General features: G+C 47.3%; 41 protein-coding genes and 2 pseudogenes (2 of these 43 running past the window's edge). 21 read left to right on the plus strand and 22 right to left on the minus strand.

From position 1 onward, the window contains the following. The 6 genes from HYN51_RS00535 to HYN51_RS00560 form a co-directional block, all read left to right on the plus strand. Positions 1-1,710, plus strand: partial view of a YadA-like family protein gene (locus HYN51_RS00535; RefSeq protein WP_108901065.1) — the 3' end only. It extends 4,452 nt beyond the left edge of the window; the window shows 1,710 of its 6,162 coding nt (coding positions 4,453-6,162); the start codon falls outside the window, past its left edge; its stop codon occupies positions 1,708-1,710. Positions 1,711-1,793: 83 nt separating this feature from the next. Continuing rightward, complete coding sequence (locus tag HYN51_RS00540) at positions 1,794-2,591, plus strand: OmpA family protein (protein ID WP_230513999.1); 798 nt, start codon at positions 1,794-1,796, stop codon at positions 2,589-2,591. Between the two features lie 5 nt (positions 2,592-2,596). Further along, positions 2,597-3,466, plus strand: coding sequence for a hypothetical protein (locus tag HYN51_RS00545; protein ID WP_157952942.1), 870 nt, complete (start codon positions 2,597-2,599; stop codon positions 3,464-3,466). 335 nt (positions 3,467-3,801) lie between these two features. Then, a complete protein-coding gene (locus HYN51_RS00550) occupies positions 3,802-4,179 on the plus strand; it encodes a BON domain-containing protein (RefSeq protein ID WP_108901067.1) in 378 nt (125 codons plus the stop codon). A 97-nt stretch (positions 4,180-4,276) separates the two neighbouring features. After that, on the plus strand, positions 4,277-4,438 hold the full coding sequence (locus tag HYN51_RS00555; RefSeq protein ID WP_157952943.1) for a DUF1328 domain-containing protein: 162 nt from the start codon (positions 4,277-4,279) through the stop codon (positions 4,436-4,438). Positions 4,439-4,908: 470 nt separating this feature from the next. Further along, positions 4,909-5,073, plus strand: coding sequence for a hypothetical protein (locus HYN51_RS00560; RefSeq protein ID WP_157952944.1), 165 nt, complete (start codon positions 4,909-4,911; stop codon positions 5,071-5,073). Between the two features lie 102 nt (positions 5,074-5,175). Here the strand turns inward: HYN51_RS00560 and HYN51_RS00565 are convergent, their stop codons facing one another. Next, a complete protein-coding gene (locus HYN51_RS00565) occupies positions 5,176-5,562 on the minus strand; it encodes a hypothetical protein (RefSeq protein ID WP_108901070.1) in 387 nt (128 codons plus the stop codon). A gap of 184 nt (positions 5,563-5,746) precedes the next feature. Here HYN51_RS00565 and HYN51_RS00570 point away from each other — a divergent pair, with 184 nt between their 5' ends. Further along, positions 5,747-6,343 carry a hypothetical protein gene (locus HYN51_RS00570; RefSeq protein WP_108901071.1) on the plus strand — a complete coding sequence of 199 codons (597 nt, stop codon included), beginning with the start codon at positions 5,747-5,749 and terminating at the stop codon, positions 6,341-6,343. A gap of 241 nt (positions 6,344-6,584) precedes the next feature. On the opposite strand, the gene HYN51_RS00575 is transcribed toward HYN51_RS00570, so the two are convergent. Both HYN51_RS00575 and HYN51_RS00580 read right to left on the minus strand, forming a co-directional pair. Next, entirely contained in the window at positions 6,585-7,001 is a 417-nt protein-coding gene (locus HYN51_RS00575) for a type II toxin-antitoxin system death-on-curing family toxin (RefSeq protein WP_108901072.1), read from the minus strand. Beyond that, positions 6,998-7,219, minus strand: coding sequence for a type II toxin-antitoxin system Phd/YefM family antitoxin (locus tag HYN51_RS00580; RefSeq protein WP_108901073.1), 222 nt, complete (start codon positions 7,217-7,219; stop codon positions 6,998-7,000). The genes HYN51_RS00575 and HYN51_RS00580 overlap by 4 nt, the downstream gene beginning before the upstream one ends. A gap of 200 nt (positions 7,220-7,419) precedes the next feature. Here HYN51_RS00580 and HYN51_RS00585 point away from each other — a divergent pair, with 200 nt between their 5' ends. Continuing rightward, positions 7,420-7,659: a transposase gene (locus HYN51_RS00585; RefSeq protein ID WP_230514075.1), complete on the plus strand. Its 240-nt coding sequence runs from the start codon at positions 7,420-7,422 to the stop codon at positions 7,657-7,659. Between the two features lie 197 nt (positions 7,660-7,856). Here the strand turns inward: HYN51_RS00585 and HYN51_RS00590 are convergent, their stop codons facing one another. Continuing rightward, a complete protein-coding gene (locus HYN51_RS00590) occupies positions 7,857-8,720 on the minus strand; it encodes a YicC/YloC family endoribonuclease (protein WP_108901075.1) in 864 nt (287 codons plus the stop codon). 849 nt (positions 8,721-9,569) lie between these two features. Between HYN51_RS00590 and HYN51_RS00595 the strand changes: the two genes are divergently transcribed. From HYN51_RS00595 to pyrE, 3 genes are all read left to right on the plus strand, one after another. Continuing rightward, positions 9,570-17,528: an autotransporter outer membrane beta-barrel domain-containing protein gene (locus HYN51_RS00595; protein ID WP_108901076.1), complete on the plus strand. Its 7,959-nt coding sequence runs from the start codon at positions 9,570-9,572 to the stop codon at positions 17,526-17,528. Positions 17,529-17,808: 280 nt separating this feature from the next. Then, on the plus strand, positions 17,809-18,525 hold the full coding sequence (rph, locus tag HYN51_RS00600) for a ribonuclease PH (RefSeq protein ID WP_108901077.1): 717 nt from the start codon (positions 17,809-17,811) through the stop codon (positions 18,523-18,525). 85 nt (positions 18,526-18,610) lie between these two features. Further along, positions 18,611-19,252, plus strand: coding sequence for an orotate phosphoribosyltransferase (gene pyrE, locus HYN51_RS00605; protein ID WP_108901078.1), 642 nt, complete (start codon positions 18,611-18,613; stop codon positions 19,250-19,252). Between the two features lie 73 nt (positions 19,253-19,325). On the opposite strand, the gene glpX is transcribed toward pyrE, so the two are convergent. From glpX to HYN51_RS00620, 3 genes are all read right to left on the minus strand, one after another. Then, positions 19,326-20,336, minus strand: a complete 1,011-nt coding sequence (glpX, locus tag HYN51_RS00610; RefSeq protein WP_108901079.1) for a class II fructose-bisphosphatase — start codon at positions 20,334-20,336, stop codon at positions 19,326-19,328. A gap of 286 nt (positions 20,337-20,622) precedes the next feature. After that, positions 20,623-22,134: a glycerol kinase GlpK gene (gene glpK, locus HYN51_RS00615; RefSeq protein WP_108901080.1), complete on the minus strand. Its 1,512-nt coding sequence runs from the start codon at positions 22,132-22,134 to the stop codon at positions 20,623-20,625. Between the two features lie 48 nt (positions 22,135-22,182). Continuing rightward, complete coding sequence (locus HYN51_RS00620; protein WP_108901081.1) at positions 22,183-23,001, minus strand: MIP/aquaporin family protein; 819 nt, start codon at positions 22,999-23,001, stop codon at positions 22,183-22,185. Positions 23,002-23,487: 486 nt separating this feature from the next. Here HYN51_RS00620 and zapB point away from each other — a divergent pair, with 486 nt between their 5' ends. Next, positions 23,488-23,727, plus strand: a complete 240-nt coding sequence (gene zapB / locus HYN51_RS00625) for a cell division protein ZapB (RefSeq protein WP_108901082.1) — start codon at positions 23,488-23,490, stop codon at positions 23,725-23,727. Positions 23,728-23,848: 121 nt separating this feature from the next. On the opposite strand, the gene rraA is transcribed toward zapB, so the two are convergent. The 7 genes from rraA to priA all read right to left on the minus strand — a co-directional run bounded on the left by rraA (position 23,849) and on the right by priA (position 32,359). Further along, on the minus strand, positions 23,849-24,334 hold the full coding sequence (rraA, locus tag HYN51_RS00630) for a ribonuclease E activity regulator RraA (RefSeq protein WP_108902109.1): 486 nt from the start codon (positions 24,332-24,334) through the stop codon (positions 23,849-23,851). A gap of 151 nt (positions 24,335-24,485) precedes the next feature. Beyond that, complete coding sequence (locus HYN51_RS00635) at positions 24,486-25,403, minus strand: 1,4-dihydroxy-2-naphthoate polyprenyltransferase (protein WP_108901083.1); 918 nt, start codon at positions 25,401-25,403, stop codon at positions 24,486-24,488. A gap of 206 nt (positions 25,404-25,609) precedes the next feature. Beyond that, positions 25,610-26,941, minus strand: a complete 1,332-nt coding sequence (gene hslU / locus HYN51_RS00640; RefSeq protein WP_108901084.1) for an HslU--HslV peptidase ATPase subunit — start codon at positions 26,939-26,941, stop codon at positions 25,610-25,612. A gap of 11 nt (positions 26,942-26,952) precedes the next feature. After that, complete coding sequence (gene hslV, locus HYN51_RS00645; protein ID WP_108901085.1) at positions 26,953-27,483, minus strand: ATP-dependent protease subunit HslV; 531 nt, start codon at positions 27,481-27,483, stop codon at positions 26,953-26,955. Positions 27,484-27,680: 197 nt separating this feature from the next. Continuing rightward, positions 27,681-28,685 carry a cell division protein FtsN gene (ftsN, locus tag HYN51_RS00650; protein WP_230514000.1) on the minus strand — a complete coding sequence of 335 codons (1,005 nt, stop codon included), beginning with the start codon at positions 28,683-28,685 and terminating at the stop codon, positions 27,681-27,683. A 174-nt stretch (positions 28,686-28,859) separates the two neighbouring features. Beyond that, positions 28,860-29,882 (minus strand): DNA-binding transcriptional regulator CytR, encoded by a 1,023-nt coding sequence (gene cytR, locus HYN51_RS00655; RefSeq protein WP_157952945.1) that lies wholly within the window; start codon positions 29,880-29,882, stop codon positions 28,860-28,862. A 281-nt stretch (positions 29,883-30,163) separates the two neighbouring features. Then, complete coding sequence (priA, locus tag HYN51_RS00660; RefSeq protein ID WP_108901087.1) at positions 30,164-32,359, minus strand: primosomal protein N'; 2,196 nt, start codon at positions 32,357-32,359, stop codon at positions 30,164-30,166. 291 nt (positions 32,360-32,650) lie between these two features. Here priA and rpmE point away from each other — a divergent pair, with 291 nt between their 5' ends. Beyond that, entirely contained in the window at positions 32,651-32,866 is a 216-nt protein-coding gene (rpmE, locus tag HYN51_RS00665; protein WP_108901088.1) for a 50S ribosomal protein L31, read from the plus strand. A gap of 205 nt (positions 32,867-33,071) precedes the next feature. On the opposite strand, the gene metJ is transcribed toward rpmE, so the two are convergent. Continuing rightward, a complete protein-coding gene (gene metJ / locus HYN51_RS00670) occupies positions 33,072-33,389 on the minus strand; it encodes a met regulon transcriptional regulator MetJ (RefSeq protein ID WP_108901089.1) in 318 nt (105 codons plus the stop codon). 252 nt (positions 33,390-33,641) lie between these two features. Between metJ and metB the strand changes: the two genes are divergently transcribed. The 3 genes from metB to metF all read left to right on the plus strand — a co-directional run bounded on the left by metB (position 33,642) and on the right by metF (position 38,550). After that, positions 33,642-34,802, plus strand: coding sequence for a cystathionine gamma-synthase (gene metB, locus HYN51_RS00675; RefSeq protein WP_108901090.1), 1,161 nt, complete (start codon positions 33,642-33,644; stop codon positions 34,800-34,802). 2 nt (positions 34,803-34,804) lie between these two features. Further along, positions 34,805-37,240 (plus strand): bifunctional aspartate kinase/homoserine dehydrogenase II, encoded by a 2,436-nt coding sequence (locus HYN51_RS00680; protein WP_108901091.1) that lies wholly within the window; start codon positions 34,805-34,807, stop codon positions 37,238-37,240. A gap of 422 nt (positions 37,241-37,662) precedes the next feature. Beyond that, entirely contained in the window at positions 37,663-38,550 is an 888-nt protein-coding gene (gene metF, locus HYN51_RS00685) for a methylenetetrahydrofolate reductase (RefSeq protein ID WP_108901092.1), read from the plus strand. A gap of 102 nt (positions 38,551-38,652) precedes the next feature. On the opposite strand, the gene ppc is transcribed toward metF, so the two are convergent. Together ppc and argE are read right to left on the minus strand one after the other, a co-directional pair. Further along, complete coding sequence (gene ppc / locus HYN51_RS00690; protein ID WP_108901093.1) at positions 38,653-41,289, minus strand: phosphoenolpyruvate carboxylase; 2,637 nt, start codon at positions 41,287-41,289, stop codon at positions 38,653-38,655. 232 nt (positions 41,290-41,521) lie between these two features. Next, positions 41,522-42,676: an acetylornithine deacetylase gene (gene argE / locus HYN51_RS00695; protein WP_108901094.1), complete on the minus strand. Its 1,155-nt coding sequence runs from the start codon at positions 42,674-42,676 to the stop codon at positions 41,522-41,524. A 174-nt stretch (positions 42,677-42,850) separates the two neighbouring features. Here argE and argC point away from each other — a divergent pair. The 4 genes and pseudogenes from argC (at position 42,851) to argH (ending at position 47,623) form a co-directional block, all read left to right on the plus strand. Further along, positions 42,851-43,854, plus strand: a pseudogene (gene argC / locus HYN51_RS00700) (N-acetyl-gamma-glutamyl-phosphate reductase). A gap of 11 nt (positions 43,855-43,865) precedes the next feature. Continuing rightward, entirely contained in the window at positions 43,866-44,639 is a 774-nt protein-coding gene (gene argB, locus HYN51_RS00705) for an acetylglutamate kinase (protein WP_108901095.1), read from the plus strand. A 92-nt stretch (positions 44,640-44,731) separates the two neighbouring features. After that, entirely contained in the window at positions 44,732-45,949 is a 1,218-nt protein-coding gene (locus HYN51_RS00710) for an argininosuccinate synthase (protein ID WP_108901096.1), read from the plus strand. Positions 45,950-46,246: 297 nt separating this feature from the next. Next, the gene (argH, locus tag HYN51_RS00715) at positions 46,247-47,623 is read left to right on the plus strand and encodes an argininosuccinate lyase (RefSeq protein ID WP_108901097.1); all 1,377 of its coding nucleotides are present in this window, start codon (positions 46,247-46,249) and stop codon (positions 47,621-47,623) included. A gap of 80 nt (positions 47,624-47,703) precedes the next feature. Here the strand turns inward: argH and HYN51_RS00720 are convergent, their stop codons facing one another. Next, positions 47,704-48,276 (minus strand): Ail/Lom family outer membrane beta-barrel protein, encoded by a 573-nt coding sequence (locus tag HYN51_RS00720; RefSeq protein WP_108901098.1) that lies wholly within the window; start codon positions 48,274-48,276, stop codon positions 47,704-47,706. Between the two features lie 259 nt (positions 48,277-48,535). Then, a complete protein-coding gene (locus HYN51_RS00725; protein WP_108901099.1) occupies positions 48,536-50,488 on the minus strand; it encodes an autotransporter outer membrane beta-barrel domain-containing protein in 1,953 nt (650 codons plus the stop codon). 411 nt (positions 50,489-50,899) lie between these two features. On the opposite strand from HYN51_RS00725, the gene HYN51_RS00730 reads away from it, so the two are divergent. Then, positions 50,900-52,078 (plus strand): DUF4056 domain-containing protein, encoded by a 1,179-nt coding sequence (locus HYN51_RS00730; protein ID WP_108901100.1) that lies wholly within the window; start codon positions 50,900-50,902, stop codon positions 52,076-52,078. Positions 52,079-52,174: 96 nt separating this feature from the next. Here the strand turns inward: HYN51_RS00730 and HYN51_RS00735 are convergent, their stop codons facing one another. The 3 genes and pseudogenes from HYN51_RS00735 to HYN51_RS00745 all read right to left on the minus strand — a co-directional run. Continuing rightward, entirely contained in the window at positions 52,175-55,162 is a 2,988-nt protein-coding gene (locus HYN51_RS00735; protein WP_456237237.1) for a beta strand repeat-containing protein, read from the minus strand. Then, positions 55,136-56,292 (minus strand): annotated as a pseudogene (locus tag HYN51_RS00740) (two-partner secretion domain-containing protein); the annotation flags it as partial. The pseudogene HYN51_RS00740 and the gene HYN51_RS00735, both read right to left, overlap by 27 nt. Before the next feature lie 81 nt (positions 56,293-56,373). Then, positions 56,374-57,671, minus strand: partial view of a ShlB/FhaC/HecB family hemolysin secretion/activation protein gene (locus HYN51_RS00745; RefSeq protein WP_108901103.1) — the 3' portion only. The gene runs 409 nt beyond the window's last position; 1,298 of the gene's 1,707 nt are visible here — the last part of the coding sequence; its start codon lies off the right edge, out of view; its stop codon occupies positions 56,374-56,376.

Below are 57,671 nucleotides of genomic sequence, written 5' to 3' on the forward strand. Positions count from 1 at the left end.
GCAACCGGTAAGGATGCGGTAGCGATTGGTATGGGGGCCGTAGCAAGCCATGATAACAGCATTGCCCTGGGCGCAGGTTCTGTTGCCAACGGTTCTACTCTTAACAATGCAGCTTATCTGGTTGGTGGTACTGCCACCAGTGAAGTGAACATAGGTGGGCGTCGTATTACCGGGGTTTCAGCCGGTGCAATGGACGATGATGCGGTGAACGTAGCCCAGTTGAAAGCGGTTTCTAATATGGCGAGCGGCACCGATGAGCGTGCGCTTAAATATGATTGGACTGATAAAAACGGTGACGGAATCGTTCAGCCTGACGAAGTGGATTACAGCAAAGCAACGCTTGCTGGCAATGGCGGCACTACGATAAGCAATCTGGCAGCAGGGGAGGTTTCGGCCACCAGTACTGAAGCCATTAACGGTAGCCAGCTATACAATATTGCGGGTGACACTTCGGTTACCTACACCACGAATAATGGTAGCGGTATTCGTTATGTTCGTACTAATGCCACCGGTTTACCGGAGTCCGATGCGTATGCCAAAGGACAGGCCAGTACGGCTGTAGGCTATAACGCGACTTCATCTGGCGCATCCAGTGTTGCTATTGGTCAGGACTCTTCAGCCAGTGCGTTAAGTTCTATTGCCATTGGTAAAGGGGCGGAAGCGGATACCGAGCGTAGCGTAGCATTAGGTGACGGAGCGAAAACCAAAACCGCAACGGGAACCAGCAGTGTTGTTATTCAGGGCAATGAGTATAACTTTGCAGGTACTACCCCGGTAGGTACGGTCAGTGTTGGTGATGTCGGCGATGAACGTACTATTACCAATGTCGCGGCTGGAGAATTGTCATCAACCAGTACCGACGCGGTGAACGGTTCTCAACTGTATGCAACGGTAGTGGCCATCAATAATATCCAATCGGGTATTAATGACCTGGGCGATGCGGCTGTGAAATATGAGAAAAACGGCGACGGGACGACCAACTATAATAAAGTGGTACTCGGTGGTGGCCCAACGACCATCACTAACTTGGCGGCAGGAAGTGAGGATGGCGATGCAGTTAACTACTCGCAACTGAAGGCAGTGGCTGAGCAGATAACGAATGTGTCCAACGGTACTGATGGTATGTTCCAAGTGAATAATACCAGCAAGCTGCCAAAACCATCCGTTACCGGTAAGGATGCGGCTGCCGGTGGCGCGGGTGCCGTAGCCAGTGGTGATAACAGCCTAGCGATGGGAACACGTGCTAAAGCAACAGGTAATAATGCTGTAGCGTTGGGTGCTGATTCCATTGCCGATCGCGACAATACGGTTTCTGTTGGTTCAGCAGGAGCAGAGCGTCAGATCACTAACCTTGCAGCAGGTACTCATGGTACTGATGCCGTCAACGTTAACCAACTGAAAAGTGGTATCAGTTCGGCGAATCAGTACACGGATAACAAATTTAACTCACTGAAAAATATGTTGGACGATCAGGGTGACAAGCTGAGCGCAGGTATTGCCGGCGCAATGGCGATGTCAGGTTTACCACAAGCCTATCAGCCGGGAGCCAGCATGGTTAGCATGGCAGGTTCAACTTATCAGGACCAGTCGGCTGTTGCTTTGGGTGTTTCTATGATTTCCGATAACGGTAAATGGGTTACTAAACTTTCCGGCAGCACAAACACACAGGGTGATTTAGGCGGCACGGTAGGTATTGGATATCAGTGGTAATCCATTCATTCAACCTGATTTGTATTGAAATTTGTCCCCGGCATTCGCCGGGGACTCAATAACCGATTTTTATAGTGAGAAAGATGATGATTGTTCATTCCAAACCGGTACGTCTGGCAATGGTGTTAGGCAGCTTTTTATTGCTCTCTGCCTGTACTCGTTCAATTAGCGATGTGGATTCACAAGGAAAAACCACTGCGGCTGTATTTCCTGACGTCTCTAAGGCTGTTCGTGAAGAGGGGAGTTTTGTTAATCTGGATAACCTTAAACAAGTTAAACCGGGTATGACAAAGGCACAACTATATGAATTAATTGGTGTGCCACACTTTGACGAAGGCGTTTTGAAAGTAAAAGAGTGGGATTATATTTTCCATTTTACTAAAGAAGATAAAACCGTTCTGACCTGTCAGTATAAGGTTTTATTTGATGCAGACATGAAGGCACAAAGCTTCTACTTCCTGCCGGAAAACTGTCTTGACCAACTATCGGCCAAACCAGTTGTAGTTCATCACGACTTGAGCGCGGAAGGTCTGTTTGCTTTTGATCAATCCGCGATGTCAGCGGCGGGTATCGAGAAAATTAAAACGTTTTCTGCGGAACTAAAAAATGTAGGTTTAGAAAATAGACGTATAATCGTTACAGGGCATACCGATCGCTTTGGCGGCAAGGCTTATAACCAGCGTCTTTCACTGGCTCGCGCTGAGTCCGTGAGACATCAAATGGTTAAAAATGGTATCCCGGCTTCAATTATTGACATTCAGGGTAAAGGTGACAGAGAACCACGAGTTTCTTGTCCGGGTAACCAATCTGCCGCGGTGATCGCGTGTTTGGCTCCGAATCGCCGGATGTCGGTTGATGTTGTGAATCTCCAGTCTAAGTGAGAGTGATGATTAAAATAAAATTTAATCTACAAAAGACCGCTGTTGGCGGTCTTTTATTTCTGGTCAGTCATCAGGCGCTTTGTTCTGTGGGTGAGTTGCGCGTTAAACATATTGATGTCCCAGCTTATAATTTAATCAGTGACACATTGGTTGGTATGAGTACGCCAAGCAGTGGCAAGCGTAATGACTTTGTATTGCAGTTAGTTTGTGATTTGGCTCGTGGCGATAAAAACCAACAGGAAGTAAATGCCGTTCTTCAACATAATCACATTGACGTGCAAAGTATTCCGGCAAAAGGAAGTATGTCGTCACTGCTGATTAATGGTGATAAAGCGGATCAGGCTTCTACCTGTGCGGCCTATATTGCCACGTCTTTATTTAATTCGAGCGATAACGCCGCGTTATTTGATAAGAGCAAAACCGAGTCTGGGAAGGATGAATTAACACTAAACCAGCCGCGTTTTGCCAGAGAAATGAAGGTGAGGATGTCCCTTGCTCAGGCAACCGCCAACCTATATGCGGTGATCGCCACTAACTTACCGAATAATAATGAATTGAGTTTTTCTGATTATCAACAAAGCGTTGCAAGTTCGGTATATCACTATGCGCCTGAGTATTTGAAACTGATCCAAAAATTGTATGCTAGTGATAAAGCGACATATACGCCTGTTACCGTTACGTCATCGGTGACATCAATTTCTGACAATCAAGGCCGCGAACTTGAGATAACGCCTCAAAGCATTAAATTCAAATCTAAAGGTGTGGTGTGGCTCGGTGAAGGGAAAATATTAGGTAAAGAGTATTTTATACCGGTAAAAATTATTGATTCTCCCGTAGCTAATAAGCCAAAAACATCGAAGAAAACTAATAAGTAAGGTAAAAATTCCCCTTGGTACTGATTGCTCTTTTTAATCTATCGGCATCACGTAATGTGATGTTGATATTTGAACGTAGCAATGCATTTCTCGATATTTACTGAATGCTTACTGATTATGTCACTATCAATAGATATAATCAGCATTATGGTACATTTAAATATCTGGCCTTTCCCCTGACGAGGGCCATTTTTATATAATTAACCTCCTAATTGTCAGCTATTTAATCTGGTTTTTTATTAATTAATCATATTTTACGCTAATGGTCTATACTTATGAATGTAGTGTTGGCTATAGGGTTAAGTATTTTCTCAACAAGCAAGAAGGAAAGCGTAATGAAGAATACACAATTAGTGAAAGTCATGATGGCTACATTTTTAGGTACGGTTTTATTAAGCGGTAGCGCATTTGCAGAAGAAAGCGTTGTTGATAAAGCGAAATCTGCGGTCAGTGATGCAGGTGAAAAAATTGAGCATTCAGCTAAGAAAGCCGATCTCTATATGGGCGACAGCGCTATTACTGCAAAAGTTAAAACTGCATTACTGGATGCCAAAAACATTAACAGTACCGATATCTCGGTAGAAACGATTAATAGTATGGTCTATCTGACCGGAAATGTAGCCAGCAAAGCACAGGCTGAACAAGTGATTCATGTGGTCGCTAAAGTAGAGGGTGTTACCAGCGTTAAAAACGATCTGATGATTAAACCCTGATTGAATTGCTCTTGGTTGATGACACGAGAGAGTAACAATACCTCCCCTGATTAATATTTATCTGATTTCATTTCAATTAATGAGTAAGGAGTGGGTTATGTTTCGTTGGGGAATTATTTTTTTAGTGATCGCCCTGATTGCCGCCGCATTAGGTTTCGGCTCCTTGGCGGGTACTGCCGCCTCAGCCGCGAAAATCGTGTTTGTTGTCGGGATTATCCTGTTTATTATTAGCCTGTTTACCGGGCGAAAACGGCCCTGAAGGCCATGTGAATATCTGATTCATCAGTGAATATATGGATAGCGAAAAAGTCTGCTGAAATGCGGGCTTTTTGTTTTTTTGGATGTGAGAACAAACAAAATAATAGGAAGCAACTCATCGCTTTTTCAAAAAAGTTCGGCATACTTCGCAGAGTTTGTATCGGGTTTAGAATTTGCGAAGAATGGGGGCTTGGTTTGCGATATTGTTGGTATGCATCCGCAAAATCGGGTGTCTGGATTGGCATCTTGTATATTCCCGGTGATAAAACAGAGAGTTCTGGTTATTATCAAGGCCTCGGCTTACCTAAAACGTAGCATTTAGCTCGTTATCATATCAATGGTGGCTCAGGCAGGGGCATCTTCGGATGCGCTGATCTCCGGGAAGTCAGTATGCCAACCTTGTCTGAGCTATCACCAATGAATTTGGCATTTCATCGGTGGTGGGTACTTATATTTTCCGGAGTATTTGCCATGGTTAATTTTATTGATAACAATCCATTAGATCTCAATGAACTCGCCTTTCAATGCGTTTCTCTTATTCATTCCATTCTTACCGTTGATAGCCCCGAAGTTAAAGAGGGGTTAGCGTTTATTTTGCGGGAAAAGCTGTTCGTGCTGTATGGCATGGTTGAATAGATAATAGAGTTAAGCCCGTGTTGGTGCGGGCTTTTGATGTATTTCAAAAGATGAGCCTATTTAGAGATAAAATTAGTTTCTCATTATCAGTAAATATAGAAATCATTCTTCAGTATTTTTATATATTGTAACTGAGAATGGGTTACCACGAACCCCTTTCCCTCCGATGTTGGTAGACATATTCATCTTTTCGAAAATTAGAAAGAGAAACGTACAATTACAAGAATGTCCTGCGGGGCATGCCTTAGAATTGAATACAGATGGTTTAAATCTTCTTAAGTCTGAAGAGGAAACATTCATCCCTTTGAAATATATATATGTTTCATATAAATCATTAAATGAAATCGACATTTTAGATTTCCCACGAAGATAAGTTATTTTTGTATCGCTATAATTAATTATCGTGGATATTCCTCCTCCGGGATTATTCATAACAGTAGCAATAGGAAGTGTTGTTTTTATATCATTAATAAATTTATTCAATTCCATTTTGATTATTCTCTATTTTAGATGAAGGGATATATCTTATCTAAGATCTATTTTCAGAATAATGCTTTTTTGCAGTCTATGGTAATATATTTGTGTGAGATCTATTTCGCTATTAATATGAAAATCAAAACTATCAGTATAATACCGTTGATAACACCAGATAAATTGTAAGGAAGACTAAGCCATGAACTTACCTGATTACGACTTTACTAAGGCTTCCAAGCTATTCAAAAAATCTGAAATAAGTACATCGGATATTGCTGATAAAGCCTATCGCCTTTGGAAAAAGCAGGAATATGAAGACGCTGCCATTTTATTCTGTGAAGCGGCCAGACGTACACAACAAGAAAGTTTGAGCAAAGATTCCCACTACGGTGAGGCTATGAATCATTATATTCGGGCCGCATTTAATTTTAATCTGGCGGGCAAATACAGTGTTGCGGAACCGATGTTACATGAAGCAATAAAGTATGATTGGCCCAGTATTTTACCCAATGACGTACATATGGTGGAATGGGCATACTCTTATCTTCTTTATAATGCCGAAACCAAAGGCAAAGAAGTGTTTGAAGCTTTATTTGATGAGGCAATACAGCATTGCATTGGTGTAGGAAGGAATTTTCCGTCTATCCATCCTCAACAAGAAGCGCTCCTGAAAATTGCATTAAATTTGCAGGCTCATGAGAGCGTTCGCCACATTATTAATGCGATTCAGTCCCGAAAACCAATATCCCGGGAGGCAAAGTTGCTTCTGAAACAGGCGATGGAGACAATCGGGTAGTTTTCTTATTTTTTAACATTAACGGTAGATATTTTGAAGTGTATGCACCGCTTAACAGGGCATGTTAGAAATGCTGTGTCATTCCAGTAAACTATTCAAAAAAGGAATGACACATGTCCCAGCCATTATATTTCGATAACACCATGAGTTAATCGGTTTTCTTTGAGCGAATCTGAATAGTGGGTTTTTTATATTGATTTTATTGGCTTTTTATTAATCTATTTTTGGGGTAAGTACACACTTAAGTACACGGAGTACGAGAGTGCCTAACGTGTTGGGATAAAATTGTCACTCGCTCCCGTAAATGTTGTGCTAATTGGTCAGTGGTCTTCTCACCTGTCGCAGCCTCTACCGTTAAGTTTTCCAGCGTATTGTCGTTATCACGGATCTTGATGCCGTTGCGGTAAAGAAAGGCCATAGTAACGAAAAATGCGGTGCGTTTATTGTCATCATTAAAGATATGGCCACGAGCAATAGCTACCCAGTAAGTGGCGGCCAGTTCAAACACATCGGTAACGCCTTCATGATGCGTACGGTTTTGCACCCGGTAGATGAGTGCTTCGGCTCTGCCGGGATCGGATAGACCTGTAACGCCGGGAAGCCGCTGCAATATGCGATCGTGGAAAGCGATGACTTCCTGTGCGCTGACCCATATCATCGGTTGGTCAGCGCCTCTACCGTATGCCCATGACGCTGCATAATCGCATCAAACTCCGCATCCAACTTAGCATTTTGGTATGCCTCGAATTCAGCCTTGCTGATAACGACGGCGGAGCTGCCGTCTCTGCGAGTGATTTCAACCGGTTCACCATGAGTGGCCGCATCCAGCACTTCTGAGATATTAGCGCGGGCTTGGGTTGAGGTGTATGTACGCATGATGTATCTCCTAAAATGTACATTTAAGTTGTACGTATATTGTGCATTTTATTCAACTGAATCTTGAAGGCGGGTACTCTGAAAGAGTGATTTGTCCTTAATTTAATGCCCACCTTGTTTTCAAATCAATACACGAATACGAGGTCATTATGACAAGATAACTTTATACCCCTGAATTCAAGCGCAGAGCCGTTGCATTGTTGCTTGAAAGTGGCAAATCCGTTGTCCACATGGCTCAACAACTTGATATCAAAGAAAATACGCTCTACAACTGGAAAAAACGATATCAGGGTAAACTAGATTCTGCATTTTCCAATGCACCTCAACTTTCTGTGCACGAATTGGAAATCCGCCGTCTTAAGGTCAAAATCGCCGAACTGGAAGAGGATAAAACTATCCTAAAAAAAGCGGCGCCATTTTTTGTGCGGAAAAGCCGCTGAAATAGGCCATGGTGATTAAATTATCGGCTTTCCATTCCGTGAGTCGTTTTTGTTGGCTGTTGAGCGTCAGCGCCCGTGGTTACTGGGTGTGGTGCGAGAACCTCGTGAGATTTCATGAAATTAAAAAAAGCCCGTATTTACACGGACTTAGTTATATTTCGGGGATGTAGTGAGAGTCTGTGAGTCAGTATGAAACGCTACTCAATGTTTTGTATCTGCTCCCGCATCTGCTCAATTAACACCTTCAACTCAATCGCCGATGCAGTCACCTCTGAATTAATCGACTTCGACGCCAGCGTATTCGACTCGCGGTTGAACTCCTGCATCATAAAGTCTAAACGGCGGCCAACGGCTTCCGGTTTTTTCAAAATGGCATAAGTCTCTTTCACATGTGCTTCAAGGCGGTCCAGCTCTTCGGCGACATCGGTGCGCTGTGCCAGCATCACCAGCTCTTGCTCCAGACGGTTATTGTCTAACTGTACCTGCGCCTCTTCCAGCTTGCTGAGTAGTCGTTCGCGCTGCCAAGCCATAACTTCAGGCATACGGGCACGGACTTTTACCACTTCAGAACTTACCCCTTCCAGACGTTGTTCAATCAGGGTCTTCAGTGACGCGCCTTCACGCTCGCGGGCATCGATAAATTCGTTAATGGCGATCTCCAGTGATTCCATCAGTTCGGTACTGATCGCATCCAAATCCTGACTTTTTGCTGACATCACGCCCGGCCAGCGCAGAATATCGACCGGATTAATTTCTCCTTCATCGCTCTGCATCTTCACCCAATTGGCGGCCTGCACCAGTTGTTGGGCCAGCTCTTTGTTTAGCATCATCTCGGTTTGAGCGGAAGGATCAATGTCAAACCGCAGGTTACACTCGATTTTTCCACGGGTCAGACGCGTACGTAAGCGCTCACGAATTACCGGTTCTAGGCTGCGAAATTGTTCTGGCAGGCGGATGTATGTTTCTAAATAACGCTGGTTAACGGAACGGAGTTCCCAGGTTGCGCTACCCCATTCCCCTTTGGTTTCGTGGCGTGCATAAGCGGTCATACTGCGGATCATAATCAGGTACCCGTTTGTCGAAGAAAAAAGATTATACCTTTGAGTGCCAAACCATACTTGGCTGAATGTATATACGTCTATAGATTCAGGCTACTTAAAATTAGCGCCATAATCAACGAAGTCAGTCTACCACGATATTAGAGGGTCTTTGACTTAACAAAGTAGAGGCTCATCATATAAACGACAGTCAGGCTATACGGGCGAATGAAAAACAGGCCATCAGTTAATTGTTATTTTTTTGTTAAATCCTCTAGGGTTAGGAAATAAACTAAAAATCTATGTCTAAATGAAAAGGGTTAATAAATAATAATTAAATACTTGTTTGAACATATTCAATACGAAATAAATAACTCTATTTGATTAGGGGGTTGTGTTCTTTTTGTTAAAGAAAATCACCTGTGTTACTAATTAGGTAATGCTAATTATCTTAAATTTCCCCCATGTTTGTGATTCTAATTAAATTTATATTTATGAATAATTATTTTTTATTAAAACACGTATGAAATTATCGAATAATTAAAATGAAACTATTTTGTAACTTTTTACGTTATTTCGCTTTTTGGATAATTGGCAAATAAAAACTGGATTACAATCTCGCGCGAATAGAGGTAAGCCGCGCTTTTAAAAATACGGCTAGTCATAATTTTCTTAGAGAATCCCCCTAGTTAAGGGCGTTGTGTAGCGCATCAATGTGACAACCTTATCTTTTTAGCCTCAGGCCTGCCGCTGTCTGTAGGGTGTGCCTGTGGTGAACATAATAGATTAAGCTATCAGACGAAGATCGTTAATTCATTAAATAACGATATAGTTTGAATACAAGGATCGTACTATCATTTTTGGGAGTTATTAATGAATAAAATATATCGTATTATTTGGAACAATACGTTAGGGCTGTGGGTTGTTACTTCTGAGTTAGGTCGGGGAAAAACCAAAAGTGCGGCATCGAAGACATCGACTGGCGTGGGGTTAACATCATCGGCATCTCTTAGTGATCAAACATATCGATTGATTTGGAGTGATCAAACCTCCAGTTGGGTAGCTGTTCCTGAAATTGCTATGGGCAAGTTCAAGGGGATAACGTGTAAGTTACGCAACATATTTGGCACGAGTTTATTAACGTTTCTCTATGCCACTTCTTCTGCTCATGCAACAGATATCACTGCGACTGCCTACACGCCAACAAATGCGAATTATGGGGCGAAAAGCATTGAAGTCGGCTCTGATACCGTCAATCTGACGGGAGATATGAGTTGGACGGAAGGGACGCCTACAAATGGGTCTTATTATAGCCTGATAGGTGGATATAACGCCGGGTATGTTACCGGCGGAATTGACCCGAATGGAAGAATGGGTATCTCTCTTGGTTCGCAGAATAAGGGCATTGCAGTCTACGATCCGGTGACGCAGAGTTACACAACCGTCAAGACGTATGATAGCATCACCGAAATGCCGGGTGGGTCTCTCAATGCTTTTGCCGTGATTTATTCTCCGACTGCATCGGGTAAAGGTCCTTTTGTCGCAGCGCAGATGGCAAATGTCGCCAGTGGCGGCACATTAAATCTCAATGTGGCAGGAACTATTGGTAATGCCTCCGTTAAGGATACGGTCTATGTTGATGTCACCAACGGAACCGCAAACTGGAACTCCAATAATACGATTCTTTTTGGTCGCACCGACTCATCGGTAACAGAGGCTAGCTTGCAGCCTTATACGCGATCCACCGCGTTATCCTCTTATAACGGTACATTTAGCGTGACAGACGCCAAGGGCGCGGTCACACAACACACCGTGACGGATTTAGCCAGTTTCCAAACCTATAACAATTGGCTGGCCAGTCAATTAGCAGCCGGTAATTTGGGTAGCGGTTCTGCTGCTCAAACCAATTACAACATTGCGGTAGCGAAGGCCTACACCAATACGTCTTACACCTATAACGTTAATCCGCAGAGCAGTCCGATCGATATTGCTACCGATCCATTGATGGTTCCGGCCGGAACTCGGATAGCCATGCGTGCCGATGGCGCTAACTCATTTGGTAACATCGCGGCTGGCGGTGGTATGGCAATTGGGTCTGGTGGCGATATGGGTGGCATATTATTGCAGGCGCAAAATGGTGGGACGATTACTAATAACGGTACTGTAACGAGTTGGAGCCTGAATACCGGCGTTGTTGTTGAGAGTAGCGGTAAATTTGTCAATAACGGCGTACGGTCTCTTGCTTTTTCAGATAAAGGCTACGGTGTTAATATGAACTATGACACTATAACAGGTGTTGGGAGTTTGTATGAAAATAATGGAACCGTGAATCTAGCCGCTTATGGGGCGGTCGGCGGTACTGGTGCCAATAACTATTGGGTGAGGGCAAGTACTGGCGGGGCTATTGTCAACCATGGCGCGGTGAATATTGGGACGACGACTCAAATTGGGGTAGGCCAACCAACAGGGGTACTGCTCAGCAATGGTAGCTCTTTCGTCAACGATACGGATGGTTTGGTCTATCTTGGTCGTGGAGCCTCTACGGTGACTGACGGAGATTCGATGAGTCGCGGCGGTGCGGATGTCGCGCAACCGAACGGGGCTGTTGCCATTCAAGCCGATTGGGGCACGACTGTTGACAATAAAGGTACCATTATCATTGGTGATAAGGTACAGAATGGCTGGGGCATCTGGGCCAATGGCGCGGGTCCTGCCAATCTGGTTAATAGCGGTACGATTGAGGTGCGTGGGCATTATAACGCCTCACCGGTTCAGAATATCGGTATATTTAGTACGAACTCTGCCACTGCTGCGGTCGTCAATAACAGTGGCACTATCAACCTGACGGGTATCAACGTGGTTGGTATTAAAACGTTGACCGGTGGTAGAGCACAATCGTCGGGGACGATCAATGTTATTGGGGGCGCAGATGCCGCTTCGGGGCTGAGTAATTATGGCATCTGGTCAGAGGGCAGTGGTTCTTTGGTCAATTTGTCGGGTACAGTCAATCTGTCCGGTGATGGTGCTATTGGTGCTCATGCCCGTTCAGCGGGTGGTGTGGCAGTTTCAGGGCTGGGCAATGTTGTGTTCTCTGGTGGCACCAAGCAGATCGGCTATTTTGCTTACGGCACCGGTGCGACCATCAACAATACCAGCACTGGCACACAGGATGTGTCAACGGAAGGCTCGACGCTGTTCCGTATGGAAGATGGCGCAGACTTTACCGGCGGGGCGGGTGCTTCTTCAATCCTGACCGCATCGGGTAAAGATTCCACCGCTGTTCTGGTGACTGGCCGTACTGGCACTGATGTGTCCGCCTTCAACTCCGGCGGCATGACCATTAACACCAGCGGCGAAAACGCGGTGGCGGTGTTGGTTGAAGGGGGCGCACAGGGTAAGATTGCCTCTACTGCTACCATTAATTTAACCGGCGCGGGCTCCGTAGCTGGCGTTGTTGATGGACAAAAGCACGCGCTGGATGGCTCAGCCACGGGCACGCCAATCGCCGGAACCTTAAGTAACGGTACGCTGGCAGCCGGTGCGGCAGGTTTTGGCACCGGGACGTTGCTGGTTGCACAAGCGAACCTCAACTCCACCTTAGATAAGGTGACCGGCTACATTGCTAAAAATGGCGCATCAGTCAGTAACTCGGGCAATATTGTCTTCACCGGTAAAGAGACCACGGGTATTCAGGTACTTGAAGGCTCAACCGGGGGGAACTCAGGCTCAATCACCGTTCAAGACGGCTCTGTGGGGTTGAGTGCTTCGTCCTCAGGCGCGGCCACCACCTTGAACAACACCGGTAGTCTGGTGCTCAAAGGCGGCACCAATGCCGATCGCACAACCGGTATCTCCGCAACCGGTTCGGCGGTGACGGTGAATATGTCCGCAGGGACTATCGACATGCAGGGCCAAGGTGCCGTGGGCGTGAGTGCCACCGCCGGTGCTAAAGTTAACCTGACCGGGACTTCAGCGGTGACGTTTGCCGCCGAGCCTACCGGTATCACCGATCAGATAGCCTTCCTGGTATCCGGTGCAGGCTCCACCATTAACACCAATACTTCGGGTACAGGCCTGGTGGCTTCCGGTAAAAACTCCACCCTGATCCGCCTTGAAAATGGCGCGACTCAATCAGGCGTGTTGAACATGGGGGCAACAGGAACTGGCTCGCGGGGTATCTGGGCGACGGGTGCGGGCACCACCGTGACGGCATTGTCGGGCTCCACCTTCAATGTCGGTGGTGACAACGCCATGGCGGTATTGGTACAAGGCGGCGCGGAAGGAAACCTTAAAGCGGGAACCACCGTCAACCTGACGGGAACCAACACTATCGTCGGGACGGTAGACGGTAACGAATACGCGATTGATGGCGTCACGGTACTGAACACCAACACCGGCTCTAAACTCAATTCTGACGCTACCCTCAACTCCACCACGGCAGGGGCGACCGGCTTTATTACTCAGAATCAGGGGATCCTGACCAACAATGGCACCATCAATTTCCAAGGTGCTAACAGTCAGGCCGTGAAGGTGCTGGATGGGACGTTCATCAACACCGCCAACATTTCAGCCAACGGCACGGCCGTCTATGTGGAAGGGGCGAAGGCCACGGTTCAAAATAACGGTGGGGCGATCTTGGCCACCGACGGTAAGGCTGCGGTCGAGCTAGGCACGGGAGCGAACCTCAATCTGGTTGGCTCGGGCGTGAATACGGTTGAGGGTCAGGGCACGGCACATGCGGTGTTAGTCGATAGCGGCGCGACCGGCTTAACCGTTAGCGGTGCACATCTGATCGTTAACGCCGCCGGTGCCAGCGGTAACGGCATTGAGAATGCCGGAAATATTGCCGGTATTCAGTTAAATGACACCACGATTGACGTGATGAACGGCAAGGGTGTGCGGACTTCGGCGTCGTTAGACACCACCAACAGCGGCACCATCAATGTGGCCGGCTCTGGCACGGGTCTGGCGTTTGAAGACGCGGCGGGTGCGGCCATGGGCAACAATGTTGACCTGTCAGGCTCGTCCGCCCTGAATATCAACGTGACTGGCGCTAATGGTACCGGGATTTCGGTGAAACACACCGGCAATGGCGAGGTGAAAAATGCGGCCAATGTGACCGTGTCGGCCGGTGGCGGCTCTGCGGTGGCATTAAGTGGTGTCTCGACCTTTGAGAACGCCGGCAAACTGAACACCGCTTCAACCGCCAACGTGGTTGATCTGGGTGCGACGAAGTCCGTGACCAACAGCGGTGAAATCAATGCGGCCAGTGCGACTGGGGCGGCGTTGACCTTTGATGCGCAGGATTCAACCCTGAGCAACACCGGTAAGATTATCGGGGTGGTTGATTTGGGTGCTGGTGCCAACACCGCCACTAACGCGGCGGGCGCGAGCATCACCGGTAACATCATTTCTGCCACGGGCAATAACACCGTGACGAACAGCGGCACGATTGTGGGCGATATCGCGCTGGGTTCAGGCACCAATAATGTGACCCTGAACGCCGGTTCAACGGTGGTGAACGTCAGCGGGACTACAGGCGTTAACAATGTGACCGTGAAAGGCGATGCGGCCTTTACCGCCCTAGAGGGGGGGATTGGCGGCGGCGCGGATACGGTGACCTTTGATGGCGCAACGCATACCCTGAGCGCGACCAGTGATATTGACCATTTTGAAAACATGAAGCTGATTAATGGTTCAACCATTAACACCGCTGATTTAATCAAGATGACCGATACGGCGGGCGGCGCGGGGTCAATCAGTATTGACGGCACGTCAACGTTGGCCATTGCGGCCCCGGCGGATTACACCCTGAACCATGCCTTGAGCGGCAACGGTAAGATTGACGTGACGTCGGGTACCCAGTTCGACTTCGGCGCGGCGGCGGGCAATCAGTTTGCCGGACGGGTGAATATGAACAGCGCGGAGTTTGCGCTTTCGGGCTTGAATACCACGGCGTTGACCAAAGCGACGCTGTCGGTGATGGGCAATAACACCACCACGGTCGGCAACGGCATTCAGAATATCGGTGGCTTAAGCATCGACGGCGGTACGATGAATTTCGGGGTGACCATTCCGAATGCGGTTACGTCGGATAGCTTTATTGCGGTGGCGGGTACGCTGGATGCATCGGGTATCGGTAAAATTCAGGTCACCAAGGGCAGTTTTGATAACGCGACCGTGCCGGTGGTGAATAAAACCCTCGGCCTGCTGGACCAGCAGAACGAAACATTGGTGCAGTTAGTCTCTGCTCAGACGGCAATCGGTGGGGCGGGTGCGCTGCAACTGATTGATGAAAACGGGGCCGCTATCAGCAATGGCAGTGTCAGCGCCATCAGTCAGAACGGGGTTCATGCCGCCGATGGGACCTATGATTATCGTTTAACCACCAGCGGAGATAAGGGCAATGGCCTGTACGTGGCGTATGGCTTAACTCAGCTTGACCTGTTAACCAGCGGCACCGACAAACTGGTGATTAATACCGCCGACAGCACGGAAAAAACCTTGTCCGCTAAGGTTATCGGCAGTGGCGACTTAGGGATTGTGGCGGGTAATGGCGCGGACGCGCTGACCATCAGCAATGTCACCAACAGTTACACCGGCGAGACCGACCTGCAAACCGGAACCCTGACGCTGGGGACTGATAACGCATTAGGACAAACCAGCAAACTGACGTTAGCTGACAGCACCACGGCGAACGTTAATGGTAAAACCCAGACCGTGGGTGAGTTAGCGACGGCGCAGACCAGCCAACTGAATCTGGACAACGGTAACCTGACCGTGACGCACGGTGGACAGGTTGACGGTAGTCTGGCGGGCGCAGGTCAGTTGACCCTGACAGGGGATACGCTATCCCTGACCCAGAACAACAGTGGATTCACCGGGACCACCGACATTAACGCCGGGGCAACCGCCCGCGTGACGCAGCCTCAGGGCTTAGGTCAGGGTGTGATTAATAATGAAGGTACACTGAATCTGGACGGCGCGGCGGGCACCTTGCTCAACAGCCTGAAAGGCACTCAGGGTGACGTGTTGTTAACGCAGGACGCAGACATCACCTTGGGCGGAAATAACACCGACTATGCCGGTACCTTCACCACCACCAGCGGAACCACACTGACCAGCACGGCCAGTGAGCAATTGGGGTCGTCAACGGTTCACAATGACGGCACCTTTGTGCTGGATACGGCAGACCAGTGGGCGATGAATAACACCGTCGACGGCAGTGGCACCGTGGTGAAACGCGGCACGGGTACCGTTCTGTTAGACGGTAACAACGTCTCGGCCGGGCTGACCACCATTGAGAATGGGGTGTTGCAGGTGGGTGGAACGTCAGGCACCGCATCACAGGCCATCTTGACCAGCAATGTGAATATCACCGAGCAGGGTACATTAGGTGGTTACGGTCAGGTGGTGGGTAATGTGGACAACAGCGGTAACTTGACGATGGGCCGTGCGTTAACGGGCGGTGCACCGAGTGAATTTACCATCAACGGTAACTATACCGGCAATAACGGCACCGTGACCTTTAATACCGATTTGGGCGATGACAACTCCGCGACGGATAAACTGATTATCAAAGGCGATACCGCCGGACAGAGTCAGGTTGTGGTCATGAGCGCCCGCGGTGAGGGAGCCCAAACCGTCGAAGGGATTAAACTTATCGATGTGGGTGGCAGCTCGAACGGCGAGTTTACGCTGAAAGGCCGTGCGGTGGCGGGTGCGTATGAATACTTCCTGAATAAAGGTGGTGTTTCGACGCCGAACGACGGTGATTGGTACCTGCGTTCAGTGTTGCCAGCGCCGGTTAATCCAGACACCCCGGTTAATCCAGAGACGCCAGATACACCAGTAGCCCCGGTGACGCCAGTCACTCCGACCCCGACCAACAGCGTTGTGCGTCCGGAAGCGGGAAGTTATATGGCGAATATGGCGGCAGCCAACAAGATGTTTAATCTGCGTTTAGAAGACCGTGAAGGTCGGGCAGAGAACTCCAGTATGTGGCTGCGTCAGCAGGGAGACCGTAATAAGTTCAGAGATAACAGCGGGCAAATTAAAACCGCGACCAATACCTATGTGGTACAGGGCGGCGGTGAAGTGGCGCAGACTCAGTTTACTGATACTGACCGTTTAGGCGTTGGCTTGATGTTAGGTTACGGTAAGTCAGACAGCCAGAGTCGTAATCACCGCAGTGGTTATAACTCCCGAGGCCAAGTCGATGGTTACAGCGGCGGCGTTTACGCCACGTGGTATCAGGATGCGAAAACGCTGGACGGTCTGTATGTTGACAGCTGGGTACAGTACAGCATGTTGAATGCGTCGGTGCACGGTGACCAACTTTCCAGTGAAAGCTACGACATGAATGGGCTGAGCGCCTCGGTTGAAAGCGGCTATCGTATCCCGGTCTATCAAGGTGAAAACGGTAACGTGTTTGTGACCCCACAGGCGCAAATCACGTGGAACGGTATCAAAGCCGATGACCATAAGGAAGCCAACGGCACGCGGGTGAGCTCTGACGGTAACAACAATGTTCAGACGCGTCTGGGCGTGAAGTTATCCCGTGATGGCGTGAGCGATATGGACAAAGGCAGCGACAAACTGTTTACCGTGTATACCGAAGCCAACTGGCTGCACAACACCGAACAGGCGGGTGCCACCATGGACGGCGTGGCTATCAAGCAGGCGGGAAGCGCGAACATTGGTGAACTGAAGGTGGGAGCCGAAGGGCAACTGAATAAGCATGTGAATCTGTGGACTAACGTGGCCCAGCAACTGGGTAATGATGGTTATAGCGACACGGCGGTTACCGTTGGATTTAAATATAAGTTCTAATAAGTTCTAATAATAGTTAAGTAAAAGGGCTGTAATCATTGATTGCAGCCCTTTTTATTTAATCTTTATCAAATCATCATACTCCACACTATTTATCTGTCAGCGCTAAGTAAAACCACTTTATACCCCGCAAAGTTTACCAACCCATGATAGGCATTAGGCCGCGAAATCAGTATAATGCGCGGTCACAGAAGCAGGGTGTGTTCCTCAGTATTATCGAGAAGCTACTGTGGAACACCTCCTGAGCTAATCCTGAAACTAAATCAGCGGAGATTATTGCATGCGTCCAGAAGGTCGAAGTGCTCAACAAGTACGCCCTATCACCCTTACCCGCAACTACACAAAGCATGCAGAAGGCGCTGTTCTGGTAGAGTTTGGCGAAACCAAAGTCTTATGTACTGCCACCATTGAAGAAGGCGTACCGCGTTTTCTGAAAGGTCAGGGGCAAGGATGGATTACTGCGGAATACGGTATGCTACCGCGATCAACCCATACCCGTAACCCGCGTGAAGCGGCAAAAGGCAAGCAGGGTGGTAGAACGCTGGAAATTCAGCGTCTGATTGCCCGTTCACTGCGTGCTGCTGTGGATCTGACTAAGTTGGGTGAATTTACCATTACGTTAGACTGCGACGTACTACAGGCCGATGGCGGCACTCGTACGGCTTCTATTACAGGCGCCTGTGTCGCGTTAGCCGATGCATTGAACAAGCTGGTTGCCGATGGCAAGCTGAAGCAAAATCCGATGAAGTGTATGGTAGCTGCGGTATCCGTTGGTATTGTGGGTGGCGAAGCGGTTTGCGATCTGGAATATGTGGAAGACTCTGCTGCAGAAACTGACATGAATGTGGTGATGACCGACGATGGTCGCATGATTGAAGTACAGGGCACTGCCGAGGGGGAACCCTTCACCCATGAGGAGCTGTTGAGCCTGTTGGCGCTGGCGCGTCAGGGAATTGAGACTATCATCGAGGCGCAAAAAGCAGTCCTTGAACAATAAGTTGAAAAGCGGCGGAGACGTCGCTTTTTTTACGATCGAATTTTTACGATTTAACGTTGTGTGATCGGTTGAGGAGATACCGTTTATGAAACCCTATCAGCGCGAGTTTATTGAGTTCGCCCTTAACAAGCAGGTATTAAAGTTTGGTGAATTCCACCTGAAATCAGGACGAATTAGCCCCTACTTTTTTAATGCGGGTCTCTTTAATACTGGCCGCGATCTGGCTTTATTAGGGCGTTTTTACGCGGCAGCACTGGTGGATTCGAGTATTCAGTTCGATTTGCTGTTTGGCCCGGCTTATAAAGGCATTCCGATTGCGACCACCACGGCGGTGGCTTTGTCCGAACACCACGACCGCGATGTACCTTATTGCTTTAACCGTAAAGAAGCGAAAGATCACGGCGAAGGTGGGCACTTAGTGGGTAGCCCTTTGACGGGTCGTGTGATGCTGGTAGACGATGTGATCACTGCTGGTACCGCTATTCGCGAGTCAATGGACGTGATTCGACAGCACGATGCTTCGTTAAGCGGTGTGTTGATCTCTTTGGATCGTCAGGAACGGGGTCGTGGCGAACTGTCTGCCATTCAGGAAGTAAAACGCGACTACCAGTGTGAGGTGATCGCCATTATCACGCTGGACGATTTAGTGGAATATTTGGCAGAGAAGCCGGAGATGGCGCAACATCTGGTGGCGATTCAGGCTTACCAGAATGAATATGGTGTTTGATATTTTGTTATGAATCACAAAATAGTTCGTCCACTGTATTGCCAGTGGACGAACGTTGTACCGAGATAACTCATTACAGCAAGATATCACACAGCGCCGGATCCTTTCGGTCCAGATAGTGAATCGACTGAATACGGCGGATGGTACGCGATTTACCTCGAATCAGCAGCGTCTCGGTGGTTGCCATATTGCCGGTGCGCTGAATGCCATTCAGTAAATCACCTTTGGTGATGCCGGTGGCGGAAAAAATGATATTGTCGTTACGGGCCATATCTCCCAGTGTGAGTACTTTACCCGCGTCGATCCCCATTTGTTTACAGCGCGCCAGCTCTTGCTCGCCAATGCGGCGGTTTTCTTCGCTGTCGCCTTTAACCTGATGACGAGCCAACAGGCGAGATTGCATATCACCATCTAGCGCGCGAATAACCGCCGCAGAAATAACCCCTTCCGGCGCACCACCGATGCCGTACATCACGTCGACTTCACTGTCCGGCATACAGGTTAGGATAGAGGCGGCTACATCACCGTCAGGAATGGCAAATACTCGAACGCCAAGCTGTTGCATCTCTTCAATCACTTTATCGTGACGGGGCTTCGCCAAGGTAATCACTGTCAGCTCAGACAACGGCTTATTGAGTTTTAATGCGATACGCTTAAGGTTTTCGGTTAACGGTTGGTTCAGATCGATGGTGTCTTTAGCGCCGGGGCCAACGACTAATTTTTCCATATACATATCAGGCGCATGCAGAAACGCCCCTTTTTCCGCTACCGCTAATACCGCCAGCGCATTGGCCTGCCCCATAGCGGTCATCCGTGTTCCTTCGATAGGATCTACCGCAATATCAACCGCATCGCCATTGCCAGTACCAACTTTTTCACCAATATACAGCATCGGTGCCTCATCGATTTCACCTTCACCGATGACAATTTCACCGTCGATATTGACCTGATTGAGCACGATCCGCATGGCTTCAACCGCCGCGCCGTCAGCTTTGTTTTTATCGCCACGGCCTAAGTAGCGATAACCTGCCAGTGCCGCAGCCTCGGTGACGCGAGAAAACTCAATCGCAAGTTCACGTTTCATGTATTGGGATCCGTAATATATTGAAGAATTAAGATGCGTAAAAAACTGCCGGGATCTTATCACAGTTAAAACGTGGTGGAATGGCGCGGTGAGCGAATAATCCATAGATTAAAGGGCCGTATACCGGCCCTTTAACTTTCATTAGGGTAATCGTTGGACTAAGTTCGATACGCACTGTTATTGAGTGCGATGGTTTTCCGACCGTGCACAAAGATAATACCGGCAATTTGTTTTACGGTCGGGATATTCTCATTCGCTGATTCTAAATAAGTCTCATAGAGCAATATTACTCATCATGCTCTTCCCACTCGCGGGCGCGCGCCACGGCTTTCTGCCAACCTTTGTAACGGTAGTTACGTTCAGTGGTTTCAATGCCTGGTTTAAATACGCGCTCAATGTCTGCTTTGCTCTTCACTTCTTCCAGATCGCTCCAGAAGCCAACCGCTAGACCTGCAAGATAAGCTGCACCTAATGCGGTGACTTCACGCACTGCTGGGCGTTCCACTGAAGTACCGAGAATGTCTGATTGGAACTGCATCAGGAAATTGTTGGAGACGGCTCCACCATCAACCCGAAGGGCTTTCAGACGGGTTCCCGCATCTGCTTGCATGGCATCCAGTACGTCGCGAGTTTGATAAGCGATAGATTCCAGCGTTGCGCGAATAATGTGGTTTGAGTTAACGCCACGGGTCAGGCCGAGGATAGCACCGCGAGCATACGGATCCCAATAGGGTGCGCCAAGGCCCGTAAAGGCAGGTACGACGTAAACGCCGTTACTGTCTTTCACTTTGGTAGCGAAATATTCGGAGTCCATCGCATCGTTAAATAGTTTCAGTTCATCGCGTAGCCACTGGATAGAGGCTCCGCCAATAAATACGGCACCTTCTAGTGCATAGTTCACTTCACCGCGCGGGCCACAGGCGATAGTGGTCAACAGACCATGTTCTGACTTAACCACTTCCTTACCGGTGTTCATCAGTAGGAAGCAGCCAGTACCGTAGGTATTTTTCGCCATGCCAGGCTGAACGCACAGGTGACCAAACAGGGCCGCCTGCTGGTCACCCGCCATACCGGAAATTGGAATACGTGTTCCGCCTTTTCCACCAATGTTGGTTTTGCCATAGATTTCAGATGATGGGCGAACTTCTGGCAGCATTTCTCGTGGAATATCCAGCGCTTCCAGCATGCGCTCATCCCACTGTAAGGTTTTAATATTGAACAGCATGGTACGAGAAGCGTTGGTGTAGTCGGTGACGTGGGTACGGCCCTGAGTCATGTTCCACACCAGCCAGGTGTCAACGGTACCAAACAGCAGTTCGCCACGTTTGGCTCGATCGCGAGCGCCTTCTACGTGGTCGAGAATCCATTTTACTTTGGTGCCGGAAAAGTAGGGGTCGACCACCAGACCGGTATTTTCACGAATATAGTCGGTCATGCCCTCTTTCTTTAGTTGTTCACAAATGCTGGCGGTTCTGCGGCACTGCCAGACGATAGCGTTATAAACAGGTTTACCGGTAGCCTTATCCCAGACAATGGTGGTTTCACGCTGGTTGGTAATCCCGATAGCAGCCACTTCATCAGAACTGATACCCGTTTGAGCCAGCACTTCAACCAGTACGGCACTCTGTGTTGCCCAGATTTCCATTGGGTCATGTTCTACCCAACCGGCATGAGGGTAGATCTGAGTAAATTCACGCTGTGATACACCGATAATATTAGCATCGTGGTCTAAAACCACCGCTCGTGAACTTGTGGTTCCCTGATCGAGGGCGACAATATATTTTTGCTCAGTCGTCATTGGGCTAGCTCCGTGAATTGACGTAGTAAAAAGGGGTAAGAACGGTCATTATTTTTTATCTTCAATAGCACAGGCATCACAGGGTAAATTACCGCCGATAAATACCTTATAGCCCCATGCTCCCAAGCAGCCACCGATAATAGGCCCCATAATGGGTACAATAAAATAAGGGATTTCTCTTCCACCTGTGAAGGCGATGTTACCCCAGCCAGCGAAATAGGCGAACAGTTTCGGGCCGAAGTCACGGGCCGGGTTCATGGCGAAGCCGGTTAATGGGCCCATCGATGCACCAATCACGGCAACCAGAATACCGATCAGCAATGGACCCAGCGAACCACGCGGGACGCCGTTGCCGTCATCGGTTAAGGCCAGAATCAAGGCTAACAGGGTGGCAGAAATCACCACTTCCACACAGAATGCTTGGAAGACGTTAATTGCCGGGTTTGGATAAGTAGAGAATGTTCCCGCCAGTGACAGGCTGTCTACGCTGCCCCGGACAATATGTTGAGCGGCTTCGACTTCGTAAAATAAGCTGAAGTAAAGTGCATATACCATTGCCGCACCGCAAAATGCGCCGGCAACCTGTGAAATAATATAAGGAATCACTTTTTTGCGATCGAAGCAGGCAAATAGCCACAAAGCGATGGTAACCGCCGGATTCAGGTGAGCACCCGATACGCCAGCGGTTAAGTAGACGCCCAGCGCCACTGCTAGACCCCAGATAATACTAATTTCCCATTGTCCAAAACTGGCTCCGGTGACTTTCAGTGCAGCAACACAACCGATACCAAAAAAGAGAAACAGTCCCGTACCAAGGAATTCAGCAATACATTGCCCTCTTAAGGTAGGGCCAGCGTTTTGACTCATAGATATAGTCCTGCAATTGAAGGGTAGGGAGGTAATTTGATTACCTGTATTGGCCTCTATTTTTTATTAGATAGAGGAGATGAACGGATTTTATCGTTATCGCGCTATATCGAAAAATAACGAAAGTATGATTTTGTGTATTCGGTCAAATAATTGTTTTTTTGAGTTCGAAAAGTGATAAGTGACGCAGGTTTATATTGGACCACCACACGTTTTGAGAGAACGGCGTCATCGCCATGATAAGATTAATCACTACGGGTTTAAGTATTTTTGTTGCTAGCGAGTTAACTGTACGGTCAGATTGATAAAATTTCTGAACATTCGCGCTTTATATAGGTCTATGTCTGGACAGCGTTCGATCAGGTAAATACAATCAGGCTGTTGATTTTGGCGTTCCACCAATGGGATGTGCGAATCCTGCCGCTAGCGGCTGTTATAAATGTTAGGTTTTCCGCTTTGCGGTTATGTCTATATGAGGACAAAATAATGTCATTTGAAGTATTCGAAAAACTGGAAGCTAAGGTCCAACAGGCCATTGATACTATCACTTTGTTGCAAATGGAAATTGAAGAGCTGAAAGAGAAAAATAACTCTTTAGTTCGTGATATTGAAACTTCTTCTAACGGACGTGAGTCATTAGTGAACGAAAACGCTCAGTTGAAGCAAGAACAACAAGCTTGGCAGGAGCGTTTACGTCTTCTGTTGGGTAAAATGGATGAAGTCTAATCGATTTAACGGTTAGTCATCAGACAATAAAAACGCCGCGTATGCGGCGTTTTTATTTAAATCTATTGAGTAAAATAGGAGAACGCAGGGCGGAAACCTCACTGTTTCCACTTATCATGGCTTATTCGATGTCTAACGCTTCTTCTGACAGGATGATGCCGGTATTGTCGGCATAAAGATGGTCTCCAGAGAAGAAGGTTACACCACCAAAGTTAACGCGAATATCACTTTCGCCAATGTTCTGTGAGTCAGCGCCAACCGGGATAGCCGCTAAAGCCTGAATGCCAATATCCAGATCTTCCAGTTCATCGACCTGACGAACCGCACCGTAAATCACTAGGCCTTCCCACTCGTTTTGAACGGCAAGACGGGCCAATTCAGCATCGATCAGTGCTCGGCGAACGGAACCGCCGCCATCGACCAATAATACGCGGCCCTGACCATTCTCTTCCAATAGCTCATATAGCAGGCCATTGTCTTCGAAACATTTAACCGTGGTGATTTGACCACCAAAAGAGGGGCGTCCACCAAAGTTAGAGAACAGAGGTTCTACAACGTTGACTTCTTCATGATAGATGTCACATAACTCGGAAGTATCATATTTCATAAAATCGACGCCTGTTTCCATTGGTTCATTTTTAGCCATGAATAATCAGTATATCCTGATTTTTACAAGGATAGCAAAGTCATCCTGGTGTTGAGGCCAACGGATCGGCTTATCCAAGATGGATAATAATAAAAATGACGGATGAGCCGCGTTAGCTGAGTACCACACCGATGGCAAAAAGGATATTGGTCAGCAGTGCACCTTTAACCATCTGTTCCAGCATCGGGCGCATTGCCACTGCCGTTGGCTCATGTAATACATACATAGCGTGACGGTAGAGTAGGGGTACCGCCAGAATAAATAGCCAGCCACTCCAACTGCGTAAATCAAACAGGGCAAATAGAACCAGACACAAAAGTGCGCCGGCCAGTAACATGAAGTGATAGCGGCGGCCCCATAGGGGGCCTAAGCGTACTGCAAGCGTGTTTTTACCATTCATACGGTCATTATCAATATCGCGCAAATTATTGATATTCAAAACCGCGGTTGCCAATAAACCGCAAGCAGTGGCGGGTAGCATCACCACTGTATCGAAAGTTCCGGCCTGTAGATAATAGGTACCGGCGACGCTTAACCAGCCAAAGAAGATCAAAACGGAAATATCCCCCAATCCCATATAGCCATATGGCTTACGGCCAACGGTATAGGTGATGGAGGCGACAATCGCCAGTAGGCCTAGCCCCAGAAAGCCAATAATGTCTTCTGGTTTTTTACAGGCTAAAGCAATAAGACCAATGCCGGAGGCGATAGTAAGAATGATGACAATAATCAGGGCGCGTTTCATTTGAGCCTGATTAATTAGTCCTTTTTGCATACCTCGGTTGGGGCCAATACGCGTTTCCGTATCACTGCCTTTTATTGCATCCCCATAGTCATTCGCCAGATTAGATAAGATCTGTAGCATTGCCGCAGTGAGCAGAGCCATCAGCGCAATATCCAACTGAAAATAGTGCATCCAAGCAGCCAGCGCGGAACCGGTAACAATCGATGCCAATGCCAGAGGCAATGTACGGGGGCGCAGGCTCTCAATCCAGGCTGCTGTTTTACTTGTTGAGTGAGTTTGGCTCATGTCTTAGTTTTAATTTAGTAACTTTTAATTTGAGAATAATGTCATAGCGGGCAAATCGGCTAGACGCTAACTATACGCGTATTATAGAGAATTTAACGAGAGTTTGCTTTGATTCTGGGTAAAACCAAACGAATACTAAGGAATAAGTTTACGGGAGGCTAGTGCCTCCCGTAAATACGACTGATTGAGTAGGGTGATAAAAAACGTTACAGAATGAAACGGCTTAAATCTTCATTATCAACTAATTCATCCAGATGATGACGAACGTACTCAGCATCGATATCAATGCTTGTCCCGTTGCTTTCACTGGCGTCATAGGAGATATCTTCCATTAAACGCTCCAAAACGGTATGTAAACGACGGGCACCAATGTTTTCTGTGCGTTCGTTTACCTGCCATGCCGCTTCCGCAATACGACGAATACCGTCGGTCTGGAAGTTGATGGTTACCCCTTCCGTTGCCATTAACGCTTTGTATTGCTCGGTTAATGATGCACTTGGTTCTGTCAGGATACGTTCAAAATCTTCGGTGGTCAGGGCCTGTAGTTCAACACGGATCGGTAAACGACCTTGTAATTCAGGAATCAGGTCTGAAGGGCTGGCTGTCTGGAATGCACCGGAAGCAATAAACAGAATGTGGTCAGTTTTCACCATGCCGTGTTTTGTGGATACGGTACAGCCTTCTACCAGCGGCAGTAAGTCACGTTGGACTCCTTCGCGGGATACATCTGGGCCAGAGACTTCACCGCGCTTACAGATTTTGTCGATCTCATCAATAAACACGATACCGTGCTGTTCAACGGCATCAATCGCCTGTTGCTTTAGTTCTTCCGGGTTGATCAACTTGCCAGCTTCTTCTTCAATCAGCATTTTAAACGCGTCTTTGATCTTCATTTTGCGCGGTTTTTGCTTTTGTCCACCGAGGTTTTGAAACATAGACTGTAGCTGATTGGTCATCTCTTCCATGCCCGGAGGAGCCATAATCTCTACACCCATGGACATGGTTGCCAGTTCGATTTCGATCTCTTTATCGTCCAATTGACCTTCACGCAGTTTTTTGCGGAATGCTTGACGGGCAGCAGAGCTGTCGGAACCGTGTTCAGTCTGGCCCCAGTTGTCGCGGGCGGGTGGAATTAATACGTCGAGAATGCGTTCTTCCGCCAGCTCTTCAGCACGAAAACGCATTTTTTCAACGGATTGTTGACGCACCATCTTGATGGCAGAATCTGTTAAATCGCGGATGATGGAATCAACTTCTTTCCCCACGTAGCCCACTTCGGTGAACTTGGTGGCTTCGACTTTGATAAATGGCGCATTGGCCAGTTTAGCCAAACGACGGGCAATTTCAGTTTTACCGACACCGGTTGGGCCGATCATTAAAATATTTTTTGGCGTGACTTCATGGCGTAACACTTCATCAAGCTGCATGCGGCGCCAGCGGTTACGTAGAGCAATAGCCACGGCACGCTTGGCTTTGTTCTGACCGATGATATAGCTGTCAAGTTCACTGACGATTTCGCGAGGGGTCATTTCAGACATCATTACGGTCCTTATTCTTTAGCTTTTAATTCTTCGATGGTTTGGAAACGGTTGGTGTAAATACAGATATCACCGGCAATCGACAGCGACTTCTCCACGATATCTCTGGCGTTCATATCGGTATTTTCCAACAGTGCTCTGGCGGCAGATTGGGCATAAGGGCCACCAGAACCGATGGCAATCAGATCGTTTTCTGGTTGGATCACATCACCATTACCGGTGATGATCAGGGACGCAGTTTCATCCGCTACCGCTAACAGCGCTTCTAATCGACGAAGCATACGGTCGGTACGCCAGTCTTTCGCCAGCTCAACTGCGGCTTTAGTTAGATGCCCTTGATGCATTTCCAGCTTGCGCTCAAAGCGTTCAAACAGGGTGAAGGCATCTGCGGTGCCACCAGCAAAGCCAGCAATCACACGGTCGTTATACAGGCGGCGAACTTTACGGGCATTGCCTTTCATCACGGTGTTACCCAGAGTTACCTGGCCATCACCCCCAATTACTACATGACCGTTGCGGCGAACGCTTACAATTGTTGTCACGTGCAGATCCTCATTAACTGATAGGAACAGCCTTACATAATAGGCAAGGCATAATTGGTAATTAGATGGGGGAATGGCATCAGATTTTCAACCCTGACGAAGTAAAATATTCAGCGTTGGATTCGGGGGCTTAAATAACATTCGGGCCGCCATAAGGCAGCCCGAAGTGAGAGGTAAACTTTATAATTTACAGATAATTATTTTCCTGAGGCCACCGGAATACAATTGCTTACACCGCTACTTTTCAGCCGTTGTAAAGTTTTGTCTGCGGCCTCGCGATTATTATAAGGGCCAAGAATTACCCGATTCCAACCGCCGCTGGTGCTGATTCGGCTTTCAATGCCGGAAAATGCCAGATTAACCTTCACTGACTCGGCCTGATCCAAGGCTTTGAATGAACCACATTGAATAATCCAGCGTTGGTTTTGTGCCTGAGCAGCGGTTTGACTGGTGGTTTTTGGCGTTGGCTCTTGGGGTTGTGTTGACGCCGGTGGAGCCGTTTTCTTTGGTGGCGTTTGGGCTTGGTCTTGAGCTGACGCCGGTGGAGTCGTTTTCTTTGGTGGCGTTTGGGCTTGGTCTTGAGCTGACGCCGGTGGAGTCGTTTTCTTTGATGGCGTTTGGGCTTGGTCTTGAGCTTGAGCTGACGCCGGTGGAGCCGTTTTCTTTGGTGGCGTTTGGGCTTGGTCTTGAGCTTGAGCTGACGCCGGTGGAGCCGTTTTCTTTGGTGGCGTTTGGGCTTGGTCTTGAGCTTGAGTTGGCGCCGGTGGCGTCGTTTTCTTTGGTGGTGTTTGAGTTTGTGGCTGCACCTGCGGTTGAATATTGGTGGCCGCAGTATTGTTTAATGCCGGCTTAGCTCCACCATCGCGAGCAGTAGATAGACGTCCACTGGCATCAACGCCAGAAAGTTGAACCGGTGGTTTTTGCATATCAGCCTGAATTTGGTCCAGCACTCTTCGCTGTTCTGTCGTCAACGGAGCGGGAGAACTCGTTTTTGGCTGGCCTGTTGAATTAGGCGAGTTAGTAACCTGACGGTTTTCCAGCTCTTTTATGTAGCTCCAGCGCTCTTCCGGTTTTGGTGGCAAACCATTGCCCGGTTTAACCGGAGGTGTTCCTGCCGCGGATGCCGTTTCAGGCTTATGCTGGGTAATATAGTAAAGGCCTCCGCCAAACACGACCAATACGGCGAGGGCAAGCACAATCATCAGTTTGGACGTGCCACCTGATGAGCTTTTTTTCGTTCTGCTATTTTTTTTACTCCGCGTCCCCGATCGGCTACGGCTTACATAATCTCGTTGTGCCACTATGACTTCACTACATTTGTTTTTAGAAACAGATTAAAAGAGAACCGTTATAGTACGTAATATGTGGTACTTTGGCTAGTTATGTGGTTTTGCGGTACTGGCGCGAACAATCAATTCACTGTCAAGCAAGACCGATCCACCCTTAGTTCCGCTGCCCTGTAGTAGCTCGAGCAGCATCAGTACTGCCTGCTGGCCGATTTTATACCTAGGCTGTGCAACCGTGGTTAATGGCGGATCGACGTATTGTGCCAGAGCAATATCATCAAATCCAACAATTGACAGCTGTTCTGGAACGTGGATACCCATCTTTTTTGCCTGAGAAATGGCACCAATTGCCACTATGTCACTGTGGCAGAATATAGCGCTGGGTGGCTGAGGTAATGCCATTAGCTGAGAGAGTGCATCAGCTCCAGCTTCAAAGCTTAAAGAGCCAGAAGTGATATAACACTTTTCTACCGCAATTCCACCTCGTTGTAATGCCTGAACATAGCCCTGCCGACGATAGTGGCTAAGGTGTAAATGGTCTGGACCAGAAATACAGGCAATACGACGATGCCCCAACCGTTGCAAATAGTACACAGCATTAAAGGCAGCCGTCAGATTATCAATATGGATGGTGGGTAATTTTAGCTCCGGCAAATATTCATTGGCCATCACCATGGGGGGGAATGGGTGGTTGGTTTCATCATGCCTTTCAAACGGAAAGTTGGCTCCCAGCAAAATAACGCCGTTAACCTGCTGCAATATTGTTGATAGTGAAATCGTCTCAAGAGGTTGCTGGCGATTATCCAGAAACAGAACAATATAGCCATATTCAGCCGCAGTCTGCTGAATACCTTGCATGACATCGGTAAAGAATGGGTCAGTGATGTCCAGCGCCATGGCCAGTAGTATTTTAGACTCTCCCTGTTTTTGGTTTTTGCCCAGCATATAAGGAATATAGCCGGTTTGCTTAATGGCTTTTTCTATTCTGTCTCGGGTTTTATAGGAGACTTTTTCTGGCATCATCAGTGCTCTGGAGACGGTAGCCGTTGATACGCCAGCTAGGTCAGCGACATCTTTCATCGTCACCTGGGCTGGGTTTTTATTCTGTTCCAAAGAGGGGATCCTCCTAATGGCAATATATTCTATGCATATATAGGATATAGCCTATTATTTTCCCTGATATTTATTCTTTCATTGTTCAGGGGGAATATTGCATGATGTGCTGTAGCATGCTCCTACTTAAACGCAGGCCAATGGTCTGTAGTCAATCTGGCTGTCTTATTATGAATAAATAGTTTGGATGCATTATTTCTAGCAACAGTTTTATGCTATTCCGCTATTGAATTGTATGCTGTGAATCAACTTTTTAGAGCCAGTTCTCAATAAAGCGATCTTTAACCCTCGATTGGATCCACATCGAGCGTCCATTTCACTTTTTTAGCCTGTGGCATCGTGGTCATTTGTAACCTCAGGGCGTGCAGAATTTGCTGTAAACGTCCGCGAGATGGGTGTTGAATAAGCAACTGCCAGCGGAAACGACCGCCGCGTTTGGCTTGCAAGGCAGGGACTGGGCCAAGGATCCACAGCGAGCTATCACTGGCTCTGACGTTTTCCAGTTTTTCTTTTAGTTGTTGTAAAAACGGCGATGCCTGTTGATTATCATGGTCTTCGGCACGAAATAGGGCATGAAAGGTAAATGGTGGCAGGAAGACGCTTTTACGCTCTTCAATCGCCTGTTTAGCAAAGGCATCATAGCCTTGATGCAACAGGGTTTGTAACAGAGGGTGTTCCGGATGGTGGGTTTGCAGTAATACCTCGCCTTGCTTACCGGCACGGCCTGCGCGACCAGAAACTTGAGTATACAACTGTGCAAAACGTTCAGCTGCGCGGAAATCGGCGGAGAACAACGCGCCATCCACATCAATCAGGCCGACCAGCGTAACATCTGGAAAATGATGGCCTTTTGCCAGCATTTGTGTACCAATCAGAATACGAGCACCACCCAGATGGATATCGGCAAGATGCTGCTCCAGAGAGCCTTTACGGCTGGTGGTGTCGCGATCGACACGGGTAATTGGTGTATCTGGAAACAGGCGTGCGAGCTCATTATCTAACTGTTCTGTTCCCACACCGACCGGTACCAAATGGGTTGAACCACATTTAGGGCACTGATAGGGAACGGGACGTTGGCTGTCGCAATGGTGGCAGCGCAACATACGCTGATTCTGATGCAGTGTGTAATAACGTTCACAGCGGCTACATTCTGCTATCCAGCCGCATTCGTGACACAACAGTGCTGGGGCATAGCCTCGCCGGTTAAGAAACAGAATGACCTGATTATTCGCCTGCAAATGCTCCTTCATCCGTTTGAGCATAGCGGGAGCCAGCCCGGCAGTTAGAGGTTGGCCTTTCAGGTCGAGAATATATTGGGTTGCCGGTTTGGCATGGCCTGCTCGCAAAGTGAGACGCAAATGGTGATATTTACCGCTTTGGGCGTTATGCAGGCTTTCGATCGCCGGGGTTGCCGATCCCAGAATCACAGGGATGTTCTCTTCACGGGCATGAAGAATGGCTAAATCGCGGGCATGGTAGCGCCACCCTTCCTGTTGCTTGTAGGAACTGTCGTGTTCTTCATCGATGACGATAACGCCCAGATGTTTAAACGGTGTAAACAGCGCTGAGCGAGTGCCAATAACGATGGCAGTTTCTCCTCGCTGTGCCCGTAACCAAACCGCAAGGCGCTCACTGTCATTTAGGCCAGAGTGAACAACGTCGACCGGTGCGCTAAAACGCTCACGAAAGCGGGCGATGGTTTGAGGTGTTAAACCAATTTCAGGGACTAAAACCAGCGCCTGTCGCCCTTCAGACAGAATATTTTCCAGTACGCTAAGGTAGACTTCCGTTTTACCGGAACCGGTAATCCCTTCCAGCAGCCAGACGCCGAACTGCTTGTCATCGCTACGAATAGCGCCAATAGCGGTTGCCTGTTCGGTATTCAGCCTGAGGCGTTCACCATTAACTTGGAAATCGTCTTGCCAGCGAGTGGCGGCAGGATAGAGTGCTTCTAGCTGAGCTAATCCTTTGTTTTTCAGTGCTTGAAAAGCGGCTTCGTTTAAATCCTGCGTGCTAATTTGGTGGCGATAAATATTGGCTTTACGCAGCGCTGCCAGCGCCTGTTGCTGTTTTGGTGCTCGTTTTAATGTAACCGGATCGGTTACTTTTCCCTCTTCAGTGAGCTGCCACTGCCAGATAGGCGGCTCCTGAGCGGGTTTTCCCTGACGCAGTAAAACCGGTAGAGCATGGAATAGCACCTCCCCTAACGGGAACTGATAATAGCTGGCGGCCCAAAATAGCGTTTTCCATAAAGATGGAGTAAACAGTGATTGGTCATCGATCAGGTGATTAATCGTTTTTAACTGAGAGAGTGGAAATTCGCTTTGTTCGCTGGTGCCGACAATAATACCGATGGCTTCCCGCTTGCCAAACGGCACGCTGACTCTGGCTCCGATAATCGCCTGTTCTCCCGGTGGCAGGAGATAATCAAACGAACGGTCCAGCGGCACCGGTAAAACGACATTCACAACGCTCATTATGCAGGGAGTCCAAATCTCAGTTTATGGGCTTTTGGTAAACCAAAATAACCAAAGCGGAATTAAAACCTTATGGGATGCAGCAGCATACCACAGGCAGCAGAGTGTGATGAAGAGTTGGTCGCTTGCGTGGTTAATATTAGATCTGTATAATGCGCAGCCTTTGGTTCAGTACTTAAATTTCAGCAATCAAATTTCAGTGCATGAATCAAACTACTCAACTATTTTTTTACTTCGTGTGGTGTGCGGCAATAATGACTGTATAGCGACACGACATTAGAGAGGTTTATCATGAGAGAAGGTATCCACCCAGAATACAAAGCGATTACTGCAACTTGTTCTTGCGGTAACGTTATCAAAACTCACTCAACAGTGGGTCGCGATCTTAACCTGGACGTATGTGGCGAATGCCACCCGTTCTATACTGGTAAGCAGCGTGATGTTGCTACCGGTGGTCGTGTAGACCGTTTCAACAAGCGTTTCAACATGCTTGGCGGCGCTAAGTAATTTTACTGAGCTGCATGAAAAAGGCGCCTTGAGCGCCTTTTTTGTATCTGAATATTCTGCTTTTCTGTTTACCATGGCAGCTTGAATTATTGCTGTTGGTAATACCTACCCAGTAAACAATATCCATTACCCTGATAGCGCGGGTAATTAATCATCTTCAATCGTTAGCGATCGTTTTGTTCAAGCAACAAGCCAATAGCAGGAATTAATATTCCCAACTGTCGGGATCGATACCTTTTTCACGCATCAATATTTTTGCGGCCTCCGGAATTTCATCGCTGCGTTCTTTACGTAAATCTTCGTCATTAGGCAAAGGTTGCCCGGTAAACGCATGAAGAAATGCTTCACAAAGTAATTCGCTATTGGTGGCATGTCTCAAGTTATTAATCTGACGGCGGGTACGCTCATCCGTTAGTATTTTTAGGACTTTCAACGGAATGGATACCGTGATCTTCTTGACCTGCTCGCTCTTTTTGCCATGTTCAGCATAGGGGCTGACATATTCGCCGTTCCACTCAGCCATGGGGCACCTTAATCAATAGAAAGCTGAAACTTTAAAGTTGGTCCATTGTGAACTAACTTTACCTGCTCATGAGTTGGCCTCTGGCATGGCTCATGAGTGCATTAAAAGATTATATCATGACAATTTTAACGGATATTTTGCGATTCCTCAATCTACACGGCAAGAAGTTTAGATGTCCAGATGTATTGACGTCCATAATCTAAAGCATTATCTTATCAATCATACTTTATGGTTTTTTCCCGGAGTGATTCAGTGAAACGCAAACAGGCAACTATTGCAGTGCGGGGTGGGCTCAATTCAGATGAGCAGTATGGCTGTGTTGTTCCCCCGATTCATCTTTCCAGTACCTATAATTTTATCGATTTTAATCAGCCTCGGGCACATGATTACTCTCGCCGCGGCAACCCAACTCGTGATGTGGTTCAGTCAGCGCTGGCGGAGTTGGAAGGTGGGAGCCGTGCGATATTGACGGGTAGCGGTATGTCAGCGATTCACTTGGTGTGTACGGCATTGTTAACACCGGATGACTTACTGATTGCGCCACATGATTGCTACGGCGGCAGCTATCGTTTGTTTGATAGTCAAGCGCGTCGGGGTGCCTATCGAGTACTGTTTGTGGATCAGGGGGATGAACAGGCGCTGGAAGCCGCTCTGGCGCAAAAGCCTAAGCTGGTGTTAATTGAATCACCGAGTAATCCGCTGTTGCGGGTTGTGGATATCGCTAAAGTTTGTCAGGCCGCGCATCAAGCCGGGGCGCTGGCAGTAGTGGACAATACGTTCCTTAGCCCTATTTTACAGCAGCCTATTGCGCTGGGCGCTGATATTGTCCTGCACTCCTGTACTAAATATTTAAATGGTCATTCTGATGTGGTGGCTGGTGTGGTCATCTGTAAAGATGAAGCATTGGGGGTCGATCTGGCTTGGTGGGCCAATAATATTGGCGTTACCGGCGCGGCCTTTGACAGTTATCTGTTATTACGTGGACTGCGTACGTTAGGTCCGCGCATGAAACAGCAGCAGCAAAATGCACAGGCGGTGATCGCTTATTTACAGCAACAACCTCAGGTAAAAACGTTGTATCATCCTTCCTTGCCAGAGAATCCGGGTTATGAAATTGCCCGTAAGCAGCAGTCGGGTTTTGGTGCGATGTTAAGTTTTGAATTTGACGGTGATGAACAGGCGATGCGGCAGTTCCTTGCTGCGTTGGAACTGTTTACACTGGCAGAATCGTTAGGTGGCGTTGAAAGTTTAATTTCTCATGCGGCGACTATGACGCATGCGGGGATGGCAGCCGAAGCGCGTAAAGCTGCGGGAATATCAGACAGGTTGTTGCGTATTTCTGTTGGAATTGAAGATAGCGAAGATTTAATTGCCGATCTGGAGCAGGCTTTCCAGGCATCAGCGAAGAGGTAAGTATGACTACATTAGGAGCTTCCGGGCTTCCTGCAAATCGTCAGTTGCATAAGTTTGGCGGAAGTAGCCTGGCAGACAGCAAATGCTATCTGCGAGTGGCAGGGATAATGGCAGAATACAGCCGCGAAGGGGACATGATGGTCGTGTCCGCCGCGGGCAGTACCACCAATCAACTGATTAAATGGCTACAGCTTAGCCAGACCGATCGCATCGCCTCTCATCAAGTTCAGCAAGAGTTGCGCCGTTACCAGAGTGAGCTGATTAACGGTCTGTTACCGGAACAGCAATCCACTGAACTGGTTGAAGCCTTTATTCGCGACCTTGAACGATTAGCCGCCTTGCTGGATGGTGTGATGTCCGATGCGGTATATGCCGAGGTGGTTGGTCATGGTGAAATCTGGTCGGCACGTTTGATGGCGGCGTTATTGAACCAGCAATGTATGGCGGCAGAGTGGTTAGATGCCCGTGATTTTCTGCGGGCAGAACGTTCTGCTCAGCCACAGGTAGACGAAGGTCGTTCTTACCCTCTGTTACAGCAGTTACTTATCCAACATCCGAATAAGCGTTTGGTCGTCACCGGCTTTATTTCCCGTAACGAAGCGGGAGAAACGGTATTACTGGGGCGTAACGGCAGTGACTATTCGGCTACTCAGATTGGTGCATTAGCCGGTGTGGTCAGAGTGACTATCTGGAGCGACGTGGCTGGGGTATATAGCGCCGATCCGCGTAAAGTGAAAGATGCCTGTTTGTTACCGCTGCTGCGTTTAGATGAAGCCAGCGAACTGGCGCGTCTGGCGGCTCCGGTACTGCATGCCCGTACCCTACAGCCGGTGTCCGGCAGCGATATTGACCTTCAATTGCGTTGTAGTTATCAGCCAGAGCAGGGCTCTACCCGTATTGAACGCGTTCTGGCATCCGGTACCGGTGCCAGAATCGTTACCAGTCATGATGATGTTTGTCTGATTGAATTACAGGTTGAAGCCCAGCATGATTTCTCTCAAATACAGAAAGAAGTGGAACGTATTCTGAATCGTGTTCAGGTCAAGCCACTGGCAACCGGCGTTCACTACGACCGTAACCTGCTTCAACTGTGTTATACCGCTGAAGTCGTAAACAGTGTACTGCAAATTCTGGATGACGCCAGACTACCTGGTCGTCTGCAACTGCGGGAAGGGCTGGCATTAGTGGCATTAGTCGGTGCGGGTGTATGTAAGAATCCGCTGCATAGCCATCGTTTCTATCAGCAACTTAAAGATCAGCCGGTGGAATTTATCTGGCACGCAGAAGACGATATTAGTTTAGTGGCAGTGCTGCGCGTTGGGCCAACTGAGCATCTGATTCAAGGGCTGCATGCTAGCCTGTTCCGGGCGGAAAAGTGCATTGGCTTGGTGCTGTGCGGTAAAGGTAATATAGGTTCCCGTTGGTTAGAGCTGTTTGCCCGTGAACAAAAGAATATTTCGGCCCGAACCGGATTTGAATTTATTCTGGCTGGCGTTGTTGATAGTAGCCGTAGTGTACTCGATTATCAGGGGCTGGATGCCAGTAGAGTATTGGCATTTTTTAATGATGAAGCCCAAACCTTGGATGACAATTCGTTAGTCAGTTGGATGCGTGACCATCCGTTTGACGATCTGGTGATTCTCGATATTACTGCCAGCGAGGAGTTGGCCGGGAAGTATCTGGACTTTGCCAGCTATGGATTCCATGTCATTAGCGCGAATAAACTGGCCGGAGCGTCATCAGGAAATGAATACCGTCAGATTCGGGACGCATTCGCTAAAACCGGTCGCCACTGGCTGTATAACGCCACCGTAGGGGCCGGATTACCCATTAATTATACGGTGAGAGATTTACGCGACAGCGGCGATACCATTCTCTCTCTGAGCGGGATTTTCTCCGGTACGCTCTCTTGGTTATTCTTACAGTTTGACGGCACTATTCCATTTTCTGAGCTGGTGGAACAGGCATGGCAACAAGGGCTGACGGAGCCGGATCCTCGCGTTGATCTCTCCGGTCAGGATGTCATGCGTAAATTGGTGATTCTGGCGCGTGAAGCGGGCTATGACATTGAACCGGATCAGGTTCGGGTTGAATCGCTGGTAGCCGAAGGCGCTGAAAAAGGCTCCGTTGATAACTTCTTTGAGAATGCTGATGCGTTAAACCACCAAATGCTGGAGCGCTTAGAAGCCGCCCGAGAGATGGGGCTGGTTCTACGCTATGTGGCGCGCTATGACGCTAATGGTAAAGCTCGGGTTGGTGTCGAAGCGGTAAGGGACGATCACCCGCTGGCTTCGCTGCTGCCCTGCGATAACCTGTTCGCCATTGAAAGCCGCTGGTACCGAGATAATCCACTCATTATCCGCGGGCCGGGAGCTGGGCGAGATGTTACCGCTGGAGCAATCCAATCTGACCTGAACAGATTGGCGAAATTGCTGTGATGTATTGCTGATTGAGCTATAAGTGGTTTTAAAAAGCTCATCGGAGGGCGAGATTTCCGTTGGGGTCGACTTGGCGCAAGCGCTGGCCTGAAGGGTGAAATACCATAAGGTGTTTCATAACGGCCCGTAGGGAATCTAGGCCTGATGTTCTCAGAACTCAAGTACAGATGTCCTTCCGGCCGTGCACAAAGACAATATACAGATTGTCTTTGTGCACGGCCGGAATATTCGAAGAATTTAAAATAATCATAGTCTTATCCTTTTATTCACCCCAGACCATTTTATTCCCTATTTATTTTCAAATTACCTGTTGACAGAATACGCCACTTCCGTCATCTTATTTGGATGTTTAGACGTCTAAACGTTCAGAAGTATAACTGCAACTCAGGCAAATTAGCAAAAACAAACAGGGTGGACAGAATATGAGTTTTTTTCATGCTAACCAAAGGGAAGCACTGAATCAGAGTCTGGCAGAGATTAACGGTCAGATTAATGTCTCTTTTGAATTCTTTCCGCCGAGCAATGTGGAAATGGAACAGACTCTTTGGCAATCCATCGATCGTTTAAAGAATTTAAAACCCAAGTTTGTTTCTGTGACGTATGGGGCAAACTCCGGTGAGCGCGACCGAACCCACAGCATCATTAAAGGTATTAAAGACAAAACCGGTTTAGATGCAGCGCCTCACCTGACCTGTATTGACGCAACGCCAGAACAGCTAAGAGAAATCGCTAAAGATTACTGGGATAATGGCATTCGTAGCATTGTGGCACTACGCGGCGACTTGCCCGCCGGTGGCGGTAAACCGAATATGTATGCTGCTGATTTGGTGGAACTGCTAAAAAGCGTCGGTGATTTTGATATTTCTGTCGCGGCCTATCCTGAAGTGCATCCTGAGGCAAAAAGTGCACAGGCTGACTTAATCAATCTGAAAAAGAAGATAGATGCTGGTGCCAACCGGGCAATTACCCAATTCTTTTTTGATGTAGAGAGCTACCTGCGTTTTCGCGATCGCTGTGTAGCAACAGGCATTGATGTGGAAATCGTGCCGGGTATTTTGCCTGTATCCAACTTCAAACAGCTACAGCGTTTTGCCACTATGACCAATGTGCGTGTACCACAATGGATGAGCCAGATGTTTGCCGGATTAGATGATGATCCTGAAACCCGCAAATTTGTCGGGGCTTCTATCGCTATGGATATGGTGAAGATTCTGTCCCGTGAAGGGGTGAAGGACTTTCACTTCTATACGCTGAATCGGGCTGAGCTGAGTTATGCGATTTGTCATACGCTGGGGGTAAGACCCGCGTAATTGAGTACAGCACAAAGGTGTTTTAATTCAGGTTTCGACCGTCATAATTAACGGTCGAAACGTCAGGCAGAACGATTTAACGTTACTGCCTGTTTTCTTTTTCTAGCCGGTATTCCTCATTCCTGCTGCAATCCCAGCGATAGTCACCATCAGCGCCTGTTCTACTCTTGGGTCCGGCGTCTCTTGCTGACGCGATCGGTAAAGCAGCTCGGCTTGTAGTACGTTTAATGGATCGGTATATACGTTACGTAAGGCGATTGACTCGGCGATCCACGGCAGTTTTTCCATCAGTTTCTGATCGTTGGACAGTTTGAGAATAACGCTGATATCTTCCGCCAGTTGGCTACGTAACTTACTACCCAGCGGCCAAAGTTTTTTATCCACCAGCCGCTGATCGTAATATTCTGCCAGCCATAGATCAGCTTTAGCGTAAACCATCTCCAGCATATTGATTCGGGTATTGAAGAATGGCCAGTCGCGATACATTTCTGACAGTTGTTGATATTTACCGTTTTTAATCGCATGTTGTAACGCTGCACCAGCACCTAACCAAGCCGGCAACATCAGACGGTTTTGCGTCCAGGCAAAAATCCATGGAATTGCCCGCAGGCTTTCCACACCGCCATTAGGCTTGCGTTTCGCCGGGCGGGAGCCTAGCGGTAGCTTACTTAATTCCAGCTCAGGGGTGGCAGCACGGAAGTAGGGAACAAAGTCCGGCTCTTCACGTACGATATTGCGATATTCTTTACAGGAGAACTCGGACAGTTCATCCATAATGTCTCGCCATTCTTGCTTAGGATTCGGTGGTGGAAGCAGGTTGGCTTCTAGGATCGCACTGGCATAACTGGCCAGACTGGCTACCGTAATCTCAGGTAGGCCAAACTTAAAGCGGATCATTTCGCCCTGCTCAGTAACCCGCAAGCCGCCTTTCAATGAGCCAGGTGGTTGAGACAGTAGGGCATCGTGAGCGGGCGCTCCGCCGCGACCGATAGTACCGCCACGACCGTGGAATAACGTTAAGTCTACGCCAGCCTGTTCACAGGTTTTGATCAGTGCTTCCTGAGCATAATATTGCGCCCACGAGGCTGCCAACACACCAGCATCTTTTGAAGAGTCGGAGTAGCCAATCATGATCATCTGCTTGTCGCCAATAAAATTGCGATACCAGTCGATATTCAGTAATTGGGTCATCACATCATTGGCGTTATTTAAGTCTTCTAGCGTTTCGAACAGCGGACAAACCGGCAGGGCGAAAGTGCAACCCATTTCTTTGAGTAGCAGATGTACTGCCAGAACGTCAGACGGTGTCCGAGCCATAGAGATGACATAAGCGGCAATGGAACCCTGTGGCGCTTTAGCCACTACTTTACAGGTATCAAGCACTTCCTGAGTGTCTGCACTTGGTTGCCAGTCACGCGGGAACAGAGGTCTTTTAGATTGCAATTCGCTAACCAAAAACTGCTGCTTTTCTTTTTCTGCCCACTGGTCGTAATCACCCAGCTCTAGATATTGGGTGAGTTCCGCTAGAACATCGCTGTGGCGAGTGCTCTCCTGACGAATATCAATACGTACCAGCGGCAGGCCGAAGCAGCCGATGCGGCGCAGGGTATCCAGCAGTTGCCCGTTAGCAATAATACCCATACCGCAGGCTTGCAGAGATTGATAGCAGGCGTATAGCGGTTCCCAAAGCTGTTGGTTATCAACCAGCATATCTTCCGGGCAGTTGACTCGTTCGTCGTTAAGCCGGGCGCTCAGATAACTGTGGGTACTCATTAATTGAGTACGTAGCTTTTTCATCAGTTCACGATAGGGTTCCTGAACGTCATCGCCACCGACCATGGCCCGTAGCTCTGGGGTACAGTCAGACATCGATAGCTCAGAAACCAGCACCTGAATATCTTTCAGGAACAGTTCTGCTGCTTTCCAACGGCCGTATAACATTACATGTTCGGTAATTTTGGCGGTAACGTTTGGGTTACCATCACGGTCGCCCCCCATCCAGGAGGTAAAACGCACGGGAACGGCTTCAACCGGTAGGTTATAGCCAAGGGCATCAACCAACTGATCGTTAAACTCACGCATAAATGCAGGTACGCCTTCCCAAAGGCTGTTTTCCACTACGGCAAAGCCCCATTTGGCTTCATCAACCGGGGTTGGGCGGATCTTGCGGATCTCATCGGTATGCCATGATTGGGCTACGAGTTGACGCAGACGGCGCATAATTTGGTCACGCTCATAGTCTGCCAGATCGTTGTGATCTAACTGACTCAGGCAGTTATTCACCTCAATCAGTTTATGGATCATGGTACGACGTGCAATTTCCGTTGGGTGAGCGGTGAGTACCAGCTCAATAGAAAGCTGCTCAACGGCTTTATTTACCGCTTCATCCGTCAGGTTCTGTTGTCTTAATTTATTGAATAAATTTGCGAATACTGCGGGATTATTCGCCGCCTCGCCGCGAGAGGAAATGCTGTGATACTGCTCTGCGGTATTGGCAAAGTTGAGAAATTGGTTAAAGGCTCTGGCAACGGGTAGTAGCTGATCGTTAGACAGGTTTTGTAGCGTAGAGAGTAACGCCTGACGGTTAGTCTCATTACCGGCGCGGGACGATTTTGACAGCTTACGGATGCTTTCCACCCGATCGAGGATTTCTTCACCTAAAGCGTCTTTGATGGTATCGCCTAGAAGGGTGCCAAGCATACTGACATTACTTCGCATCGCGGAATATTGTTCGTTCATATGTCTCCTGCCGGGTTAGTCAAAACATGAAGATGATGTTGTGTTATTGCGTTATTTTTATGAGTACCAAAGTTAGAGTTGTATCACACAATTTGGGTATGTCCATAATTTTGTTGAATCCTTTAAGCATTTCTTATAACCGGAAAATTTCAACAAAAAAATCTACTTTCGTATTACTACGGAGATTTCTCGCCCCAGATAAGCTGGGGCGGTATGTACCACAAGTTACGTACTATTTTTCCGCGCAGAAGTGGTGGATAACCTGAGTCAGTAGCTGGCGGGTTGGTTGAATAAAAGAGGTGGCAAGGAATTCATCTGGCTGGTGTGCCTGATCGATAGAACCGGGCCCAAGCACCAGTGTTGGGCACATTTGCTGCAGGAAAGGTGCTTCAGTGCAGTAGTTAACCACTTCCGCGGGTGTACCTACCAGCTTCTCCACGACCTGAACCAGCGCATTGTCAGCGGCACATTCGTAACCAGGGATAGGACTATGCAGGTGTTCAATTGCCACTCGGCCCGGCCAACGATGACTGACTGGCTCCAATGCCTGATGCACCAATTCATCCAAATCAGTTAGGGTAAGCCCCGGCAATGGGCGAATATCCATATGCAATTCGCAACAGGCGCAGATACGGTTCGGCGCATCGCCACCGTGAATATGACCAAAGTTCATGGTTGGATAAGGAATAGCAAAAGCCGCATGGTGATAGCGCTCTTTTAGTGAATCTCTCAGCACCATCAAATGACTGATAGCATCATGCATCAGCTCAATAGCGTTAACGCCACGGGATGGGTCGCTTGAGTGGCCGGACTGACCGGTGATACGAATGGCTTCCGCAATGTGGCCTTTATGTGCACGCACAGGTTGGAGCGACGTAGGTTCACCGATGATGGCGCAATCTGGTTTTAAATGGCTGGTGGAGGAAAAATAACGGGCTCCGGCCATAGAAGTCTCTTCATCCGCAGTGGCCAGTACATACAGTGGTTTGGTGAGTTTGCTGCTGTCGATGTCTCTTAAGGCATCAAGAATGAAGGCAAAAAAGCCTTTCATGTCGGCGGTTCCCAAACCATACAGTTTATTGTTATGTTCGGTCAGGGTGAAGGGATCGCGGGTCCATCGCCCGTCATCAAACGGCACGGTATCCGTATGGCCGGTGAGCAATAGTCCGCCGGGCCCGGACCCTAGAGATGCCAACAGATTGAATTTATTACGAGTATCAGGAACTGGCTGTACTTCAACCTTAAATCCCAGCGTACTGAACCACTCAGCCAGCAGGTTAATCAGCGTCTCATTGCTTTGATCCAGCGCTGCATCGGTAGCGCTAATGCTGGGTGTGGCAATCAATTTACTGTATAGCTCGATAAAAGAGGGTAATGTTTTATTCACAATTCTCGGCCTGTTTTGCGGTTTAATTCAATATAAATTCATTTATTTTGCATAAAAATACAATAAGGGATTGTCTAAGGGAACAGAATTTCGTACCTTAAGCAATATTCATCCACATTACCGTAAGCGTACCGCTGTTTCCAAACCTTGTACGCAACTAAACAGGTCTATTTTATGCTCGAGACACTTATCGTCGGCGCAAGTGGTTATACCGGTGCAGAACTGGCAGCGTACTTACGTCGTCATTCTGAAGTCAATATCAAAGGATTGATGGTATCAGCGCAGAGTGCTGATGCGGGAAAATATTTTCAGATCTGCATCCACAGTTGAAAGGGCTGGTGGATTTACCGCTTCAACCATTAACCCATGTAGCCGAAGCGGCAAAAGGCGTCGACGTGGTGTTTCTGGCGACAGCCCATGAAGTTAGTCACGATCTTGCTCCGCAATTTTTAGCGGCAGGCTGTGTGGTGTTTGATTTGTCCGGTGCTTTCCGGGTTGACTCACCTGAGTTCTATACGCGTTATTACGGTTTTGCTCACCAGCATGGTGATTGGCTGAAAAAAGCCGTTTACGGTTTAGCGGAATGGCAAACAGAAAAACTTAAGCAGGCGCAGTTGGTGGCGGTTGCTGGCTGTTATCCGACGGCATCGCAACTGGCGCTTAAGCCATTGGTTGAGGCCGGGTTGCTGGATGAGCAGCAGTGGCCGGTGATCAATGCTATTAGCGGTGTTAGTGGCGCAGGGCGTAAGGCCAGTATGACCACCAGTTTTTGCGAGGTCAGTCTACAGCCTTATGGCGTGTTCACTCATCGTCATCAGCCAGAAATTGCTGCACATTTGGGTATTCCAGTAATTTTCACCCCTCATCTTGGCAATTTTCCACGCGGGATTCTGGCAACCATTACCTGTCGTTTAAAATCGGGCGTTGGTGAAGAAGAGATTAAGATGGCATTTTACAATGCTTATCACAATAAACCGTTAGTTCGGGTCTATGGAAAAGGGATGCCGGCGTTAAAATCGGTGATTGGTCAGCCGTTTTGCGACATCGGTTTTGCTGTTGATGGTCAACATATTATCGTGGTGTCAGCGGAAGATAATCTGCTGAAAGGTGCCGCAGCTCAGGCCGTACAGTGTATGAATTTACGCTTTGGCTTCAATGAAACCCAGTCCTTACTCTAGGGAGAAGAAGGATGAATCCATTAATTATTAAACTCGGCGGCGCATTGCTGGACAGTGATGAAGCAATGGAGCGTTTGTTTGTGGCCCTGGCAGCGTATAAGCAAAAGCATCAGCGTCAGTTGGTGATCGTACACGGTGGCGGTTGTCTGGTTGATGAGCTGATGAAAAAACTGGCTTTACCGGTGATCCGTCGTAATGGTTTACGCGTCACGCCGGAAGATCAGATCGGTACCATTACCGGTGCGTTAGCAGGAACAGCGAATAAGACCCTGATGGCAGCCGCCAGAAAGCATGATATTGATGCCATTGGCCTGTGTCTGGCGGATGGCAATATGGTGGAAGTTAGTCAGCTTTCTGAAGATTTAGGTCATGTAGGGGAAGCTAAAGCCGGCAGCAAGAAGCTGATTCAAACGCTGCTGGCGAGTGACTACTTACCCATTATCAGCTCCATTGGTATTACGCCAGAAGGTGTATTAATGAATGTCAATGCCGATCAGGCAGCAACCGCACTGGCATCAACGTTGGGGGCAGATTTAGTTCTGTTGTCCGATGTTAGCGGTATTCTTGATGGTAAAGGCCAGCGTATTGCGGAGCTTACCGCAGATAAAGCGGAGAAGCTGATTGCGCAAGGTATCATCACTGACGGTATGGTGATTAAAGTGAATGCCGCACTGGATGCAGCCCGTTCGCTTGGCCGTCCGGTGGATATTGCCAGTTGGCGTAATGCTGAGCAGTTACCCGCACTATTTAACGGCGTTCCGGTAGGAACCCGTATTCTGGCTTAGGGCATACAGCCAGAACAGATTTAGCACAGTAAAATATTCATTAATCAGTCGTAACTGAATAACTTTAAGACTTAGCAATCAAGGAATTCGTGATGAATAAGAGTGGTATTAAGAAAATTGTTTTAGCGTACTCCGGCGGCCTGGATACTTCTGCGATTATTCCGTGGTTAAAAGAGAACTATGGTGACTGTGAAGTAATAGCGTTTGTGGCTGATATCGGTCAGGAACGTGCGGATCTCGACGGCGTAGAGCAAAAAGCGCTGAATTCCGGTGCTTCCTCTTGTCATGTTGTTGACCTGCGTGAAGAGTTTATCAAAGACTATGTTTACCCGGTTCTGCAAACGGGTGCGCTGTACGAAGGCAGCTATCTGCTGGGTACCTCAATGGCTCGTCCCCTGATTGCAAAAGCTCAGGTGGAACTGGCGCTGCAACTGGGTGCTGATGCAGTGTGCCACGGTGCAACCGGTAAAGGTAACGATCAGGTGCGTTTTGAAACGACCTATGCTGCGCTAGCGCCTCATCTGAAAGTGGTTGCTCCGTGGCGTGAGTGGAACCTGCGTTCCCGTGAAGCGCTGCTGACCTATCTGAAAGAGCGTAATATTCCGACTACGGCATCACTAGAAAAAATCTATAGCCGTGATGAAAATGCATGGCACATCTCTACGGAAGGCGGCGTGTTAGAAACCCCGTGGAATGCATCGAATAAAGATTGTTGGGTGTGGACCGCCTCTCCTGAAGATGCACCAGACCAAGCAGAGCTGGTTACTGTAACGGTAGAAAAAGGGCGGGTAACCGCAGTGAATGGCAAAGCGATGAGTCCATTCAAATGTCTGGAAGCATTGAACGAGCTGGGTGCCAAGCATGGCGTGGGTCGTATCGATATTGTTGAAAACCGTTTGGTTGGTATTAAATCTCGTGGTTGCTATGAAACCCCGGGGGGTACCATTATGGTGACTGCGCTACGTGGTGTTGAGCAACTGGTATTGGATCGCGATAGCTTCAAATGGCGTGAGCAGTTAGGTCTGGAAATGGCCTATGTGGTTTATGATGGTCGTTGGTTTGCGCCACTGCGTAAATCACTTCAAGCTGCTGCAGAATCGCTGGCTCAGGACGTGAATGGTGAAGTGGTCGTTAAACTGTATAAAGGTCAGGCAACGGCAATTCAGAAGAAATCTTCTAACAGCCTCTACTCTGAAGAATTTGCTACCTTTGGTGAAGATGAAGTCTACGATCACAGCCATGCAGGTGGGTTCATTCGGTTGTTCTCACTGTCAGGTCGGATTCGTGCGTTGAATGAGTTGAAGAAGTAGTTTTTTAACTTGATCTAATCGGGTCCCTGCGGATAGTCCGACCAGAAAACTATCTGTACTTGGTATCGGAGTTCGTCGGGCCAAAGGCCTGACGATTGGGTTTTATATTAAAAGGGCGATATTTGTATCGCCCTTTTACTTTAGCTACTTTAGCATGTTGTTTATTTTCACTTTAGTGTAGATTTTGCCATAAGAATGCCGTGTCTGAGCTAGCTAGGGCTTAACATCAGCGTTGGTATGTCATGGTCATCAATCTAAAGTGATAAGTATTGCTTTGATTTTTCAGGAGTAAAAAATATGGCATTGTGGGGCGGTAGGTTTAGCCAAGCGGCGGATCAGCGTTTTAAACTGTTTAATGATTCACTGCGTTTTGATTATCGTTTAGCCGAGCAGGATATTATTGGTTCAGTCGCGTGGTCAAAAGCGCTGGTGACAGTTAATGTATTAACGGCTGAAGAACAAAAAAAATTAGAAAAGGCGTTAGATGAGCTTTTAGTTGAAGTTCAAGCTGAACCGGAAGCTATTTTAGCCAGCGATGCAGAAGATATTCATAGCTGGGTAGAGCAGAAGCTGATTGGTAAAGTGGGTGATTTAGGTAAAAAACTGCATACTGGGCGTAGCCGTAACGATCAGGTCGCCACTGATTTAAAACTGTGGTGCAAGGTACAGGTTAACTTGCTGTTAAGTGCGGTAAAAGAGCTACAACAGGCGCTGGTGATGACGGCAGAGCAGAATCAGGACGCGGTAATGCCGGGCTATACTCACCTGCAACGCGCTCAACCGGTGACCTTTGCCCACTGGTGTCTGGCCTATACTGAAATGTTAGCTCGTGATGAAAGTCGCCTGCAGGATGCGCTAAAGCGCATGGATACCAGCCCGCTGGGTAGTGGCGCATTAGCCGGAACCGCTTACCCAATTGACCGTGACCAGTTAGCTGGCTGGTTAGGCTTTAGTGGTGCAACCCGTAACAGTCTGGATAGTGTTTCTGACCGTGACCATGTGCTGGAGTTACTCTCTGATGCTTCTATCAGTATGGTGCATCTGTCCCGTTTTGCTGAAGATTTGATTTTCTTTAACAGCGGTGAGTCTGGCTTTGTTGAGCTGTCTGATCGAGTGACTTCCGGCTCCTCCCTGATGCCACAGAAGAAAAATCCAGATGCGCTGGAATTGATTCGCGGTAAATGCGGTCGTGTTCAGGGTGCGCTCAGCGGTATGTTAATGACGCTTAAAGGCCTGCCGTTAGCCTATAACAAAGATATGCAGGAAGACAAAGAGGGTATCTTTGATGCGCTGGATACTTGGCTGGATTGCCTGCATATGGCGGTGCTGGTACTGGATGGCATTCAGGTTAAACGCCCGCGTTGTCAGGAAGCGGCTCAGCAGGGCTATGCCAATGCGACAGAGCTGGCGGATTATCTGGTAGCGAAAGGTATTCCGTTCCGTGAAGCCCACCATATTGTAGGATCGGCGGTGCTGGAAGCCATTAAGCAGGGCAAAGCCTTGGAAGCACTGTCATTATCACAGCTTAAACAGTTTAATGTGGTAATCGACGAAGATGTCTATCCTGCGTTATCGCTTCAATCCTGTCTGGAAAAACGCTGTGCTAAAGGCGGGGTTAACCCACAACAGGTTGCCAGTGCAATTGATGCGGCTAAAGTTCGATTAGATATCTGATTCTGATAATCATGTTGTTATAAAAAAGCCCGTAAATATCGTGTAATTTACGGGCTTTAATTTTTTAATCGATAGGGAAATTAGAAGCGATAACCTGCGCCAACGTTAAAACCGTTGGAGGTAAATTGCATTCCTTGGTATTCCATGTGGGTACCTTCGTAACCAATATCGATAGCAAAGTTTTCCATCGGATTAACTTGTACTCCGGCACCATACATAAATGTGGTCGTGTGCTTAGTGCCATCTTTATTCATATGGTACATATATTGGTTTTGTTTACTGTATTTGTCTGCAGAATAATTAAACGTACCTGTAGCTGCACCAAATAGGGAATACAGGCTAACATAATCATTAATACGATAAGCTGGGCCAACAGATAATGAGTAGTAATCCACATCACCATGAGCTTTTATATTGTAGCTGCTACGCTGATAATTTTTCTCTGTATTACCGTCCATATAAGTGAATGAAGAAATGACGCTCCATGGGGAGTCCCACTCATAGCGATATTTAATGTTCACGCCACTAACACCGCCAAATTCTTCAAAGTGGCTTTGAGAATAACCCAGGGTAATGGTTTGATCCTGTGCCTGAGAAACTTGAGCGAAACCTAAATTCAACAATATGATTGTTGATAAAATAGCCTTATTCATTAATTACCCTCCTGGTAATGTTTATATTAAAAGCAGACTGCTTTTATGCTATTGCAAAAAATAAGAAATAGATTCAGGTTATAAACCTAATATGCTAAATATTGAATTTCTCTCTTTACCTTTCATTTAGTTATGAAGGGATGGTGACGATATTTTCAATAAAGAATTTTAGCCATATTTTTTTGACAAATATTTTCATATTGAATCCGAAGCTAATTTCAATAGCCTAATCTCATGGCTGAGATTAGGCTTTCACAAATTAAAAACGAATTCTGAACCCAGCATCAACCCTGACAGGGGTTTCTACTTTATTACCGTTTTGGTAATCCACTTCGGTATATATTGATGCATGGTTACTTACTGCTGCATCAACACCAAATCCATACTTGCCAATGTTACCCGAGAAGTCATTATTAAAGTCGATGGTATTAATACTCACATTATTCGACTTAATAAATTCACGAGCAACGGCCAGTTTAATATAAGGTTTCACTGCCATATCGTTCGGCGTGAAAGTCGTACTTAACAGTGTACCTATTTCGCCCTGTACGCTATCTGTGTCATCAATGTTGGCGTACATACCATGACTTAATTTGTAGTCTGCGCCTTCTATGCGTGAATACTGTACTTTGGCATAGGGTTCTGCAGAGTATGTTTGCCATAACGGAATATTGTATCCACTTTCAATAGATGCGGTAATGGCATTCTGGCTGTAGCTACCGTTTGCAGTATATCCGCTATTGCTCTGAGTCTGGATATCATTACTCAGATGGTTTCCTTTAACTACGGTATCAATGTATAAACCGGAGTTGTCCAAATAGGTTAAATAAGCACCGCCGCCATAGCTGCGGACTTCACCATTTCCACTCTGATCGAATTTCACACCGGTATTGCTATAAGAGGTAAACAGGCCAATCAGCAGTTTGCCTTGGCTCAGATCGAGTTGTTTATCCCCACCAATTTCTAGGCCGCTTAAGTTGTTTTTAAAGCCTACGTTATGATGATCGGAAATTCGGCTGTTATCGTTGGTATAACGAGCCCATACGCCAGCGGAACCCTCTTTATCCAGCGTTAAATCGCCTTGACGTTGGCGCAGAGTTGAAAGCTCAGCCGACAGGATGTAGCTCGGTGCCGCTGCCATATTCAATACACCTTTAGCGCTATTACTGAGCGTTCTGTTGCCTGAATTTGACGTTGATGCTCCAGAAGACGCTGGTGGCAGGCTGACATCTTCTGCTGAAGCGTTATCTGTCGGTTTTACTGGTGAAGTATGCAGATACCAGTCGGTACTTTCTCCAGAACGAGCGCTGTATAACTTATATTGGTATACGCCCAGATCTACCGTGCCGCCGGAATTGATCAGGCTAAATGCCGCATCGCCCTGATTGGTGTGAATCAGCGTTAAATCGGCGTAGGAAGAGGGTTCTTTACCGCTGTCGGTAACTTTCAGGCCAAACTGACCAGTAGCGGTACCCGATACATTAATAAAATCACCCGCGTTATTTGCCAGTTGGGTGATCATTTCAAAGTTACCATGACCGGATAGATTCTGAATTTCCAGATGGTTAAACTGACCACCAGCCGGGTAAGGAAAGAGGTCGACATGCCCCCCATCAAGGTTCAGATTATTAATTCTGGTGATCTGTTTTTCCCCCAGAATGGATGGTGCCGGTGCCATGTCACTTTTTTTATACTCGCCGTCAAAGCTGTAGGCAATGCGAAGTAGACCCGCTAGATTCAAATTTTCAACAATAACATCGGTTTGAGGAGAAGGCTCATTGGTAGTGATGTTAACGGTTTGAACGGTGTTAGTGATATAGACAAAGCCACCCTGAGCTACATTTAAATAGCCAACAGAACGAGTGTTTTCTGAGAAATCTAAATTACCACCAGCGTTAACCTGAGTATCACGAATCAGAGCGCCGTAGTTAGCATTAAGCATCAACGAACCACCCTGATTAACGGTGGTTCCGTTAGCTACGCCGTCCTGGATATAGATGTACCCACGGTCACTAACAGTATTATTGTTAATTATGCCACCCTGCGAAACCATTTGGGCGCTGCGAATATAACCATTAGGGAGCGGAGGAGATGCGACAATGAACTCATTACTTACTGTAATACCATAAACACCTTCAGTAAAAGCCAGTGTATTGGTTGAAAATCCTAAAAGTAATGCGCTAATGGTACATGCCAGCAATGTCTTTTCCATAAAACCCTCAGAGTCCTTTTTAGATGAATTAATTGATTTATTTTTTATATCGCGAGTTTTTTATTTATTTTTTCTCGTCGAGAAGATTTTCTGAACTTAATTCTCAAAAGTTATAGCAGCGAAATTATATAAAAATATTTTATAAATAAGTATAAGAATTTTTTTACGATAAGTGAGGATATGGGTTATTTTTTTAGATTTATTATTTAGATATTAAGGGGCTGTTAATTATATTGACTGGCTGGATTTTTGGTTTTTTTTGTCATTAATTTTTATTGTTTTCGGTATAATTATCGGCAAGAGTGGGCGTTTTAGATCCTTATCCCTCTTTTCTGCGCGAGTCAGATATAGTAGCGGCAAGGAAATAATACTGTTCTAATGTTTTTTTGTTTAGCCCGAGGGGCTTTTTTAATGCGCTATTTTAGTTTGCTATTTTTGTTATTGTTGACCGCCTGTAAAAATGATGGCTTATTAATAACTTCTTCTGAGCCTAATCTTTCAACGATGCCTGTTGAATCAGCTAGACAGATTTATCCGGTGATTGCGCCAATAAATCCACCTGATGGTTTACGCCCTTGCTGTGCGTTTGGCTATAACCTTGGGGTTAGCGTTATTGGTATTCCGCTGCCGATCTACCAAATTGGTAATATTGTTGAGGCCAATAAACTGGGTACTCATCATTATAGTGATAGTCTGTTGGACACGGCAGCCAATTTGTTGAACGTTTCTGATGAGCGAGTAGGGCATATCTACACCGACCGGGGCGGTTTTCTGGATATCGCTCATGTTCGCGATACGGCAGATAATACTTTCTACCTGTTCAGCCAAATTTATCCACGCTTGGGTCAGGCATGGCAGCTTGAGTTGGGTGATGAGTTGGCGAAACGCCAGTTTGTTTTTACCGCGTTTACACCGCCATCCAGTCCAGAAGAACGTTATACCTTAAGCGCTTATTTAGCCGCACAGCTCGCTTTTCAGATGGCTGCTTGGCACGAGATAGCGCAGTGGTATGGGTTATTGGATGTTCCCGGCTTTCCCGAGGAGGTATCGGGTTTCTCACCGGAAGATCTGTATTCCAATTTATTAGGCTCGAGATTAGCGCTAACGTCTATTTTGCAAGGGCATGCCGGCAGTTTGGAACAGTATCAACAGTCGGTGACTCAACTGCTACCAAAGGCACTGGAACAGCTGGGTGCAGAAACTTATGAAGGTACTAAGCGGCAATTTATGCTGTTGGATGGAAAGTGGTGGGATAGCCAGCGTCGGGTACCTGAAAAATTTTTAGTGCTTTATCGTAATTATGATACGGGCAGCAATCGTATTCCTTCCCACGATTCATTGTTAACAGATCGGTTGCTACGCCTGAGTTTGCCTGATGTATGGCAAGGTATTGTGTTAAATCAGATTGGTGAATTTCGTCTTTTGCCCAGCAATAATATGGAACGGTTACCGGTACCCGATAGTTATTGGACGGTGAAAGATTTTTCGGCTCTGGCGGAACAGGCTCAAATTGTAGATGAGAGTGAGCTGCGCTCAGTTCGTGCGATGTCTCAGAGCGTTTCTCATAGCACGGTGGTGAAGAAGGATTAATTGCTCAAGTATTCTGTTCATTGATAGATAAAAATAACAACGGATAGTGTGGTAACTATCCGTTGTCAGGTTCGACCAAATAAGTGGCTCAATCTCTTATAGCTTCATGACAGCGTAAACCTGAGGAACTTGAACGGTTTGTTTGGTGCCATCAGCTTGAATGACTTCACGATTGATTAACCAAATGATATCTGAAGTCAGATTACTCATCTGCTCTGATGTCAGGGGAGCTCCTAAAGGGATATTAAATTTTTGAGCAAACTCAAGCCCCGCCTTTATCAGCGCAGCATACTGATCTTCATCATTGGTAGATTGGTTTAAAAGATGTTGTCCTGCTAGATTGCTGATTTGGTCACGAACAAACTGTTGTCCATAATAATCATCGCTTAAACGCTTATGCGTATTATTGTGTTCAGTCTTTAAGCTATTGACCATATAGTCTGAAGCTAACCAAGTTTTATAATGAGTAAACTTCGGATCGCTTTCTACCTGAGCACTGTTACTTACGGCAGGGGACATTATGTACAGGTTGGAATCTGGTAACGGTATATTTTGAGCGGGTGAAGTGGCAACAATATTTATTTCTCCAGGGCCGCTGATTTCATTAACTTGCACTGTGACCCGATCGATATTCATCGTGGGAATATTGATATTTGGCCGATAGCTTTCCTGATGTGGATTTACTGGGGTTTGGTCATTATCATTATATGGTGGAGCATTATTGATGATTTCATCAGACTGTAGAATGATATTTGGCGTTACAGTACTCGATGTGTATTGATTGTCTAACTGAGTGTTAGCACCGTAATGTATTACAGTGCCAACTTCATCAATAGAACGAATGCCTGAAATTTTAATATTGGCCATATTATGGGTGTCAATATTCAGGGCGTTTCCTGCGGTGATTTGACTTTCATCATTTAAAACGGAATCGGCAGAAATGGTCAAATTACCACCGGCTAAAATTTTCGCCGGGTCGTTTTCTGTAATCGTCGTCTCTCTGGTTATTTGAGTATAAGTGTATTTATAGTAGTCACTCGAGCCCTGCACAGGATTTTCTGGAGAGAGAACGTAGGTAATATTGTTGTTATCCTGATAAAAACTGAGCTGATCGAGAGTATAGCGATTATTGGGGTTGTTAAGAGAATATTCAGTGATGTTCTCGTGGGATACTTCTCGTAACTCAGTGGCAAAGTGGTCATTAATGTTTTGTAGATGATTGACTGCAAGCTTCAAATTCCCTTGTGCTTCAATAGTGGCACTATGGTTATGGATCTCGCTTGCCAGACCGGATGCCCGACCGTTTTCATCTAGCGTCTGACCGATTGATATATCACCATTGCTGAAAATCTGTGAATGGGCGTAGTTATTTAAAACATTGGTGCCAATATTAATACTTGTACCACCAGTCAGTGTGGCGGCGGAGCCATTTTCAAAACGGTTATTTATTGTATTAGCCTGCAGTTGCAGCCAGATACCATGAATACGGCCGGTACCATAGTTATCGATTTGTTGGGCTTGCAGGTGAGTGAGCATTCCTTCAATCAGTCCGCGATTAGTTAGTGTTCCACGGATGTTTAGCTGTGTTGTGTTAGCGCTGATTTCACTAGAAGCATCATTATTTAGTGAAGCGGCGTTCAACGTTAGTTGGTTTGCATACAGCCTACCACCTAAATTGCTCCAACTGCTGCTCGTCTCTGCATTCAGGCTATTGTTGACATACAGGTGAGTTGAATCGGTATTGATACCACCATGCTGCGCTTGTAATACCATACTGTCTGCACTAACTTGAGCGCCGGACAGATTGATGCCGTTAGCAACAACATTGATTTCGCCAGTAGCGGCAATCTGTCCTTGCAGGTTAGCGGATTGTGCAGCTTTGATAGCGATATCGCCGTGGCCTGTCATCTCGCCATTGTCGTTAACGCCTGCCGCAAGTAGAGCTTCACTGGTATTATTAAAGTTGGCAGCCACCAACATAATATCATTTAATGACACTAGCGCTGATGCGTTAACAATACTGTTGGTGGCTCTTAGATTGATTTTACCGCCGCTGAAAACCTTAGAACGATTGTAGAAGCTTTGTCCCGAACTCAGGTTAAGACCGGCAAAGGCGAAAATATCCGCTTCGTTAACAATCGAGCCATCGGCATTCAGTATTAACTGGTCTTCACTGCGCATTAATTTGCTGTTGATGAAGTTGCCGCTGATACTGTAATTCCCTGTACCTTTGCTGTATAGGGTGCCTTTGTTATGTAATGAATCAGAAGTGGTTAGCGTGAGGTTGTGGTCTGCACCGATAGTCCCTGCGTTGGTGACTGAGCCAACTGCATTGATGGTGGCATTATTGTTAGTGTAAATCGTGCCATCATTTAGCAAACTTCCTTTAGTTGTCAGGTTTAGGTCGCTACTGGTGCTGATGGTACCGTTATTGTTCACGCCATTATCCGCATGAATTTCAAGCGTGTCACGACTGTATAGCGTACCGTTATTCAACAGACTACCCGCAGTAGTCAATGTTAATCTACTGTCAGAGCCAATAGTGCCTTGATTGGTTACATTGCCACCCGCATTCAGTGAAACCAAACCTTTACCATAAATCATTTTTTGGTTAAACAAGGTTCCGTATGTCGTAAGACTGAGGTTGCGGTCAGCACTGATAGTCCCATAATTGGAGATTGACTGGTCAGCGTTAATCCATAGATCGCCTTTACTGTGTAGGATGCCGCTGTTAAAAAATGCGTTTTGGCTGGTCAGTGTTGCGCCGTCAGACGCACTCATGTCGCCCTGATTAGTCAGGGGACCACCACTATTAACACTCAGGAAACCATCACTGATAATTTGAGCGCCTGCGGTATTGTTGAGATATCCGCGCGTACTCACGGTGGTACGACCGCTGCTCTTTAAAGTACCTTTATTATCAAGGGTATTGGCAGAAATAGACAGTTCTTGACCGGTAACAATGGTACCGCTGTTAGTGATATTCGCACTGCTCTTGACCGTGGCTTTTTTACTGACAGAAATCGCACCCTGATTAGTCAGATCAGCCTGAGTACTTATGGAGGCATTTCCTGCGGCGCTAATTTTACCTGTGCTGGTATTTTCTATTTTGCCTTCCGCGCTGAGCGTAACATCCTGATTACCTTGCAGTGTTCCCTGATTATTTATACCTTGCTGAGTGGAGATTTGCAGGTTTTGCGCACTATTGATGGTGCCTTTGTTCTCAATACGGCCATCGGCAGTAATCACCACAGAACCCGCTTGAGTACCGATATGACCGGCGTTACGAACGCCAACGCCGTTTTCGGTGCCCACCATACGAATACTGTTAGCGTACATCCCCCCAATGCGGACACGTCAACCGAGAACTCTGGGCTGTTGGCATCACGGCCACCCTGTTTTTCCACGCGTTTAGTATCTGCACTGACTTTGTTCTTACCCGTCACCACATTTAATTCATTGGCCCATACACCAGCGTTCACTTCAACGGATTGAGCTACGATATCCGTATAACTTTGTTTGCTGCTGTCCAGCCCTTTGCCCTGAATGGTGACTTTTCCTTGACGGACATCATAGCCTTCAAGATTGCCGTTATTCATCACCGGAGTACCGGTAGTTAACGTTGCCCGATCGGAGTTGATAAATCCACAGCCGTCACAGGTAATACCGGATGGGTTGGCAATAACCACCTGTGCTTTTTGTCCAGCGACTTCAACATAACCATTCAGGTGGCTTGGGTCCCGAGAGTTGACTTCATTCAGAATGACCTTAGCGCTGCCCTTGGCCATATTAGGGTTACCGTCAATATATCCACCTAACTGTGTTTGTACTGACGATCCTGAGTTATTAAGAATGGCACCGCGATTATCGACATCGAACTGGCTGTAGGTGTTGCGTGAAACCCCTCCAGAGCTTGGTGCCTGAATATTGACTTGAGGTGTACCATTATCGCTATTGAGAATGGTTGGCTGCTGATTACCCGGAGCATTTGGGTCAGCCACAATATTGGCTTGAGCCGGTAAACTGATGCTGACTAAGCCCAATGCGATACTGGTCATTAATACTAGCGGAGACAGGCCAGCAATGAGCTGACCAAAGGTTTGTCCACGGCCAGATGATGAGCTTTCTGCTGAGTGAGTCCCTGCTATCTCAGGCACGACCATCAGCATGCCCCGTGCGCGGTTAAAAATTACGCGATATAAATTCTTGTTCATGAATAAATCCCTTTTCTTTCAAAGGTGTAATAATTATTATTTGTAGTCTTTCTATTAGATAATTTCAGCATCCATGCAGTCTCAATATTGCCAACTAAGGTTAAATCCTAACGACACTGGGTTAGTGTGGAAGCCATCCGGCTTCGAGGTAGGGATTCCGGCAAAAACATCATAACTGGTGCGTAAGGCATAGCCTCTTAGCCCCAGAACGGTACCCGCTAGATGTTTTCCTAGCAGGTAATTACTTCCTCGGCCACCGACTTCGCCATAATCCATACCAACATATAACTCTTGTGCTGGCAGCGGTGTTCGCCAGGCTAATTCATTACGGGTAAACCAACCACGATCTGCCGACAGACTGAGTTCACCGTCAAAACCACGTACTGTATAGCGACCACCAATGGAAAAACGTTCCTGAGAAGTGAGGGCTGTACTTGAGGGTAGCTGGCGTTGATATTGTGAGCGAAAACTAAATTGCTGTTCAAATAGGTCAAAAGGCCAATCCAGATTAGCCGACAGCTGAGAGATCTTACTCAGCGCGGTAGCTTGCCCAATATACTCTTCTGGAGCAGGTTGTGCGCCAAACCAGCGGGTACCTTGCTGATAGGTGATGCCAGCATCCAGCGTAATAGCATCAATATAGTGGCGATGCATTAATCCTACTCGCCATGCTGCGGTATTCCGACGCTGAACTTCTACCTCAGTATCGTTAATGTAATTGTGACTTTCTCTTAGCAATACATCATATGTTAATGTCGTTTTTTGTGATGCGCCACGATGCAGTAAACGACTTAAGCCAAACGTTAGGTTTTTGCTATCGCCGCTGTAGTTATAATTCTCGATCAGGCCTGCGACTTTTTGGTTATAGCTGTAAGCGCTAGAGGTAGCATTCAGACCCCAGTAACCATAAGGCACCGAGTAGTGAGCGGCATAGTTGTGGCTTCCCCGATCGTTTTTCCACTGCAAATCGTGGCCACCGGAGATATAGAAAGTATCGTTAAGAGATAAAGGGTTATCCACATACAGGGTTAATCCTCCCTGATAGCGTCCAGTGCTTACAGTACCGGAGTCATCCAGTGAGGCACCTAATCGCCAATGACGGCTCTGTTTCCAAGTGATAGCCAGCTCGGTTTCCCCTGGTTCTTGCCCCGGTATCATGTTGATATCAGCCTGAGCAGTGGGAACTCGACGTAAATTCTCCAACCCTTGTTCAATATCTCTTAGATTGAGTAAATCACCTTCGGATACAGGAAGCGTATTGAATGTTTGAATGTAGCTATCGCTGTCCGGAGATAATGCAATACGGCTGACTTTCCCTTCCAGTACTTGCAGTTCCAGTTTGCCACGAGTTAAATCCTGCGGTGGAGCCAGTACTCGTG

The organism is Limnobaculum parvum (genome assembly GCF_003096015.2).
Taxonomy (GTDB): Bacteria; Pseudomonadota; Gammaproteobacteria; order Enterobacterales; family Enterobacteriaceae; genus Limnobaculum; species Limnobaculum parvum.

What these genes read in the sequence shown, in the direction of transcription:
- HYN51_RS00710 (WP_108901096.1), top strand. Translation starts at nt 44,732, where the DNA reads ATGAATAAGAGTGGTATTAAGAAAATTGTTTTAGCGTACTCCGGCGGC.
- rph (WP_108901077.1), top strand. Translation starts at nt 17,809, where the DNA reads ATGCGTCCAGAAGGTCGAAGTGCTCAACAAGTACGCCCTATCACCCTT.
- ppc (WP_108901093.1), bottom strand. Translation starts at nt 41,289, where the DNA reads ATGAACGAACAATATTCCGCGATGCGAAGTAATGTCAGTATGCTTGGC.
- HYN51_RS00550 (WP_108901067.1), top strand. Translation starts at nt 3,802, where the DNA reads ATGAAGAATACACAATTAGTGAAAGTCATGATGGCTACATTTTTAGGT.
- glpK (WP_108901080.1), bottom strand. Translation starts at nt 22,134, where the DNA reads ATGACGACTGAGCAAAAATATATTGTCGCCCTCGATCAGGGAACCACA.
- HYN51_RS00590 (WP_108901075.1), bottom strand. Translation starts at nt 8,720, where the DNA reads ATGATCCGCAGTATGACCGCTTATGCACGCCACGAAACCAAAGGGGAA.
- HYN51_RS00575 (WP_108901072.1), bottom strand. Translation starts at nt 7,001, where the DNA reads ATGATATGGGTCAGCGCACAGGAAGTCATCGCTTTCCACGATCGCATA.
- rpmE (WP_108901088.1), top strand. Translation starts at nt 32,651, where the DNA reads ATGAGAGAAGGTATCCACCCAGAATACAAAGCGATTACTGCAACTTGT.
- rraA (WP_108902109.1), bottom strand. Translation starts at nt 24,334, where the DNA reads ATGAAATATGATACTTCCGAGTTATGTGACATCTATCATGAAGAAGTC.
- argH (WP_108901097.1), top strand. Translation starts at nt 46,247, where the DNA reads ATGGCATTGTGGGGCGGTAGGTTTAGCCAAGCGGCGGATCAGCGTTTT.
- metJ (WP_108901089.1), bottom strand. Translation starts at nt 33,389, where the DNA reads ATGGCTGAGTGGAACGGCGAATATGTCAGCCCCTATGCTGAACATGGC.
- glpX (WP_108901079.1), bottom strand. Translation starts at nt 20,336, where the DNA reads ATGAAACGTGAACTTGCGATTGAGTTTTCTCGCGTCACCGAGGCTGCG.
- zapB (WP_108901082.1), top strand. Translation starts at nt 23,488, where the DNA reads ATGTCATTTGAAGTATTCGAAAAACTGGAAGCTAAGGTCCAACAGGCC.
- HYN51_RS00565 (WP_108901070.1), bottom strand. Translation starts at nt 5,562, where the DNA reads ATGGAATTGAATAAATTTATTAATGATATAAAAACAACACTTCCTATT.
- HYN51_RS00540 (WP_230513999.1), top strand. Translation starts at nt 1,794, where the DNA reads ATGATGATTGTTCATTCCAAACCGGTACGTCTGGCAATGGTGTTAGGC.
- HYN51_RS00725 (WP_108901099.1), bottom strand. Translation starts at nt 50,488, where the DNA reads ATGGAAAAGACATTGCTGGCATGTACCATTAGCGCATTACTTTTAGGA.
- HYN51_RS00635 (WP_108901083.1), bottom strand. Translation starts at nt 25,403, where the DNA reads ATGAGCCAAACTCACTCAACAAGTAAAACAGCAGCCTGGATTGAGAGC.
- ftsN (WP_230514000.1), bottom strand. Translation starts at nt 28,685, where the DNA reads ATGATTGTGCTTGCCCTCGCCGTATTGGTCGTGTTTGGCGGAGGCCTT.
- HYN51_RS00620 (WP_108901081.1), bottom strand. Translation starts at nt 23,001, where the DNA reads ATGAGTCAAAACGCTGGCCCTACCTTAAGAGGGCAATGTATTGCTGAA.
- HYN51_RS00570 (WP_108901071.1), top strand. Translation starts at nt 5,747, where the DNA reads ATGAACTTACCTGATTACGACTTTACTAAGGCTTCCAAGCTATTCAAA.
- argB (WP_108901095.1), top strand. Translation starts at nt 43,866, where the DNA reads ATGAATCCATTAATTATTAAACTCGGCGGCGCATTGCTGGACAGTGAT.
- HYN51_RS00580 (WP_108901073.1), bottom strand. Translation starts at nt 7,219, where the DNA reads ATGCGTACATACACCTCAACCCAAGCCCGCGCTAATATCTCAGAAGTG.
- HYN51_RS00720 (WP_108901098.1), bottom strand. Translation starts at nt 48,276, where the DNA reads ATGAATAAGGCTATTTTATCAACAATCATATTGTTGAATTTAGGTTTC.
- metF (WP_108901092.1), top strand. Translation starts at nt 37,663, where the DNA reads ATGAGTTTTTTTCATGCTAACCAAAGGGAAGCACTGAATCAGAGTCTG.
- HYN51_RS00595 (WP_108901076.1), top strand. Translation starts at nt 9,570, where the DNA reads ATGAATAAAATATATCGTATTATTTGGAACAATACGTTAGGGCTGTGG.
- priA (WP_108901087.1), bottom strand. Translation starts at nt 32,359, where the DNA reads ATGAGCGTTGTGAATGTCGTTTTACCGGTGCCGCTGGACCGTTCGTTT.
- HYN51_RS00555 (WP_157952943.1), top strand. Translation starts at nt 4,277, where the DNA reads ATGTTTCGTTGGGGAATTATTTTTTTAGTGATCGCCCTGATTGCCGCC.
- pyrE (WP_108901078.1), top strand. Translation starts at nt 18,611, where the DNA reads ATGAAACCCTATCAGCGCGAGTTTATTGAGTTCGCCCTTAACAAGCAG.
- hslU (WP_108901084.1), bottom strand. Translation starts at nt 26,941, where the DNA reads ATGTCTGAAATGACCCCTCGCGAAATCGTCAGTGAACTTGACAGCTAT.
- HYN51_RS00560 (WP_157952944.1), top strand. Translation starts at nt 4,909, where the DNA reads ATGGTTAATTTTATTGATAACAATCCATTAGATCTCAATGAACTCGCC.
- HYN51_RS00730 (WP_108901100.1), top strand. Translation starts at nt 50,900, where the DNA reads ATGCGCTATTTTAGTTTGCTATTTTTGTTATTGTTGACCGCCTGTAAA.
- HYN51_RS00545 (WP_157952942.1), top strand. Translation starts at nt 2,597, where the DNA reads ATGATTAAAATAAAATTTAATCTACAAAAGACCGCTGTTGGCGGTCTT.
- HYN51_RS00680 (WP_108901091.1), top strand. Translation starts at nt 34,805, where the DNA reads ATGACTACATTAGGAGCTTCCGGGCTTCCTGCAAATCGTCAGTTGCAT.